At 67.9% G+C, this 53,907-nt stretch carries 58 protein-coding genes (2 of these 58 only partly in view); 26 read left to right on the forward strand and 32 right to left on the reverse strand.

What is annotated here, in order from left to right; translation table 11 throughout:
* A protein-coding gene (locus EGY25_RS07945) for a glycosyltransferase family 2 protein (RefSeq protein ID WP_135194469.1) crosses the window boundary here: on the reverse strand, positions 1 to 416 show its 5' portion. The gene continues 313 nt to the left of window position 1, outside the view; only the first 416 of its 729 coding nucleotides appear in the window; the start codon lies at positions 414 to 416; its stop codon lies off the left edge, out of view.
* Positions 417 to 492: 76 nt separating this feature from the next.
* Here EGY25_RS07945 and EGY25_RS07950 point away from each other — a divergent pair, with 76 nt between their 5' ends.
* From EGY25_RS07950 to EGY25_RS07960, 3 genes are all read left to right on the forward strand, one after another.
* Entirely contained in the window at positions 493 to 2,178 is a 1,686-nt protein-coding gene (locus tag EGY25_RS07950; RefSeq protein WP_135194470.1) for an ArnT family glycosyltransferase, read from the forward strand.
* Positions 2,178 to 3,092 carry a hydroxymethylglutaryl-CoA lyase gene (locus EGY25_RS07955; protein WP_135194471.1) on the forward strand — a complete coding sequence of 305 codons (915 nt, stop codon included), beginning with the start codon at positions 2,178 to 2,180 and terminating at the stop codon, positions 3,090 to 3,092. The genes EGY25_RS07950 and EGY25_RS07955 overlap by 1 nt, the downstream gene beginning before the upstream one ends.
* An 84-nt stretch (positions 3,093 to 3,176) precedes the next feature.
* Positions 3,177 to 3,599: a hypothetical protein gene (locus tag EGY25_RS07960; protein WP_135195569.1), complete on the forward strand. Its 423-nt coding sequence runs from the start codon at positions 3,177 to 3,179 to the stop codon at positions 3,597 to 3,599.
* A gap of 201 nt (positions 3,600 to 3,800) precedes the next feature.
* Here the strand turns inward: EGY25_RS07960 and EGY25_RS07965 are convergent, their stop codons facing one another.
* The 3 genes from EGY25_RS07965 to trhA form a co-directional block, all read right to left on the reverse strand.
* A complete protein-coding gene (locus tag EGY25_RS07965; RefSeq protein ID WP_135194472.1) occupies positions 3,801 to 4,154 on the reverse strand; it encodes a hypothetical protein in 354 nt (117 codons plus the stop codon).
* Positions 4,151 to 4,777, reverse strand: a complete 627-nt coding sequence (phaR, locus tag EGY25_RS07970; protein WP_135194473.1) for a polyhydroxyalkanoate synthesis repressor PhaR — start codon at positions 4,775 to 4,777, stop codon at positions 4,151 to 4,153. The genes EGY25_RS07965 and phaR overlap by 4 nt, the downstream gene beginning before the upstream one ends.
* A 110-nt stretch (positions 4,778 to 4,887) precedes the next feature.
* The gene (gene trhA / locus EGY25_RS07975) at positions 4,888 to 5,604 is read right to left on the reverse strand and encodes a PAQR family membrane homeostasis protein TrhA (protein WP_135194474.1); all 717 of its coding nucleotides are present in this window, start codon (positions 5,602 to 5,604) and stop codon (positions 4,888 to 4,890) included.
* 160 nt (positions 5,605 to 5,764) lie between these two features.
* On the opposite strand from trhA, the gene EGY25_RS07980 reads away from it, so the two are divergent.
* Entirely contained in the window at positions 5,765 to 6,940 is a 1,176-nt protein-coding gene (locus EGY25_RS07980) for an acetyl-CoA C-acetyltransferase (RefSeq protein WP_135194475.1), read from the forward strand.
* 83 nt (positions 6,941 to 7,023) lie between these two features.
* Here EGY25_RS07980 and EGY25_RS07985 read toward each other — a convergent pair whose 3' ends face one another.
* Positions 7,024 to 8,628, reverse strand: coding sequence for a M20/M25/M40 family metallo-hydrolase (locus EGY25_RS07985; RefSeq protein ID WP_135194476.1), 1,605 nt, complete (start codon positions 8,626 to 8,628; stop codon positions 7,024 to 7,026).
* A gap of 84 nt (positions 8,629 to 8,712) precedes the next feature.
* Positions 8,713 to 9,687 carry a zinc metalloprotease HtpX gene (htpX, locus tag EGY25_RS07990; protein ID WP_135195570.1) on the reverse strand — a complete coding sequence of 325 codons (975 nt, stop codon included), beginning with the start codon at positions 9,685 to 9,687 and terminating at the stop codon, positions 8,713 to 8,715.
* 96 nt (positions 9,688 to 9,783) lie between these two features.
* Between htpX and EGY25_RS07995 the strand changes: the two genes are divergently transcribed.
* Positions 9,784 to 10,041, forward strand: coding sequence for a DUF1674 domain-containing protein (locus EGY25_RS07995; RefSeq protein WP_167762514.1), 258 nt, complete (start codon positions 9,784 to 9,786; stop codon positions 10,039 to 10,041).
* 98 nt (positions 10,042 to 10,139) lie between these two features.
* The gene (locus EGY25_RS08000) at positions 10,140 to 11,327 is read left to right on the forward strand and encodes a hypothetical protein (protein WP_135194477.1); all 1,188 of its coding nucleotides are present in this window, start codon (positions 10,140 to 10,142) and stop codon (positions 11,325 to 11,327) included.
* A 48-nt stretch (positions 11,328 to 11,375) separates the two neighbouring features.
* Here EGY25_RS08000 and pyrF read toward each other — a convergent pair whose 3' ends face one another.
* Entirely contained in the window at positions 11,376 to 12,107 is a 732-nt protein-coding gene (gene pyrF / locus EGY25_RS08005; RefSeq protein ID WP_135194478.1) for an orotidine-5'-phosphate decarboxylase, read from the reverse strand.
* A gap of 83 nt (positions 12,108 to 12,190) precedes the next feature.
* On the opposite strand from pyrF, the gene EGY25_RS08010 reads away from it, so the two are divergent.
* A complete protein-coding gene (locus EGY25_RS08010; protein ID WP_135194479.1) occupies positions 12,191 to 12,886 on the forward strand; it encodes a MarC family protein in 696 nt (231 codons plus the stop codon).
* A 3-nt stretch (positions 12,887 to 12,889) separates the two neighbouring features.
* Here EGY25_RS08010 and EGY25_RS08015 read toward each other — a convergent pair whose 3' ends face one another.
* Entirely contained in the window at positions 12,890 to 13,288 is a 399-nt protein-coding gene (locus EGY25_RS08015) for a metallopeptidase family protein (RefSeq protein WP_135194480.1), read from the reverse strand.
* A gap of 130 nt (positions 13,289 to 13,418) precedes the next feature.
* Between EGY25_RS08015 and EGY25_RS08020 the strand changes: the two genes are divergently transcribed.
* Positions 13,419 to 15,740, forward strand: coding sequence for a sensor histidine kinase (locus EGY25_RS08020; protein WP_135194481.1), 2,322 nt, complete (start codon positions 13,419 to 13,421; stop codon positions 15,738 to 15,740).
* Here EGY25_RS08020 and EGY25_RS08025 read toward each other — a convergent pair.
* Together EGY25_RS08025 and EGY25_RS08030 are read right to left on the reverse strand one after the other, a co-directional pair.
* Positions 15,737 to 17,395, reverse strand: coding sequence for a M28 family metallopeptidase (locus tag EGY25_RS08025; protein WP_135194482.1), 1,659 nt, complete (start codon positions 17,393 to 17,395; stop codon positions 15,737 to 15,739). The genes EGY25_RS08020 and EGY25_RS08025 overlap by 4 nt on opposite strands.
* Before the next feature lie 38 nt (positions 17,396 to 17,433).
* Positions 17,434 to 18,663 (reverse strand): NAD(P)/FAD-dependent oxidoreductase, encoded by a 1,230-nt coding sequence (locus EGY25_RS08030; RefSeq protein WP_135194483.1) that lies wholly within the window; start codon positions 18,661 to 18,663, stop codon positions 17,434 to 17,436.
* 64 nt (positions 18,664 to 18,727) lie between these two features.
* Here EGY25_RS08030 and greA point away from each other — a divergent pair, with 64 nt between their 5' ends.
* Positions 18,728 to 19,207: a transcription elongation factor GreA gene (greA, locus tag EGY25_RS08035; protein ID WP_167762515.1), complete on the forward strand. Its 480-nt coding sequence runs from the start codon at positions 18,728 to 18,730 to the stop codon at positions 19,205 to 19,207.
* A gap of 9 nt (positions 19,208 to 19,216) precedes the next feature.
* On the opposite strand, the gene EGY25_RS08040 is transcribed toward greA, so the two are convergent.
* The 12 genes from EGY25_RS08040 to EGY25_RS08095 all read right to left on the reverse strand — a co-directional run bounded on the left by EGY25_RS08040 (position 19,217) and on the right by EGY25_RS08095 (position 29,083).
* Positions 19,217 to 19,621, reverse strand: coding sequence for a helix-turn-helix domain-containing protein (locus EGY25_RS08040; RefSeq protein ID WP_135194485.1), 405 nt, complete (start codon positions 19,619 to 19,621; stop codon positions 19,217 to 19,219).
* Positions 19,622 to 19,636: 15 nt separating this feature from the next.
* On the reverse strand, positions 19,637 to 21,274 hold the full coding sequence (gene lnt, locus EGY25_RS08045) for an apolipoprotein N-acyltransferase (protein ID WP_135194486.1): 1,638 nt from the start codon (positions 21,272 to 21,274) through the stop codon (positions 19,637 to 19,639).
* 4 nt (positions 21,275 to 21,278) lie between these two features.
* Entirely contained in the window at positions 21,279 to 21,728 is a 450-nt protein-coding gene (ybeY, locus tag EGY25_RS08050; RefSeq protein WP_135194487.1) for an rRNA maturation RNase YbeY, read from the reverse strand.
* On the reverse strand, positions 21,725 to 22,711 hold the full coding sequence (locus EGY25_RS08055) for a PhoH family protein (protein ID WP_135194488.1): 987 nt from the start codon (positions 22,709 to 22,711) through the stop codon (positions 21,725 to 21,727). The genes ybeY and EGY25_RS08055 overlap by 4 nt, the downstream gene beginning before the upstream one ends.
* Positions 22,711 to 24,108, reverse strand: a complete 1,398-nt coding sequence (gene miaB, locus EGY25_RS08060; RefSeq protein ID WP_135194489.1) for a tRNA (N6-isopentenyl adenosine(37)-C2)-methylthiotransferase MiaB — start codon at positions 24,106 to 24,108, stop codon at positions 22,711 to 22,713. Before miaB ends, EGY25_RS08055 begins: the two co-directional genes overlap by 1 nt.
* A 59-nt stretch (positions 24,109 to 24,167) precedes the next feature.
* Positions 24,168 to 24,653 carry a Fur family transcriptional regulator gene (locus tag EGY25_RS08065; protein ID WP_135194490.1) on the reverse strand — a complete coding sequence of 162 codons (486 nt, stop codon included), beginning with the start codon at positions 24,651 to 24,653 and terminating at the stop codon, positions 24,168 to 24,170.
* 27 nt (positions 24,654 to 24,680) lie between these two features.
* Positions 24,681 to 25,124 carry a ribosomal protein S18-alanine N-acetyltransferase gene (rimI, locus tag EGY25_RS08070; RefSeq protein WP_135194491.1) on the reverse strand — a complete coding sequence of 148 codons (444 nt, stop codon included), beginning with the start codon at positions 25,122 to 25,124 and terminating at the stop codon, positions 24,681 to 24,683.
* Positions 25,121 to 25,801, reverse strand: a complete 681-nt coding sequence (gene tsaB, locus EGY25_RS08075; protein WP_135194492.1) for a tRNA (adenosine(37)-N6)-threonylcarbamoyltransferase complex dimerization subunit type 1 TsaB — start codon at positions 25,799 to 25,801, stop codon at positions 25,121 to 25,123. The genes rimI and tsaB overlap by 4 nt, the downstream gene beginning before the upstream one ends.
* Before the next feature lie 10 nt (positions 25,802 to 25,811).
* A complete protein-coding gene (locus EGY25_RS08080) occupies positions 25,812 to 26,141 on the reverse strand; it encodes a helix-turn-helix domain-containing protein (RefSeq protein ID WP_245159396.1) in 330 nt (109 codons plus the stop codon).
* Positions 26,142 to 26,267: 126 nt separating this feature from the next.
* Positions 26,268 to 26,849 (reverse strand): helix-turn-helix domain-containing protein, encoded by a 582-nt coding sequence (locus tag EGY25_RS08085; RefSeq protein WP_135194494.1) that lies wholly within the window; start codon positions 26,847 to 26,849, stop codon positions 26,268 to 26,270.
* Between the two features lie 55 nt (positions 26,850 to 26,904).
* A complete protein-coding gene (locus tag EGY25_RS08090; RefSeq protein ID WP_135194495.1) occupies positions 26,905 to 27,465 on the reverse strand; it encodes a NifU family protein in 561 nt (186 codons plus the stop codon).
* Between the two features lie 49 nt (positions 27,466 to 27,514).
* Positions 27,515 to 29,083, reverse strand: a complete 1,569-nt coding sequence (locus tag EGY25_RS08095) for a helicase HerA-like domain-containing protein (protein ID WP_135194496.1) — start codon at positions 29,081 to 29,083, stop codon at positions 27,515 to 27,517.
* Positions 29,084 to 29,182: 99 nt separating this feature from the next.
* On the opposite strand from EGY25_RS08095, the gene EGY25_RS08100 reads away from it, so the two are divergent.
* On the forward strand, positions 29,183 to 30,322 hold the full coding sequence (locus EGY25_RS08100; protein WP_135194497.1) for an AI-2E family transporter: 1,140 nt from the start codon (positions 29,183 to 29,185) through the stop codon (positions 30,320 to 30,322).
* Here the strand turns inward: EGY25_RS08100 and obgE are convergent, their stop codons facing one another.
* Positions 30,323 to 31,369 (reverse strand): GTPase ObgE, encoded by a 1,047-nt coding sequence (gene obgE / locus EGY25_RS08105; protein WP_135194498.1) that lies wholly within the window; start codon positions 31,367 to 31,369, stop codon positions 30,323 to 30,325.
* A gap of 87 nt (positions 31,370 to 31,456) precedes the next feature.
* Here obgE and EGY25_RS08110 point away from each other — a divergent pair, with 87 nt between their 5' ends.
* A complete protein-coding gene (locus EGY25_RS08110; protein ID WP_135194499.1) occupies positions 31,457 to 32,209 on the forward strand; it encodes a hypothetical protein in 753 nt (250 codons plus the stop codon).
* Here the strand turns inward: EGY25_RS08110 and EGY25_RS08115 are convergent, their stop codons facing one another.
* The 5 genes from EGY25_RS08115 to EGY25_RS08135 form a co-directional block, all read right to left on the reverse strand.
* Complete coding sequence (locus tag EGY25_RS08115) at positions 32,210 to 33,664, reverse strand: NAD-dependent succinate-semialdehyde dehydrogenase (protein WP_135194500.1); 1,455 nt, start codon at positions 33,662 to 33,664, stop codon at positions 32,210 to 32,212.
* Between the two features lie 95 nt (positions 33,665 to 33,759).
* Positions 33,760 to 33,897: an entericidin A/B family lipoprotein gene (locus EGY25_RS08120; protein ID WP_017505506.1), complete on the reverse strand. Its 138-nt coding sequence runs from the start codon at positions 33,895 to 33,897 to the stop codon at positions 33,760 to 33,762.
* A gap of 47 nt (positions 33,898 to 33,944) precedes the next feature.
* Positions 33,945 to 35,648, reverse strand: a complete 1,704-nt coding sequence (locus EGY25_RS08125; RefSeq protein ID WP_135195571.1) for a sensor histidine kinase — start codon at positions 35,646 to 35,648, stop codon at positions 33,945 to 33,947.
* Between the two features lie 102 nt (positions 35,649 to 35,750).
* Positions 35,751 to 36,362, reverse strand: a complete 612-nt coding sequence (locus EGY25_RS08130) for a sigma-70 family RNA polymerase sigma factor (protein ID WP_135194501.1) — start codon at positions 36,360 to 36,362, stop codon at positions 35,751 to 35,753.
* The gene (locus EGY25_RS08135) at positions 36,359 to 36,562 is read right to left on the reverse strand and encodes a NepR family anti-sigma factor (protein ID WP_135194502.1); all 204 of its coding nucleotides are present in this window, start codon (positions 36,560 to 36,562) and stop codon (positions 36,359 to 36,361) included. The genes EGY25_RS08130 and EGY25_RS08135 overlap by 4 nt, the downstream gene beginning before the upstream one ends.
* 198 nt (positions 36,563 to 36,760) lie before the next feature.
* On the opposite strand from EGY25_RS08135, the gene EGY25_RS08140 reads away from it, so the two are divergent.
* The 3 genes from EGY25_RS08140 to EGY25_RS08150 all read left to right on the forward strand — a co-directional run bounded on the left by EGY25_RS08140 (position 36,761) and on the right by EGY25_RS08150 (position 39,327).
* The gene (locus tag EGY25_RS08140; RefSeq protein WP_135194503.1) at positions 36,761 to 37,555 is read left to right on the forward strand and encodes a response regulator; all 795 of its coding nucleotides are present in this window, start codon (positions 36,761 to 36,763) and stop codon (positions 37,553 to 37,555) included.
* 309 nt (positions 37,556 to 37,864) lie between these two features.
* Positions 37,865 to 38,896, forward strand: a complete 1,032-nt coding sequence (locus EGY25_RS08145) for an NADP-dependent oxidoreductase (RefSeq protein ID WP_135194504.1) — start codon at positions 37,865 to 37,867, stop codon at positions 38,894 to 38,896.
* A 23-nt stretch (positions 38,897 to 38,919) separates the two neighbouring features.
* Complete coding sequence (locus tag EGY25_RS08150) at positions 38,920 to 39,327, forward strand: acyl dehydratase (protein ID WP_135194505.1); 408 nt, start codon at positions 38,920 to 38,922, stop codon at positions 39,325 to 39,327.
* 60 nt (positions 39,328 to 39,387) lie between these two features.
* Here the strand turns inward: EGY25_RS08150 and EGY25_RS08155 are convergent, their stop codons facing one another.
* A complete protein-coding gene (locus tag EGY25_RS08155) occupies positions 39,388 to 40,170 on the reverse strand; it encodes a SapC family protein (protein ID WP_135194506.1) in 783 nt (260 codons plus the stop codon).
* A 127-nt stretch (positions 40,171 to 40,297) separates the two neighbouring features.
* Between EGY25_RS08155 and EGY25_RS08160 the strand changes: the two genes are divergently transcribed.
* From EGY25_RS08160 to EGY25_RS08190, 7 genes are all read left to right on the forward strand, one after another.
* Complete coding sequence (locus EGY25_RS08160) at positions 40,298 to 40,786, forward strand: Fur family transcriptional regulator (protein WP_135194507.1); 489 nt, start codon at positions 40,298 to 40,300, stop codon at positions 40,784 to 40,786.
* Positions 40,787 to 40,803: 17 nt separating this feature from the next.
* Positions 40,804 to 41,691 (forward strand): alpha/beta fold hydrolase, encoded by an 888-nt coding sequence (locus tag EGY25_RS08165; RefSeq protein WP_245159397.1) that lies wholly within the window; start codon positions 40,804 to 40,806, stop codon positions 41,689 to 41,691.
* Between the two features lie 80 nt (positions 41,692 to 41,771).
* Positions 41,772 to 42,437: a nicotinate-nucleotide adenylyltransferase gene (locus tag EGY25_RS08170; protein WP_167762516.1), complete on the forward strand. Its 666-nt coding sequence runs from the start codon at positions 41,772 to 41,774 to the stop codon at positions 42,435 to 42,437.
* A gap of 144 nt (positions 42,438 to 42,581) precedes the next feature.
* Positions 42,582 to 43,016: a ribosome silencing factor gene (gene rsfS, locus EGY25_RS08175; RefSeq protein WP_135194508.1), complete on the forward strand. Its 435-nt coding sequence runs from the start codon at positions 42,582 to 42,584 to the stop codon at positions 43,014 to 43,016.
* Between the two features lie 4 nt (positions 43,017 to 43,020).
* Positions 43,021 to 43,485 carry a 23S rRNA (pseudouridine(1915)-N(3))-methyltransferase RlmH gene (gene rlmH / locus EGY25_RS08180; protein WP_135194509.1) on the forward strand — a complete coding sequence of 155 codons (465 nt, stop codon included), beginning with the start codon at positions 43,021 to 43,023 and terminating at the stop codon, positions 43,483 to 43,485.
* Position 43,486: 1 nt separating this feature from the next.
* Positions 43,487 to 44,566, forward strand: coding sequence for a murein hydrolase activator EnvC family protein (locus EGY25_RS08185; protein ID WP_135194510.1), 1,080 nt, complete (start codon positions 43,487 to 43,489; stop codon positions 44,564 to 44,566).
* A 139-nt stretch (positions 44,567 to 44,705) separates the two neighbouring features.
* The gene (locus EGY25_RS08190) at positions 44,706 to 46,082 is read left to right on the forward strand and encodes a S41 family peptidase (protein ID WP_135194511.1); all 1,377 of its coding nucleotides are present in this window, start codon (positions 44,706 to 44,708) and stop codon (positions 46,080 to 46,082) included.
* A gap of 48 nt (positions 46,083 to 46,130) precedes the next feature.
* Here EGY25_RS08190 and EGY25_RS08195 read toward each other — a convergent pair whose 3' ends face one another.
* Together EGY25_RS08195 and EGY25_RS08200 are read right to left on the reverse strand one after the other, a co-directional pair.
* The gene (locus tag EGY25_RS08195; RefSeq protein WP_135195574.1) at positions 46,131 to 47,303 is read right to left on the reverse strand and encodes a carboxynorspermidine decarboxylase; all 1,173 of its coding nucleotides are present in this window, start codon (positions 47,301 to 47,303) and stop codon (positions 46,131 to 46,133) included.
* Positions 47,304 to 47,319: 16 nt separating this feature from the next.
* On the reverse strand, positions 47,320 to 48,525 hold the full coding sequence (locus EGY25_RS08200; RefSeq protein WP_135194512.1) for a saccharopine dehydrogenase family protein: 1,206 nt from the start codon (positions 48,523 to 48,525) through the stop codon (positions 47,320 to 47,322).
* A gap of 394 nt (positions 48,526 to 48,919) precedes the next feature.
* Between EGY25_RS08200 and ffh the strand changes: the two genes are divergently transcribed.
* From ffh to EGY25_RS08225, 5 genes are all read left to right on the forward strand, one after another.
* Positions 48,920 to 50,461: a signal recognition particle protein gene (gene ffh / locus EGY25_RS08205; RefSeq protein ID WP_135194513.1), complete on the forward strand. Its 1,542-nt coding sequence runs from the start codon at positions 48,920 to 48,922 to the stop codon at positions 50,459 to 50,461.
* Positions 50,462 to 50,485: 24 nt separating this feature from the next.
* A complete protein-coding gene (gene rpsP / locus EGY25_RS08210) occupies positions 50,486 to 51,040 on the forward strand; it encodes a 30S ribosomal protein S16 (RefSeq protein WP_135194514.1) in 555 nt (184 codons plus the stop codon).
* Between the two features lie 69 nt (positions 51,041 to 51,109).
* Entirely contained in the window at positions 51,110 to 51,640 is a 531-nt protein-coding gene (gene rimM / locus EGY25_RS08215; RefSeq protein ID WP_135194515.1) for a ribosome maturation factor RimM, read from the forward strand.
* A gap of 71 nt (positions 51,641 to 51,711) precedes the next feature.
* Positions 51,712 to 52,428, forward strand: a complete 717-nt coding sequence (locus tag EGY25_RS08220) for a glutathione S-transferase N-terminal domain-containing protein (RefSeq protein ID WP_135194516.1) — start codon at positions 51,712 to 51,714, stop codon at positions 52,426 to 52,428.
* Positions 52,429 to 52,479: 51 nt separating this feature from the next.
* Positions 52,480 to 52,875 (forward strand): DUF3597 domain-containing protein, encoded by a 396-nt coding sequence (locus tag EGY25_RS08225; RefSeq protein ID WP_135194517.1) that lies wholly within the window; start codon positions 52,480 to 52,482, stop codon positions 52,873 to 52,875.
* 48 nt (positions 52,876 to 52,923) lie between these two features.
* Here EGY25_RS08225 and EGY25_RS08230 read toward each other — a convergent pair whose 3' ends face one another.
* Positions 52,924 to 53,907: the 3' portion of a benzoate/H(+) symporter BenE family transporter gene (locus tag EGY25_RS08230; protein ID WP_245159398.1), read on the reverse strand. Its footprint extends 201 nt past the window's final position; only the last 984 of its 1,185 coding nucleotides appear in the window; the start codon falls outside the window, past its right edge — the gene reads right to left on this strand; it ends in the stop codon at positions 52,924 to 52,926.

Here is a 53,907-nt window from a genome sequence, read left to right on the forward strand (position 1 = left end):
GAGGCCTGGCGCTTGGCCTCGGTGTCCTGGCGCTTGGCGCGACGGCCGCCGACCAGGCCGACGTCGGCGGGGGCGGCCAGTAGGGCGTCGACCAGGCGGGGCGCATCGGCGGGCGGGTTCTGGCCGTCGCCGTCCATCGTCACGACGACCGGCGCACGGGCGGCGAGGACGCCGGTGCGGACCGCGCGGCTCTGGCCCGCATTGGTCCCATGGGCCAGGACGCGTAGCGCCGGCAGTTCGGCCATGGCGGCCTTCAGCTCGGCCAGGGTCGCGTCCCTGGAGGCGTCGTCCACGAAGATCATCTCATAGGATCGTCCGTCGAAGGCGGCGGCGATCTCGCGCGCCAGGGGCACGGCGGCGCCCGCCTCGTCATGGACGGGAACGACGACGGAAATCTCGGGTGTCTCGACGGTCATCGCCGCTCCATAGAGGATAACGACGGCTTAGGGGAGACGGCTGACGACGGCGCGGTCGCCGTGTAAGGAGTCTGGAATGAAGACTTTTGATCTGGATGGCCGCATCGCCGGCTGGCGAGGCCCGCTCCTCGCGGCCCTGCTGACGCTGATCGCGGGCTTGCCCGGCCTGTTGCTGCTGCCGCCGCTGGACCGCGACGAGAGCCGCTTCGCCCAGGCCACGTCCCAGATGCTGGAAAGCGGCGACTACGTCGACATCCGCTATCAGGACGAGCCGCGCTGGAAGAAGCCGGTCGGCATCTACTGGATGCAGGCCGTCGCCGTCGGCCTGACCTCGGATGTCGAGGATCGTGAGATCGCCCCCTATCGCATCCCGTCCCTGCTGGGCGCCATGCTGGCGGCCTGGGCCGTGGCCTGGGCCGGGTCGGCCATGCTGGGCAGCAGGGTCGGCTTCTTCGGCGGGGCCATCATGGGGGCGACCTTCCTGCTGTCGACCGAGGCGGGGATCGCCAAGACCGACGCCATGCTGTGCGGGGCGACCACCCTGGCCATGGCGGCGCTGGCGCGCATCTATATGGCGACACGGGCGGGCGAACGGCCGATCCGGCTGCACAAGCTGCTGTTCTGGATCGGCATCGGGTTGTCGATCCTGATCAAGGGGCCGATCGGGTTTCTGGTCATCGCCCTGGCCATCATCGCCCTGTCGATCTGGGACCGGAACGTGAAATGGCTCTATCGCCTCGGCTGGGGCTGGGGGCTGCCGCTGGTCGCCCTGATGGTCGGGCCGTGGGCCATCGCCATCACCATCGCCACCGACGGCGGTTTCTGGCGCGAGGCCATCGGCGGCGACCTGGCGCCCAAGATCGCAGGCGCCCACGAAAGCCACTCGGGCTTCCCCGGCATGTATCTGCTGCTGGCGCCCCTGCTGTTCTTCCCCTCGACCCTGCTGCTGCCCGCCGCGGTCTCGACCGGCTGGAGTCGACGGGCCGAGCCGGCGATCCGCTTCCTGGTCTGCTGGCTGGTGCCCGGTTGGCTGATGTTCGAACTGGCTCCGACCAAGCTGTGGCACTACACCCTGCCGACCTTCGGGGCGCTGGCGCTGCTGGCCGCCGCCGCCCTGGCCCAGCCGATCGGCAAGGTGTCGAGGATCACCGGCGCAGCGCTGGCGGCGTTTGCGGCCCTACTGGTCATCGGCATCACCGTCTATGGGCTGACGGTCTATGGCACCTCGACGGCCCAGACCTGGGCGGCGCTGACGGTGGTCATGGCGCTGGCGGCGGGGGCGATGGGGGGCTTCCTGCTGTTGAACCGGGCGCCCGTCGCGGCTCTGGTCGCCTCGCTGGCCTTCGGCATTGTGGCCCATGCGGCCCTGGCCGGCACGATCCGGCAACTTCGGCCGCTGGCTGTCGCGCCCCAGCTTGAAAAGGTGCTGGAGGCGGCTGACCTGCATCCGCGCCAAGGCCGCACGCCGGGGCCGGTGGCGATCACCGGCTTCCATGAACCCAGCTTCGTCTTCCTGACCGGGCGCGACACCGATCTCACCGACGCGCAGGGCGCGGCGGCGGCCCTGGCCGAGGGGCGTCCCGCTATCGTCGAGGGACGCGACGCGGACGCCTTCCGCGCGGCGGCGGCCCGACTGGGCGTGTCGGGGCGGGCGGTCGGGACGGTCAACGGCTTCAACTATTCGGGCGGGGACGAGGTCAACCTGATCATCTATGCGCCGCCGCCCCGGAACGGGTCGGGCGCTGGCGCCGGAGGCTCGTGATGGGCCGCTTCATCCAGATCGTCGAGGTCGGTCCGCGCGACGGGCTGCAGAACGAGAAGGCCGTGCTGGACCCTGCCGTCCGCGCCGATCTAGTGCGGCGGCTGGAAGGGGCGGGGGCGAAACGGATCGAGGCCGTCTCCTTCGTCCATCCCAAATATGTGCCGCAGATGGCCGGCGCCGAAGAGGTCATGGCCGCCCTGCCGCACGAGGCGGGCCGCAGCCGCATCGGCCTGGTGCTGAACGGCAAGGGTTATGACCGCGCGCTGGCGACCGGGGTGGACGAGGTCAATGTCTCGGTCGCGGCCACGGACGGCTTCGGCCTGAAGAACCAGGGGCTGGCGGTGAAGGATCAACTGGTCATGCTGGGCGACATCGTGGCGCGCAGGCATAATGCCGAAGCCTCCGAAGGCGCGCCGTCGCTGTCGGCCATGATCTCGTGCGTCTGGGGCTGTCCGTTTGACGGCGAGGTCTCGGTCGATCGGGTCGCGGACATGGTCGGAGCCATCGCCGAGATGGGCGTAGGCGAGATCGGTCTGGCCGACACTATCGGCGCGGGCGATCCCTGGGCGGTGACGAAGAAGGTCGAGGCGGCCAGGGCTGTAGCGCCGAACTCGACCCTGCGCCTGCACTTTCACGACACCCGCAACACCGGCCTGGCCAACGCCTATGCGGGGGTCGAGGCGGGGATCGACGTGCTGGACGCCTCCGTCGGCGGCATCGGCGGCTGTCCCTTCGCGCCGGGCGCAACGGGCAACATCGCCACCGAGGACTTGGTCTATATGCTGACGCGGGGTGGGTTCGAGACGGGCTATGACCTGGACGCCCTGATCGCTGCGGCGCGCTGGATCGGGGAGGCCATCGGCCGGCCGGCGCCGTCGGCGCTCAGCCGTGCGGGCGGATTCCCCAGGGACTGAGCCGGCGATGGCGGGCGACGAAGAACGGCGCTATTCATGATGAACAGGCGTGGCCGTCAGGTCGGGCGCGAAGAGGGACCGACCATGCTGATCGCCATTCCGCTGCTGCTGATCCCCGTGGTGCTCTACAATATCGTGGTGCTGTTCGGCGGATCGGGCGGCGGCGCGGTCGTTCAGGCGGACGCCTTGCTGCGCGATCCGCTGTTCTCGATCACCATGACTTCGGGCGCGCAATGGACGATCGGTTCGGGCGACCTGATCCTGTTCCTGGGCCTGATCCTGCTGTTCTTCGAGCTGGTGAAGTCGACGTCCAGCCAGCGGGTCGCCATCATCAATCACGCCCTGTCGATGATCCTGTTCATCGCCGTGCTGGTGGAGTTCCTGCTGCTGCCGGGGTTCGCGACATCGACCTTCTTCCTGATCGTGATCATGATCCTGCTGGACGTGCTGGCCGGCTTCATCGTGACGATCATCTCGTCCCGCAAGGATTTCGATTTCGGAACCTGATCCCCCTCCGTCAACATCGGACTTGGGTAGCTTCTCGGCCTCAAGCAGCGCGAAGCGCGGTAGGCCCTACGAAAAAGCCGTGAAGATCAGGGCCACCACGGCGACGTCGAAGAATTTGGCGGCGAGGGTGAAGACGGCGGGCATGGGCAGGTCCGGCTGAGGGCGATCTGCCTCGCCTCCAGCAAACCTCGTGCCGCCGGATCAGATGTCGGTCTTGGCCGCCTTGCCCGCCATCGGACGACGCTCGGCCGCGCCGGAATATTCGGTTCCGAGATAGGCGGAGCGCGCTGCGTCCAGCACGGGTGGGCCGCCGCGCAGGCCGCGCTTCTGGCCGCTCTGGCCCATCTGCTGGGCGACGAAGGCGGCGGCGCCCGGCTCGATCGCCGGGAGGACGGCAGCTCTTGCCGGGGCAGGCTGGGGCTCGACGACCTCGGGCGCATCGACCGGCACCAGGGCGCGTGAGGCCGAAAGGGCGCGGCGCTCGCGTTCGCGGCGGTCGCCTTCGCGACGATCCACGCGCTCCGGGCCGCCCACAGCCTGGATCCGGTCGGTCATTTGGGCTTGCCGCCCGCCAGCTTGTCGATCTGGCGGCGCATCTCGTCCATCTGGCGGCGCATCTCGTCCAGGGCGTCGGGCGCCTCGGCCGGCGGCGCCGCGTCCGGCTTGGCCTCGGGCGTCGCCGTCGGTTCGGCGCGCGGATAGCCGAAGGCCGGGAACATCTGCATGGCGCGCTCGAACATGGCCATGTTCGCCTTGGCTGTCTCCTCGATCAGGGTCGCGCCCGAGCCGGCGCCGAAGGCGCGGCCGATCTGGCTGGCGAACTGTTCCTGCTGGCGGCCGAAGTTGGCCAAGGACATCTCCAGATAGGAGGGCAGGACCCCCTGCATCGAGCCGCCGTAAAAGCCGATCAGCTGGCGCAGGAACTGGACGGGCAGCAGGGCCTCGCCCCGGCTCTCTTCCTCGAAGATGATCTGGGTCAGGATCTGGCGGGTCAGGTCGTCGTTGGTCTTGGCGTCATAGACGACGAAATCGACGCCCTCGCGCACCATGGCGGCCAGGTCTTCCAGCGTCACATAGGTGCTGGTCCGCGTATTGTAGAGACGGCGGTTCGCATACTTCTTGATGACGACCGCATTCGCCTCGTTCTTGTTTCCACCCTTGGTTTTTTCGTCAGCCACGCTTGTTCTCGCGATGTTGCAACGCGTCACTATCCCCCCTTGTGCGCCCAAGCGCCAGAGGCAGACGCCAAAGGGGATGGCGCCGCGTCAATGCGCCGGGTGTGGACGGATCAGCCGTGGCTCATGGCCGGGGCCAGGACGACGCCGACCAGAACCGCCGTCCAGTGCACCGTCGCGCCGGTGACGACGAATCCATGCCAGATGGCGCGGCGGAACTTCACGCGCGGGCTGACGAAGACGAAGACGCCGGCGGTGTAGATCAGGCCGCCGATGACCAGCAGGGCCAGGGCGACGGGATGCACCGTCTCGACCATCGGCTTCAGGGCGGCGACCGCCAGCCAGCCGAAGACGACATAGACGCCGCTCCAGAACTTGTCCGAGATTCGTGGCGCGAACAGCTTCACTCCGGCGCCCATGAAGGCCAGGGTCCAGATCAGGGTGGTGAAGCCGATGGACCACAGCCCCTCGAACCGCTGGGTCGTGAAGGGGGTGTAGCTGCCCGCGATCATCAGGAAGATGGCCGCCTCGTCCAGCCGCCGCAGCACGGGACGCGCGGCGCAGGGATTGGTCCAGTTGTAGATGGTCGAGGCCGTCAGCATGCCAACCAGGCAAAGCGCATAGATGGCCGTCGCCATGACGCCGCCGATGCCGGTATAGACGCCCGCCAGACCCGCCAGGATGATCCCGCCGACCGCCGCCAGCATCAGGCCGACGACATGGACCCACAGGTCCGCCAGTTTTTCGGCGCGGGTCGGATAGTGGTCGATCATGTCCAGCTCGTCCGGCGTGCAGACGTGGGTGACGAGACGTTTCAGCGTGCGAAGCATGGCCCTTCCAATCCGTGGAGCGCGTCTATCGTTCCCGGATAATGCGCCGACAGGATGACGATTGGCTGAATCCGGCCGGGCGCCTATCGTCGCAGGTGACGAAGACGCTGCGATGCGGCAAAACGGCCACGCAGACCTATTCAGCAGAGAGTGAAATCCCATGACCGACGTCGTCATCGTTTCCGCCGCGCGCACGCCGGTCGGTTCTTTCCTGGGCGCCCTGTCGTCCCTGCCGGCGTCGAAACTGGGCGAGATCGCCATCAAGGCGGCGCTGGAGCGGGCCGGCGTCTCGGGCGACGAGGTGGACGAGGTGATCCTGGGGCATGTGCTTCAGGCCGCCGCCGGCCAGGGGCCTGCGCGCCAGGCCGCCGTCGGCGCCGGGGTGCGCAAGGAAGCCGCCGCCTGGAGCCTGAACCAGATCTGCGGCTCTGGCCTGCGCGCCGTCGCCATCGCCGCCCAGCAGATCGCGCTCGGCGATGCGAAGATCGTCGTCGCCGGCGGCCAGGAGAGCATGAGCCAGGCGCCGCACGCGCAACAGCTGCGCAACGGTCACAAGATGGGCGACGTCGCCCTGGTCGACACCATGGTCAAGGACGGGCTGTGGGACGCCTTCAACGGCTATCACATGGGCCAGACGGCCGAGAACATCGCCGACAAATGGTCGATCAGCCGCGAGGCCCAGGACGAATTCGGCCTGGCCAGCCAGCACAAGGCCGAGGCGGCCCAGAACGCCGGCAAGTTCGACGCCGAGATCGTTCCCGTCGTCATTCCTGGCAAGAAGGGCGACGTGACGGTCGACAAGGACGAATACATTCGCCACGGCGCGACGCTGGAGCTGATGCAGAAACTGAAGCCCGCCTTCGCCAAGGACGGCAGCGTCACCGCCGCCAATGCATCGGGCCTGAACGACGGCGCGGCCGCCCTGGTGTTGATGAGCGCGGACGAGGCCAAGGCGCGCGGGTTGGAGCCGCTGGTCCGCATCGCCTCCTACGCCACGGCGGGCGTCGATCCGTCGATCATGGGCACGGGGCCGATCCCGGCGTCCAAGAAGGCGCTTGAGAAGGCGGGCTGGAGCGTCGCCGACCTGGATTTGGTCGAGTCCAACGAGGCCTTCGCCGCCCAAAGCCTGTGCGTGGTCAAGGAGCTGGGGCTCGACCCGGCCAAGGTCAACGTCAACGGCGGCGCCATCGCCATCGGCCACCCCATCGGCGCCTCGGGCGCCCGCATCCTGACCACCCTGCTGTTCGAGATGAAGCGGTCGGGCGCCAAAAAGGGCCTGGCGACGCTGTGCATCGGCGGCGGCATGGGCGTGGCGATGTGCGTGGAACGCATCTGAGGGCCGCCACGCTTTGATCCCGTCACCCTCGGGCTCGTCCTGAGGGTGACGGGACCTTGCTTTATGGGTTCTCTCGACCTCCGCTAGTCCGCCGGATACTCGAACGGATCGCTCGGCGTCGGCTGGGTCGGCAGCGGCATGCGCGGCAGGGGCTCGTCGCGGTTGGCGGCGTTCAGCAGGAAGCTGGCCAGGATGACGGCCGACTGACGCAGGTCCTCGGCTTTCAGATGGTCGTAGCTGTCGATGCTGGTGTGGTGCAGGCGGCTGGAATAGTCGAGCGGGTCCTGGATGAACTGATAGCCGGGCACGCCGACCGACTGCATATAGACGTGGTCGGTGCCGCCCGAGTTGCGCAGGGACACCGTCGTCGCGCCCATGCTGGCGAACGGCGCCAGCCATTCCTGGAAGATCGGGGCGGCGGCGACATTGCCCTCGGCGTTGATGCCGCGGATCTTGCCCGAGCCGTTGTCCAGATTGAAATAGGCGACCAGATCGCGATAGCCGGCGCGCGGCTCGATCGGCCAGCGGCTGCGCCAGGTGCGATTGTTCGACAGGCCCGCCAGCGCCGGATCGTTCGACGGCGCCCGCGTCGCCAAATGCCGGTCCACATAGGCCAGCGAGCCCAGGATGCCCTGCTCCTCGCCGTTCCACAGGGCGAAACGGATGGTGCGCTTGGGCCGTACGTTCAGGGCCTTCAGGATGCGCGCGGCCTCCATGACCACCGCGCTGCCGGCGGCATTGTCCACGGCGCCGTCCGAGGCGACCCAGCTGTCCAGGTGGGCGCCGGCCATGACGTATTCGGTCCCGCGCGCCGTGCCGGGGATGTCGGCTAAAATGTTGTAGGCGTTGACGTCCTCGTCGTGGAACCGGACCTCGCTGTTCAGCTCCAGCGTCGGGGGCGCATCGGTCAGGGCCAGGCGCGCCAGGCGGCGATAGTCCTCGGCCGCCAGCTCCATCCCCGCCAGTTTCGGCGTGGCGCCGACCTGATAGGTGTAGCCCGTGCCGTGCAGCAGGCCGCCGTCGCGCTGGGAAATCCGCACCCAGGCCAGAGCGCCCTGTTCGACCAGGAAGGCGTCCAGTTCATTGGCGAAGTTGACGGTCTTCAGCGAGCGTTCGATGGCGGCCGGCGAATGCTGCGGCTGGTTATAGACGTTGCGCTCGGCCAGCTCTGCGCTGGTCCAGCGGCGGAAGGCCGGCTCGGTCGGCTCCGACCCCGTGCCGGGTTGAGACAGCATGACGATCTTGCCCGACAGCTTGCCGCGCCATTTGTCGAAGTCCTCGACCTTGGAAATCGGAGCCACGATGACGCCGCCGCTGATCGTTCCATTGGTCGAAGGCGTCCAGGCCACCGGAATGGCGCGCAGGTCCAGCGGCCGCGGCGCGGTCATGCGGGCGCTGGAGCGGACGATGGACCAGCCCCGGCCGAACTCGAACCCTTCGGCCCGGACGTTGGACAGGCCGTAGTCGGTGAACTGCGCTTGAGCCCACCGTTCGGCCTCGCGCATCTGCGGCGAGTTGGTCATGCGCCCGCCGATCCGGTCGGTCAGATAGGCGGCGGTCTGCATCACCTGGCTGTGGTTCAGCCCCTGGTCGATGATGCCGTTGACGGCGACCCGGTCCACCGACTGGGCGGCGACCGGCGTGGCGAGAAGGGCGGCGGCGGATACGAAGGCGAGCAGACGCGACATGAGTTCCCCTGATCTGAACAGGGGCGCATCTGATGTGATCCGGTCGCGGAGTGCAAACTGCAAACGTCGCCCCGATCGCGACGATCAGCCCCAGGGGCCGCGCGGTTCCGTCGGCGTCGCGGGAACACCGGTGGTCGAGGTCGTGAAGCCGGCGGCGGGCCGAGGCTGGGCCAGGTCCGGCGTTCGCGGGCGCGGCTGCATCCCCATCTTGGCGCCCAACTCCAGCAGCGCCTTGACGCGATTGAGCGTCGCCGGGTGGGTCGAGAACAGGTTGTCGGCCCCGCGACCCGCCAGCGGATTGATGATGAACATCTGGCCCGAGGCCGGATTGCGCTCGGCCGTCTGATTGGTGATCCGCTTGGCGTAGGCGTCGATCTTCTGCAGGGCGCTGGCCAGGGCCTGGGGATCGCCCGCGATCTCGGCGCCGACGCGGTCGGCCTCGTATTCGCGGCCCCGGCTGATCGCCATCTGCACCAGGCCGGCGGCCATGGGCGCCAGGATCATCAGGGCCAGGGTTCCGATGATCCCGCCCGGCCGTTCGCGGTCGTCTCCGCCGCCAAAGAACAGGGCGAAGTTGGCCAGGGCCGCGATGGCGCCGGCGATGGTCGCCGTCACCGTCATGATCAGGGTGTCGCGGTTCTTCACATGGGCCAGCTCGTGCGCCATCACCCCGCGCACCTCTTCCCGCGTCAGCATGTCCAGCAGGCCGGTGGTGGCGCAGACGGCCGCGTTCTCGGGATTGCGGCCTGTTGCGAAGGCGTTGGGCTGGTCGTTGGGAATGATGGCGACCTGGGGTTGGGGCAGGCCGGCGTCGCGGGCCATCTGGCGCACATCGGCGACATAGTTCCTGACCACGGCGTTGGGATGCTGCTCGTCGACCGGCTGGGCCCGGTACATCCTCAGCACGATCTTGTCGGCGTTCCAGTAGCTGAACATGTTCATCCCGCCTGCAAACAACAGGGCGATCGCCATGCCGGTCGCGCCGCCGATCAGGTAGCCGACGCCTGTGAACAGGGCCGTCATCGCCGCCAGCAGGATGAAGGTCTTCAGGTGATTCATCGCGGTTCCGTCACCCGATCCGGCCGCTGTGTCTGGCGTCACGGGTTTGATCCTCTATTTGAGAGAAGGCGCATCAAGCCTCAAGGGAGCCGCCCTGTGACCGAACATCCCACCCCCGGCCCGGACAACGACGCCGAAACGGCCTCTGCCGCCCCCGCCTTCAACGCCGATGTACCCCACGCCACGCCCGAACGCCCCGTCAGCGAGGCCGCCCGTCGCGCCCTTCAGGAGGCGGCCGATCGTCGCGCGCACCAGGAGGCGGTGCAGGCGGACACGGAATACGGCGGCCCGTCCGGTCCCGAACCGACCCGTTTCGGCGACTGGGAAAAGAAGGGGTTGGCGGTCGATTTCTGACCTTCTGGTCCAGCCGGCGCGGGTAAAAGGGTTAACGGCGCCTTAAGAAACAGGCACCGGATTTGCCAGTGCAGGGACAACTCAGAGGAGTCTGTCCCGTGACGATACAGTCGATAATCACTGCCGCATCGGCGGCTCTGCTGCTCTCGGCAGCGCCCGCTCTCGCCGGAGGGCCCGGAGGCCACGGCGGCGGCTATGGCGGCGGCCATGGCGGTCAACCCGGCGGCTGCGGCGGCGGATGCGGTGGAGGCGGCTACCAGGGCGGTGGCGGCCATTACGGCGGTGGCGCCTACAACGCCAACCACAACGTCAATGTGAACGTGAACGGCGGGGCCTACGCCAACGCCAATGCGAACGCCTATGCGGGCGCCTCCAGCTATTCGGCGATCAACGCCCGGTCCTATTCCAGCTCGTCCAGCTTCCAGCGCGGCTATGTCGGCGGCGGCACGACCTATGTCGGCAGCGGCGGCTATTCGGACGGCTATTACGGCGGTGGATACGGAGGCGGCGTGAGCACGACGTCGGTCCTGGTCGGCCGTCCGCCTGTCAGCGCGCCGGTCGGCTATCCCGTCTATGGCTTCGGCCGCGACTATATCGGCTGGCGTCCGTATCAGCAGGGCCGCCCGGCGGACTGCAACTGCCGCCCGCCCGTTCGCCCGCCGGTGCGTTACGAACAGCGCTATGAGCAGCATTACGAGCAGGGCTACGTCGATCAGCCGCCGGTCTATGTCCAGGGCCCGCCGGTCCAGGTCGCGCCGCAGCGCATCTATGTCGCGCCTTCGCAGGTGAACTTCGCGCCGCCCCAGATCGAAATGGGACCGCCCACCTATATCGAGCAACCGCCCATCTATGTGCAGGCGCCGCCGGTCAACATCGGGCCTCAGCGCGTCCAGGTCGCCGCGTCTCAGGTGAACATGGCCCCGCCGCAGATCGAGACGGGCGGTCCCGTCTATGTCGATCAGGCCCCGGTCTATGTGCAGTCGGCCCCGGTCAACATCGGCCCGCAACGCATCCAGGTCGCCCCCGGCCAGGTCAACATGGCCCCGCCCCAAATCGAGACCGGCGGCCCGGTCTATGTCGATCAGTCGCCCGTCTATGTGCAGTCCGCGCCGGTCAACGTCGCCCCGGCCCAGATCTACGTCGCCCCGCCGGAGGTGAACACCATGCCTCCGCCTCCCCCTCCGCCGCCGTCAGGCTACTACGGCGATCTGCCGCCGCCCGAAGCGCCCGCGCCACACGCGCCGCCGCGCCACGGCTATGCCCAGGAGCCGGGCGAGCGGGGCTGATCGCCCCGCGATAGGACAACCTAAGACGAAAGGTCGCCCTGGTCTGTCTCAGATCAGGGCGATCTGCTGTGCGATCTCTTGCGCCGCCGCGCGGGGATCGGCCGAGGCCGTGATCGGCCGGCCGATGACCAGATGGGTGGCGCCGGCTTCAAGAGCCGCCTGCGGGGTCGCCGCTCGCGCCTGGTCGTCCAGCGCCGCGCCGACCGGCCGAACGCCCGGCGTCACGATCAGGAAGTCCGGCCGCCCCGCCGCGACGGCCAAGGCCCGCACGCGCGCCGCCTCGTGCGGGCTGGAGACGACGCCGTCGATGCCGGCGTCCAGCGCCTGACGCACGCGTCGCTCCACCAGTTCGCCCGGCGACAGGCTGTGGTCGTCGGCCGACAGATCCTCGGCCGTCAGACTGGTCAGGACCGTGACGCCCAGCACCTTCATGTTCGACCCGGCGGCCCCGCGCGCCGCCGCCGCCATCACCTGCGGTCGCGCATGGACGGTCAGCAGATCGCAGTCGGCGTCCGCCAGGTTGGCCGTCGCCTTCTCCACCGTCGCGCCGATGTCATGCAGTTTCCAGTCCAGGAAGATCTTGCGCCCTTGCGCCTTCAGCTCGCGCGCCAGGTCCATGCCCCCGACCGCGAACAGCTGGAGTCCGATCTTGTAGAAGCCCACGGCGTCCCCGATCCGCGTGACCAGGGCGGCGGCCTCAGACGTCGTCGGCACGTCCAGGGCGCAGATGATCCGTTCGTCAGGTGCGCGATTGGGCGTCGCTGTGTTGGTCTGGGTCATCGACGGACTCGCGCTTAGCGGCTATGCCGGACATGAGGGCGCGTCGGCAGGGCGGCGTGATGGATTGAGGGCGAGGGCAGGCGATGAACGCAGTCGATTTGGGTGTCAACCTGTTCGTGACCCTGTTCGCCCTGCTGGACCCGATCGGCAATCTGCCGATCTTCGCCGCCGCGACGGCGGGCGCGACCTTGCGTCAGCGAATTTCCGTCTCGGCCCTGATCTGCGCCTTCGCCGCCGTCTTCCTGGCCTTCTTCCTGTTCACGGGCCTTGGCCTGCTGCAGTTCTTCGGCATTTCGCTGGCGGCGTTCCGCATCGCCGGGGGCATTCTGCTGCTGTTCCTGGGTCTGGACATGGCGCGCGGCGACTTCCTGGCCATGTTCGCCGACAAGGACGCCCTGGCCGACACCAAGGACGTGCGCGGCTATGCCCGCCGCCGGTTCCAGCGCCTGGTCGTGCCCTTCGCCATTCCGCTGATGATCGGCCCCGGCGCCATATCCGCCGTCATCATCCAGGCGGGCGAGGCGGCCAAGCTGGGTTATGCGGGGACCATGGGGTCGCTGGCCGCCATCACCGCCGCCTGCGCCGTCTCCTTCGTCTGTTTCGCCCTGACCGGGTCGCTCAGCCGCCTGCTGGGCGAGGTCGGCATGGCCATCATCGTGCGCGTGCTGGGTCTGATCCTGTGCGCCCTGGCGATCCAGTTCATCCTGCTGGGTCTGGGCGAGGCCATTCCCGGCATGATCTCCGGCGCGGTGACGACGCCCTATCCGGCGGCGAAGTAGGCTTCAGTCCTCTTCGTCCTCGATGGCGTGGATGTCGTCGTCGGTCAGGCCCAGGTGGTGGCCGATCTCGTGGATCAGGACGTGGGCGATCAGTTCGGCGATCCCCACGTCGCCGCGCTCGCACCATTCGTCCAGGATCGGGCGGCGGTAGAGGAAGACCCGCGACGGCTCGGCCGCCGGCCCCAGACTGTCGCGCCGACCGATGTCCACGCCGTGATACAGGCCCGTCAGCTCGAACGGATCCTCGATCTCCATCTCCGCCAGCGTCGCCTCGTCGGCGAAGTCGTCGATGCGGATGACCACCTCGCCCGCCGCCTGTCTGAAAGGCCCCGGCAGGGCGTCGAACGCCTCTTGCGCCAGCCTGGCGAAGTCGTCGAGGGAGGGGGCGATCGCGTCGGTCATGACTGCGATATCGCGGTCCCTAGGGGGCGGCGCAACGGGGCGCGATGACGCGATCACGAGACTGCCGCTTTTTCGCGCGCTTGGGGTATGGTTACCGAATCGGGGCGCAGACCTTTCTCCAGGGACACGAATGGCCGAGGCCGACATCGCCTATGTCGCCACAGCGGGCGCAGCCGGACTGGCCATGGCCGTCAGCGCCTGGGCCTTGCTGCTGCGCGGACGGCTGAACGAGACGGCGATCCAGGCCGAGCGCGAGCGGGTCGAGGCCCTGGCGGACCTCAGCCGTCACGACGCCATGCTGCGCGCTTTCGACGACGTCAGCCTGGCCCTGACGCCGGCCGGCGAGGCGGCCGGCGCGCCCATCGGCTCGGCCGAACTGATCGCGCGGCTGGCGGGCGACAGCGACGAGGTCGGGGCCGCCGTTCTGGCCAAGCTCAAGATCACCCATGACGCCCTGATCGAGGCCCTGGTGCAGTCGGGCCAGGCGTTCGAAGGTTTGGTCGCGCTGGACGACGTCGAGCCGTGGCGGATCGAGGGGCGGGTCGCGGGCGGTTCGGCCTGGCTGCGGCTGTCGCCCGCGTCGCGCTTCACCCTAACCGGCGCCGATGCGACCGAAAGCGGCCTGGCCATGCTGGGCGACGCCTCGCCCATGCCGACCTGGGTCGTGGACGGGACCGGAAAGCTGGCCTGGGCCAACCGCGCCTGGTTGGCCGAGATCAACGCCGAAACCATCGAAGCCGCCATCGAGGAAGGCCTGTCGTTCGACCGCGGGGCGGACGCCCTGGTCGCCGAGGCCGCGCGGCTGGGCGTGCGCCAGGAAGGCTTCCGCTGGACGACCGGCGGGGGGGCGCGCCGCGCCTGGCGCATCATCGCGGAACCGGCGGGCGGCGGGGCCGTCACCGCCTTCGCCATCGAGGTGACCGAGGCGGAAGAGACGCGCGACACCCTGCGCCGCCACGTCGAAGCCCATGACGAGACGCTGAACCATTTGGCCGACGCCGTCGCCATCTTCGGCCCGCAAAAGCGCCTGGCCTTCCACAACACCGCCTTCCAGACCCTGTTCGACATCGACGCGGCATGGCTGGACGAACGCCCGACCCATGCCGAGCTTCTGGACCGCCTGCGCCAGCGTCGCAGCCTGCCCGAGGTGGTCGATTACGCGGGCTGGAAGGCGCGCGAGCTTGAGTTCTATGGCGCGTCCGAGGCCTCGCCGGACGACAGCTGGTCGCTGCCGGACGGGCGCACCCTGCGCGTCGTGCGCCAGCCGCACCCGCTGGGCGGCATATTGCTGATCTTCTCGGACATCACCGACGAACTGAAACTGCGCAGCCGGTTCAACGCCCAGATCCAGGTTCAGCGCGCGACCCTGGACAAGCTGAACGATGCGGTCGCCGTGTTCGGCTCGGACGGTCGGCTGAGGCTGCACAACGAGGCGTTCGAGACCTTCTGGAACCTGTCGGTCGACCGGATCGCGGCGGCGTCGGACTTCGACGCCCTGGCCGAACTGTGCAAGGCGGTGCTGCCCGATCCGGCCCTGTGGCTGGGGCTGAAGGCGCGCGTCGCCGATCCCGATCCCGAGAGCCGCGTGGCGATCTCAGGCGAAGGCCGCACCGTCGATGGACGCGTCGCCGCCTGGCAGACCCGCCCCCTGCCGGACGGCGCGACCCTGGTCGCCTTCTCGGATGTGACCGCCCGGCGCGGCCTGGAACAGGCCCTGGTCCAGCGTGAACAGGCTCTGGCCGAAAGCCAGGCGCTGAAACGCGAGTTCGTCGGCAGCGTCTCCTATGAGCTGCGCACCCCCCTGACGACCATCGTCGGCTATTCCGAACTGCTGGAGACCATGGGCGACCTGCCCGAGCGCAGTCGCCAGCACGCCGGCGCCATCCGCATCGCCGCCAGCCAGCTGGCCCGCTCCATCGACGATGTGCTGGACATGGCCCAGATCGACGCCGGCGAGATGGAGCTGTCTCTGGGCGACATGCGCGTCAGCGATCTGCTGAACCAGGCAGCCGAGAAGGTTCGTGCGCGGGTCGAGGGACGCGGCGCGACGCTGACCGTCTCGTGTCCCGCCGACCTCAAGCCGATCCGCGCCGACGAGCACCGCATCGGTCAGGCCCTGGATCATCTGCTGGAAAACGCCGCCCGCGCCGTGTCCGAGGGCGGGGCGGTCGAGCTGAAGGCCGAGACCGGCCCGTCCGAAATCCGCCTGACCGTGTCCGACACCGGGCGCGGCATCCCCTATCACCTGCAGGCCCATGTCTTCGACCGCTTCGTGCGGCGCGAACGGGGCGGCCCCGGCGTCGGCCTGGCCCTGGTCAAGGCCCTGGTCGAACTGCACGGCGGCTGGGCCGAGGTGGAAAGCGAGCCCGGCAAGGGCGCCGCCTTCATCCTGCACCTGCCGCTGGGCGCCGCGACCACCGCCGCCGCGCCCGAGCTTCAGCTGGAACTCTAGCGCCGCGACGCTTTCGACGCATCGCGCGCCGGGCCGAACTCGGCGCCTGCGTTCCATTCCGGCCATTGATCGCTGTCCGCCAGCTCGCGTCCGACGGCGTAGATCAGGGCCACGTCTGCGGCTGCGGCGTCCATTTTCCAGGTCGCATCCCATTCGTCCGTGGGCTGATGATAGCGGTTCTGGACATAGTCTCGGCTGGCGGCGCTGGCGCCTGTGAAGCCCGCCGCCGGGAACAGGGCCGGCACGCCGCGCAGGGCCAGGGGGAAATGGTCGGAGCGATAGAAGGCCCCGGCCTGGGGCGCAGGGTCGGCGATCAGGGTGCGGCCGGCTTCCGTCGCGTGGCGCGCCAGAACATCGTCCAGCTGGTTCTTGCCCTTGCCGATGACCACGACATTGGAGTCGATCTCGGTTCCCGGCAGCAGGCTGTCGACGTTGATGTTGGCGACCGTCGTTTCCAGCGGCCAGACCGGATTGGCGGCGTAATAGGTCGAGCCCAGCAGGCCCGCCTCTTCGCCCGACCAGGCGGCGAAGACGACCGACCGTTTGGGGCGCGGACCGTCGGCGAAGGCGTGGGCCAGCTCCAGCAGGGCCGCGACGCCGGTCGCATTGTCCACTGCCGCGTTATAGATCTTGTCGCCCTGGGCGTTCGGGGTGCCGACGCCGTAGCCGTCCCAGTGGGCGCCGTACATCACGGTCTCGTCCGGGCGTTCGGCGCCGGGGATGCGGGCGATGACGTTCTTGGTCTCCACCTTGTCGGCGATCTGGCCGAAGTCCACGCTCATGGTCAGGCCGGGCAGGACGACGGGCTTGAAGTGGGCGCTGCGGGCGCTGTCCTTCAGGGCGGCGAAATCCAGGCCGGCGGCGGTGAACAGTTCTTCGGCCTTGGCGCGCTGGATCCAGCCCTGGAAGGGCGCGCGCTCGGCGTCGGGATCGGCGCGGACGATGTCGAACTTGGGCGCGGCGGACGAATTCTGCAGCGTGGACCAGCCGTAGCCGGCGCCTTCAGTCTCATGCACCACCAGCACGCCCGCGGCGCCGCGACGGCCCGCCTCCTGGAACTTGTAGGTCCAGCGGCCATAGAAGGTCATGGCGTTACCGTCGAACTTTCCGGCGACGGGATCGCCTTCGGGGGCCTGGAAGTCGGGATCGTTGACCAGGACGACGATGACCTTGCCGCGCACGTCCACGTCCTTGAAATCGTCCCACTGGCGCTCCGGTGCGGTCGCGCCATAGCCGACGAAGACCACGGGCGCGTCGGTCACGGTGATGTGGTCGGTCGGGCGGTCGCTGGAAACCAGCACGTCAGGCCCGCGTTCCAGGTTGATCCTCCTGCCGCTGACGGTCGCGGCGACAGTCGCCGGTCCGTCCTGGCGCGTGCGCGACAGGTGGGCGACCTGGACGAAGGCGCCGTCCGGCCCGCCGCCCTGGGCGCCCGCAGCGCGGAACTGTTCGACCAGCCAGGCGACGGTCTTCTCCTCGCCGGGAGAGGCGGGGGCGCGGCCCTCGAACTCGTCCGAGGCCAGGACCCGCACCGATTCGTTCATCCGCGCGGCGTCGATGTTCGGCGCGGCCTCCTGCGCCAGGGCGGGGGAATAGGCCATCATCAGGGCGAGGGTAGAAACGGCGGCCTTGAGACAGAGGGGGGCGTGGCGCATCGGGAACTCCTAAATCGAACCGCCCGACCCTGCCGTTCTCAGTCCCGGCTGTCGAGCCAGTCGATGACGCCGGCTGCGGCGACCACGCCTGAGGCGAAGCTGGCCTGAAGCAGATAACCGCCGGTCGGCGCCTCCCAGTCCAGCATCTCGCCGGCGACGAAGACGCCCGGTCGCGCCTTCAGCATCAGCCGTTCGTCCACGCCGTCCAGCGCGACGCCGCCCGCCGAGGAAATGGCCCGTTCCAGCCCCTGCACGCCCGTCAAGGTCAAAGGCGTGGCCTTGATCCGTTCGGCGATGGCGCGGGGCGAGGCGGGCAGGGGGCCGGCTTCGTACAGCAGGGCGACGGCGGCGGGATCGAGCCCGACCGCCTTGCGCAGATGGTTCGACAGGCTGGCCTTGCCGCGCGGCTTCGACAGCCGGTCGGTCAGCTTGCCGACCGCCACGTCCGGCTTCAGGTCGATCTGGATATCGGCGCGGCAGTCCGTCTCGACCGTCGTCCTCAGCGCGGCGGACAGCGCATAGATAGCGCCGCCTTCGATGCCGTAGCGGGCGATCATCGCCTCGCCGCGCGCCGTCCGGTCGCCATGGGTGACGGCGACGCCCTTCAGAGGCTGGCCGGCGAAGCGGTCACGGAACAGGGGGGACCATGCGACGTCGAAACCGACATTGGCGGGTCGGAACGGCGTAACGGATGCGCCGGCCGCTTCGAGCCACGGCGCCCAGACCCCATCCGAACCCAGACGCGGCCAGCTGGCGCCGCCCAGGGCCAGAACCACGGCGTCAGGCCGTTCCAACCGTTCGCCGTCCGGTGTCTCGAACGCCAGCGCCCGGTCGCGCCAGCCGACCCAGCGCGACCGGGTGCGGATCTCGACGTTCAGTTCGCTCAACCGCGCCAGCCAGGCCCGTACGAGGGGCGAGGCTTTCATCGCCCTGGGAAACACCCGGCCGCTGGATCCGACGAAGGTCTCCTGTCCCAGGGCCTCGACCCAGGCGGTCAGGTCGGTAGGCGTGAACCGGTCGATCCAGGCGGCGGCCGTCGGCTGGGCCGAGCCATAGCGGGTGGTGAAACGGTCCAGCGGTTCCGAATGGGTTAGGTTCAGCCCGCCCCGACCGGCCATCAGCATCTTGCGGGCGACCGACGGCATCCGCTCGTGCACCACCACGGTCGCTCCCGCTTGCGCCAGCCGCTCAGCGGCCATCAGTCCGGCGGGACCGGCGCCGATCACATGGACAGTTCGGGAGGGCGTCGGGCGAGGGGACTGTTGCATGGCGTCGCTTTGCGCGCTTGCGGCGGCGCTGGCTATAGGCAGCAGCGTCGCTATGTTCCGTACCATGAGCGTTGCATTCACCCGCGAAGAAGATCTCGAAGCCACCGCCGCCGACCTGGCGGACCGCCCCATCTCGCCCCATCCCAATCTGGTCACGCCTGAAGGGCTGGCGATGATCGAGGCCGAACTGGCCTCCGCGCGCGCGGCCTATACCGCCGCCCAAATGAAGGGCTCCATCGAGAGCGACCGCACCGCCATGGCGCGCGCGACGCGGGATCTGCGCTACTGGTCCGCGCGCCGGGCCTCGGCCCAGCTGGTGGAGCCGACGGAGAACGACGGCGCCGTGCGGTTCGGCGGCTCGGTCTCGATCGAACGCGAGGACGGTCGCGCCCAGACCTGGCGCATCGTCGGCGAGGACGAGGCCGATCCGGCCGCCGGCTCGGTCAGCCATGTCTCGCCCTTGGCCCGCGCCGTCGTGGGCAAGCGGGTCGGCGACGAAGTTATGGTGGCGGGCCAGTCGGCGGAGATCGTCGCCGTCAGCTAGGCTTTAGGGCTAGGCTTCCTCGTCGCCCAGCATGTCGCGCATCATGTCCAGGATTAGCTTTTGCTTGCGCGGCGGCAGGCGTGGCGCGAGGCGGCTGATCTCGACGCTGTTCTTCGTCGGCTTGTGTTCGTGGTCGAAGGCGGGCGCCGCCTCTTCGGCCAGACCCGGCTGGGCGCCGGCGTAGCCTTCGAAGAAGAAGGGGATGCCGACCTTCATGAAGTCGGCCATTTCGAACAGTTTCGAGGCCGAGACGCGGTTGGTGCCCTTCTCGTACTTTTGCACCTGCTGGAAGCTGACGCCGACGGCCTTGGCCAGGGCGGTCTGGGTCAGGCCCAGGTCCAGACGCTTTTCCTGAACGCGACGGCCGACATGGCGATCGACGGGATGCGGATCCTCGTCCTTCTCACGCGCCATCGCCGTTTCCCTGCTTCAGATCGCCAACCGATTCGAGCGAACCCTAGATCGTAAAATTAACGGCCACAAGGATAGGAGGAACGCGGTTAGCGCAGCCAAGAAGAACGGCCAGTCGCCGAACCGACCATAGGGGGTGATGCCGGTCGGGCGCGGCAGCGGCGCGTCGATCACACCCATGACGCCCGGGTCCAGCCGTTGGCCGTCCACGATCCTGCCCCAGGGGTCGATCATGGCCGAAATCCCCGTCGGCGTGGCCCGCGCGATGGGCAGGCCGGTCTCGATGGCGCGATAACTGGCCAGGTTCAGGTGCTGGCGCGGGCCGGATGTGGCGCCGAACCAGGCGTCGTTGGACGCATTGACGATCCACTCGGGCCGCCCCGCCGCGCCGGGCGTGAAGCCGGGGTAGAGGCTCTCGTAGCAGATCAGCACCTGGGCCGGAGGTGCGCCGGGGAAGGAGATCGGCGCCGGCGTGGGCCCGGCGGAAAAGTCGCTGGGCATATGCACCAGGCTGCGCAGGCCGATGGCGGTCATGATCGACCCCAGCGGCAGGTATTCGCCGAACGGCACCAGCCGGTGCTTGTCATAGACGGCGGCGACCCTCAGGCCCGCCCCGCCTTCGTCGGCCAGGGCGAACAGGCTGTTGTAATAACGGCCGCCCTCCGGCGCCCTTGGGTCCGCCTCGCCGCGCGCCAGACCCATCAGCAGGGTCTGTCCGGGCCGCAAGGCGCCGGCTATGGCCTGGGCGTCGGCCGAGGCGAAGACATCGTTGGCGGAGGCCGGCAGTGCGCCCTCGGGCCAGACCACGACATCGGGCGTGCGCGCCGCCGCCTGACCCGTCAGGGCGACGTAACGATCGACGATGGAGCGATAGGCCTCGGGCGACCATTTGGTCTCCTGCTTCACATCGGCCTGAACCAGCCGCACGACCGTGTCGGTGAACTGCAGATCCGATTGCGCCAGCCTGACCGCGCCGAACGTGCCGACGCCGATCAGAGCCAGCGCGCCCAGGCCGGCGGAAATCAGGCGGCTACGCTTCGCGCCGGGCCCGATCAGGGGCGCGAAGGCCGCCGTCGCGGCGACGGTGACGAGGCTCAGTCCATAGACGCCGACGACCGAGGCGAACTGGGACATGCCGCCGCCCGCACGCCAGGTCGCGCCAGCCGGATTCCAGGGGAAGCCCGTCAGCACATGGCCGCGCAGCCATTCGGCGGCGCAGAACAGTGTGGCGAACAACAGCACCCGCACCGCGCCCAGCGGCGCCCAGCGGCGATACAGGGCCGTCGCCGTCCCCCAGAACAGACCCAGGCCAGCGGGCAACAGGCTGGCGGCGAAGGGCGCCATCCACGCCTGTTCGGGATTGACGAAGAAGGCCTCGGCCACCCACCAGCAGCCCACGAAGAAATAGGCGAAGCCCGCCAGCCACCCCATCCAGAAGGCGCCGCGCACCGTGTCCGACCGCTCCGACAGGATCATCAGCAGCGGATAGCCCAGCAAGCCGATCAGCACGCCGAACGGGGGATGGGCGAAGGCGGTCCCGGCCCCGGCCAGCAGCGCCAGGACGATACGGATCAGACGCCACGTCAGGGCGCGTTTCTTGTCGGGCAGGGCCCGGATCGGGGCGGCGAAACGGTCCAGCAGGGCGTCGGGAAACATGGGGTCAGTCCTGCTGCTCGGATGCGTAAGGGTCGGCGACGCCGATCTGGGCCAGGATCTCGCGCTCCTCGGCTTCCATCTCCTCGGCCTCGGCGTCGTCCTCGTGGTCGCGGCCCAAGAGGTGCAGCACGCCGTGAACGACCAGATGGCTCAGATGGTCGGCCAGGGTCTTGCCCTGGGCCTCGGCTTCAGTCGCGCAGACGCCGTAGGCCAGGACGATGTCGCCCAGATGCGGGGCGGCGTTTTCCGGCGCGGGGAAGGACAGGACATTGGTCGGCTTGTCCTTGTCGCGAAACCGGGCGTTCAGCTCGCGAACGGCGTCGTCGTCGGTCAGCAGGACGACGATGTTGCCCTCCACCGTGCCCTGCGCGACCCGCGCCGCGCGTTCGACGATCGCCTCGGCATCCGGCAGGGCGCCGGTCCAGGCCTCAGCCTCGACTTCAATCTCGATCATGCGGGGTCTTCGAGGTCCGGGGCCGGACGTCCTTTCGCGGCGTCGGCGTCATAGGCGCGCACGATCCGCTCGACCATGGCGTGACGCACCACGTCCGAGGCCTCGAACTTCAGGACGCCGACGCCCTTGACCCCGTCCAGGATGCGCAGGGCGTGGGCCAGGCCGGAATCGCGCGGGTTCAGCAAGTCGATCTGCGACGGATCACCCGTCACCACCATCCGTGCGCCTTCGCCCAGGCGCGTCAGCACCATCTTCATTTGCAGCCGGCTGGTGTTCTGGGCCTCGTCGACGATGACGAAGGCGTGGCTGAGGGTACGGCCGCGCATGAAGGCGATGGGGGCGGCTTCGATCTCGCCCTTGTCGCGGCGGCGCTGCACGTCCTCGGCGCCTAGGATGTCGTTCAGCGCCTCCCAGATCGGGGCCAGATAGGGATCGACCTTCTCGTTCAGATCGCCGGGCAAGAAACCCAGCTTCTCGCCCGCCTCGACCGCAGGGCGGGTGATGACCAGACGGTCCACCTGTCCCCGCCGAAGCAGCGAGGCGCCGTAAGCCGCCGCCAGGAAGGTCTTGCCGGTGCCGGCCGGGCCGACGCCGAAGCTGAGTTCGCACCGCCCCAGCATGTCCAGATAGGCGGCCTGGGCCTTGGTCTTGGGCACGATGGAGCCGCGCTTGCCGCCCGGAAGCGACACGCCCGCCGCCGCCATGCCGGGCGTGCCCTTGCCGCCGCGCGCCTGACCCAGGGCCGCGCGCACGTCGGCCTCGGTAACCTCGGCGCCCAGGGCCGCGCGCTTGGCCAGGTCCTCGATCACCTGGCGCGCATCGGTGCGGTCGCGCGTGCCGCCGTTGACCGAGACCCCGCCGCCCGGCGCCTCGACCAGCACCTTGAAGGCGTCCTCGATCAGGGCGACGTGACGGCTGTTCGGCCCGACGACCGCACGCAGCTCGGCGTCATTCAAAGGGACGAATTCGGACTCACGCGCCATCAAGCAGCCTTTTGCTGGGAACTGAGACGACCCATCAGACTGTTCTGCTGGCCCGCAACGATCTCGACCGGAACGATCTGGCCGATCAGATGATCCGCGTCGTCGACGTGGACCGATTGCAGATATGGGGATCGACCGATGGCTTGGCGACGGTGGCCGTGTCGGCCGGGCTTGTCGAACAGCACATTCAGGGTCCGGCCCGCCTGGGCGAGGTTGAATGCGGTCTGCTGTTCGGTCAGCAGGGCGATCAGCCGGTGCAGTCGTTCCTTGGCGACCTCCGGCTCGACCTGTTTGCTCATGCCCGCCGCCGGCGTGCCGGGACGCGGCGAATAGGCGAAGGCGAAGGCCCCGGCGTAGTTCACGCGCCGCACCAGATCGAGCGTGTCCTCGAACTCCCGATCCGTCTCACCGGGGAAGCCGACGATGAAGTCGCCCGCGATGGCGATATCCGGCCGTGCAGTGCGGATGCGGTCGATCAGGTCGAAATATTTCTGACGCCCGTGCTTACGGTTCATCGCCCGCAGGATCCGGTCCGACCCCGCCTGAACCGGCAGGTGCAGATAGGGCATCAAGGCGTCCAGATCGCCATGGGCGGCGATCAACTCATCAGCCATGTCGTTGGGATGGCTGGTCGTATAGCGGATGCGGTCCAGGCCGGGGATCGCGGCCAGGGCATAGGCGAGTTCCGCCAGGGTCGCCTTCTTCCCGTCCGGCCGTTCGCCGTCATAGGCGTTGACGTTCTGACCCAGCAGAGTGACTTCGCGCACCCCGCGCCCGGCCAGGCGCCGCGCCTCTTCCAGCACCGAGGCCAGCGGCCGCGACCATTCGGCGCCGCGCGTATAGGGCACGACGCAGAAGGTGCAGAACTTGTCGCAGCCTTCCTGCACCGTCAGGAAGGCGGTCGGCCCCTCGGTGAAGCGCGTGGCGGGCAGGGCGTCGAACTTGTCGTCGGGGGCGAAGTCGGCGCCGATCCGCTCGCCCCGCGCCCGCGCTGTGCGGGTCAACAGTTCGGGCAGCTGGTGATAGGCCTGGGGACCGACGACGATGTCCACGGCGGGCTGGCGACGCATGATCTCCTCGCCCTCGGCCTGGGCGACGCAGCCGGCGACGGCGATGGTCAGGTCCCTGCCCGTCTCGCGTCGGATGTCGCGCATCTCGCGCAGCTTGCCGAGCTCGGAATAGATCTTCTCGGCCGCCTTCTCGCGGATATGGCAGGTGTTCAGGATGACGAAGTCGGCGGCCTTCACATCGTCGGTGACGGCATAGCCGAGCGGGCGCAGCACGTCGGCCATGCGCTCGCTGTCATAGACGTTCATCTGACAGCCGTAGGTCTTGATGAACAGACGCTTCTCGGGCGCCGCCATCGCTTCGGCCGTTGGGACCAGGGTTTCAGTCATTGCGGGCTTATGATCGCCCATGCCCCTGACGACAAGGCGCGCCCCGACAAGACGGGCGTTCAGCCTGCATCCACATCGGCGGGATCGACCCGCGCGGCGTGGCGCGTGAAGATCAGGCCTTCGCGCTTGGACGGCTCGGCGCCCTCGATCGCCACGCCGTAAAGCTCCAGCTTGTGGCCGATCAGCTGGAAGCCCAGCCGTTCCGCGATCTCGGTCTTCAGGCGCTCGATCTCGGCGTCGAAGAACTCGATCACCTCGCCCGACTTGGTGTCGATCAGGTGGTCGTGGTGGTCGTCACCCGCTTCTTCGTAGCGGCTGCGGCCATCGCCGAAGTCATGCTTCTCGACCACGCCCGCCTCTTCGAACAGGCGCACGGTGCGATAGACGGTGGCGATCGAGATGTGGGGGTCGATGGCCGAGGCGCGGCGGTACAACTCCTCGACATCGGGATGGTCTTCGGCGTTCGACAACACGCGGGCGATCACCCGACGCTGTTCGGTCATACGCATGCCGCGGTCGGCGCAAAGTTTTTCGATCCGGTCCATGACCCTAGAATAGGGGCTAGGATCGCATCAGGGAAGCGGCACGTTTGCCTGATCCACACAGAGATCGCGGCTCATCACCACAGCGTCCGTCCGCGACCCGTTGGCGGCCGCATAATAGGCCTTTCGACGGCCGATCTGAATGAATCCGGCGTGGTCATAAAGGGCGCGGGCGGAGGCGTTGTCCTCGGCGACTTCTAGGAACAGTCTTGTCGCCCCGGCTTGAGTAGCCGCCACGGCGCCCGTTTTCACAAGCCTCTTGCCGACCCCATGACGGCGTGCCGCAGGCACGACAGCCAAGGTCAGGATTTCCGCCTCGTCCAGTACGACGCGGATCAGGATGAAGCCGTCCGGTTCGACCGCCGTCAGGACGCCCGGCTGGGCCAGCAAGTCCGCGAATTCACTGTCCTTCCAAGGCGTCGAAAAAGCCTGCGCGTGCAGCTTGGCCAGCGCGTGCGGGTCAGGCGTGGTCATGACGCCGGTTGGCGCGGCTGGCCCGGCAGGCGGCTGGGCGGGGTGGCGTCGGGCGCGCGCAGATACAGCGGGCGGGGCGGATGCATCGCCGGATCGGCGGCGGCGGCGAGACGAGCCAGGGCTTCCGGCGACGGGGCGACGCGGTCGTCGATACGGGCGAACTTCAGGTCGGGGAAGGCTTCCGCCAGCACCGCTGCGCCATTGCCGATCAGGGCGACGTTGGAACCGATTTCGGCGACCCGTCGCGCTGCTTCATCCAGCGAAAGGGCTTCGTCCGGTCCAAGCGCTGAACCGTTCGTGAACAGCCGGGCGTAAACCTGACCCCGTCGGGCGTCGATCAGGGCCGCGACCGGCCCTGCAGCGTTATCAAGAGACGCGGCGAGGGCGTCCAGCGCGGAAATGCCGACCACGGGCCGATCCAGCGCCGCGCCCAGACCCTGAGCGAAGGCCAGGCCGACACGCAGGCCTGTGAACGACCCCGGTCCGACCGTGACGCCGACCCGGTCCAGGCTGTCGAAGCCGCCGCCGGCCTCCGCCATCACGTCGCGAACCAGTCCGCCGATCCGTTCCTGATGGCCCTTGGTCATCGGTTCAAACCGCACGGCCAGGGCAAGGCCGTCCTCGAACACCGCCGCCGTGCAGGCGCCAAGCGCCGTATCGATCACCAGAAGTCTCATGAGCGGCCTTCTAGGCCGCTCTGGCGAGAACCTCCACCAGTCGTGTCAGGGCTTGGCGTACGGCGCGGTCGTCGATGCGGGAAAAGCCGTCGGCCATGGCGCGTCCCTCGGCCGTCGCGGCCAGGGACCGGATCACCACAAGCTCAGGCGTGGCGCTCTCGTTCGGGCGATCCGGAAAGAAGGCTTCGACGGGAAGTCCCAACGCGATAGCCAGGCGATGCAGACGCGCCGCCGAAATGCGATTCTTTCCGCCTTCGTATTTCTGAAGTTGCTGGCAACTGACGCCGACCATCTCGCCAAGAACCGTTTGGGACAGTCCGAGCGCCGTGCGCCGCGCCATGATCCGTGCCCCGACCAGAACGTCCAGAGGCTCGACCGCGCGTGCCGTCTTGCGTGTTGTAGCGTCCGTTGTGTCCATAAGAGGAAAGTTTCACAACCTTACCGAGAGTGCAACGTTTTCGTTTCATCACTCCAGTCTGGCGATGACGGCGGACGTTCTCAGGATCAGGCGCCGCTCGATCGTCTCGACCTGGTCCAGCCCGCCCGCGCCCCGCACATGCATATGTTGGGCGTCCGCCTGCTCGAACAGCCGCACCCGCGTTGTCCCGTCCGTCATCTCGATCACGCAGCCCTGACCCTGGCGGGGCCACAGACCCGGTTCGCACTCCAGCACGACGCCCGGCTCGGCCCAGGGCGAAAGATCGGCGTTCAAAACCTCGATCCGGGTCCTGCGGGGGGAGCGGCCTTCGAAGGCGCGTCCCCGGCCTTCCACGCCCATGGGATCGGAGGCGGCCGTCGACCGTTCGGTCTGGCCGGACAGAAGCAAGGCCAGGGCGTCGGGACTGGAGTCGAGCGCGCCGGTCAGGCGGCGTTGCACGTCGGGCCGGAACAGGCCGGGGCGACGGCCGGATTCGTACAGGCCCCAACCCTGGCTGGTCATGTTGACTCGCGCGCCCGCCTCGGCCTGCGAGAGGCCGCGCTCGCGACGCAGGGCGGCGAGCGCCTCGCCGAGGCGGAGAACTTCAGGATCAGGAACGAAGCGTGGCACCAACTTAAGATGGCGCCCGACGACGAGTCTGGCGAGGACGAAACCGTTCTGTCGATCAGATCGTCTGCTCGACCCGCGTCACTTCCGGCACATAGTGGCGCATCATCTGCTCGACGCCCGCCTTCAGCGTCGCCGACGACGAGGGACAACCGGCGCAGGCGCCGCGCATCCGCAGGTTCAGTACCCCGGTCGATTCGTCGAAGGAGTCGAACAGGATGTCGCCGCCGTCCTGGGCCACGGCCGGGCGAATGCGGCTGTCCAGCAGGGCCTTGATCTCGGCGACGATCTCGCTGTCGTCCTCAGCATGGCCGTCGGTCTCGCCGCTCGCGCCGCGCGTCAGCGGCTGGCCCGAGACGAAATGATCCATGACGACGCCCAGGATCGGCGCCTTCATCTCCGACCACTCCGGCCCCTGGGGCTGGCGGGTGACCGACACATAGTCGGCGCCGAAGAAGACGCCGTCCACGCCTTCCAACTCGAACAGGGCCTCGGCGAGTGGGGAGGCCGTCGCCTCGTCGATGGTGCGGTATTCCAGCGCGGCGGCCGGCGAGACGTCGCGGCCGGGCAGGAACTTCAGCACGTTCGGATTGGGCGTGGGTTCGGTCTGGATGAACATGGGCGGGAGATGCGCTCGCCCCCGCCCCGTTGCAAGACCCCGCCCCAACCTAGCGCCGTTTCAGCCCGCCCAGGATGCCGCGCATCAGTTCACGGGTCAGGGTGGATCCGGCGGTGCGCAACACCGACTTGGTCAGGGCTTCCATCGGCGTCTGGCGGTTGGAGGCGCGGGCACGGGGAGCCGGGGCCGGACGGGGCGCGGCGCGGGCCTGCTCCCTGGCCCGTTCCTTTTGCGCCTTCTCGTCAGCCTTCGCCTGGATTTCGGCAGCCTTGGCGGCGTCGGCTTGGGCCTTCGCTTGAGCTTGGGCTTGCGCCTCGGCCTGGTCGGCGGCGCTGTGGCGGTTAGCCAGGATTTCGGCGGCGGATTCGCGATTCAGAACTTGATCGTACAGACCGCGCACCGGGCTAGCGGCCATAATCGCCGCGCGTTCGGCGTCGGTGGCGGGGCCCAGGCGCGAGGCGGGCGGGCGGATCTTGGTGCGGGCCACGATGGTCGGCGCGCCCTTTTCGTCCAGCACCGAGACCAGGGCTTCGCCCACGCCCAGACCCTGAATAGCCTCGGCCGTGTCGAAGGCGGCGTTGACGCGGAAGCTCTGCGATGCGGCCTTCAGCCCCTTCTGTTCGGACGGCGTATAGGCGCGAAGGGCGTGCTGGATGCGGTTGCCCAGCTGGGCCAGGACGCTGTCGGGAATGTCGGCCGGGTTCTGGGTCACGAAATAGACGCCGACGCCCTTGGACCGGATCAGGCGGACGACCTGTTCGACCTTTTCCAGCAGGGCGCGCGGGGCGTCGTTGAACAGCAGGTGAGCCTCGTCGAAGAAGAAGACCAGGCGCGGCTTTTCCGGGTCGCCCACCTCGGGAAGTTGCTCGAACAGTTCCGACAGCAGCCACAGCAGGAAGGCCGCATACAGGCGCGGGCTGTTCATCAGTCGGGTCGAATCCAGCACATTGACCTGGCCCCGTCCGTCCAGACCGACGCGGATCATGTCTTCCAGTTTCAGGGCCGGTTCGCCGAAGAAGGCGTCGCCGCCCTGTTGCTCGACCTGCAACAGGGCGCGCTGGATCGAGGCGATGGAGGCGGGGGCGACATTGCCGACCTCGCGCCCGATCCGCTCGGCGTTCTCGCCGACATAGACCAGCAGGCTGCGCAGATCGTCTAGATCGAGCAGCAGCAGGCCTTCCTTGTCCGCCACGTGGAAGACGACGGTCAGCACCCCCTCCTGCACGTCGTTCAGGTTCAGCATCCGCGCCATCAGCACCGGGCCGATCTCCGACACCGTCGTGCGGATCGGGTGTCCCTTCTGGCCGTACAGGTCCCAGAACACGGTCGGCGCGGCGCGCGGCGTCAGGGTCAGGCCCATTTCGGTCGCGCGGGCGATCAGTTTCTCGTTCGGGGTTCCGACCTGGGAAATGCCCGACAGGTCGCCCTTCACGTCGGCGCAGAAGACCGGCACCCCGGCGTCGGAAAACCCCTGGGCCATGATCTGCAATGTGACCGTCTTGCCCGTTCCGGTCGCGCCGGCGACGACGCCGTGGCGGTTGGCGCGGTTGAACAGCAGGCTTTCCGGCTGGTCGGCGTCGGACTGGCCGAGGAACAGGCCGGGCAGGGCGTCGGGCATTAAGTGTCTCCGATGGCGTCTCGACGAAAGGTCTAGCGCGTTCCAAACGCGCTCGGAACAGCGATTGACGCCGAAGCCGGGCGGTTCGACAACACAGACATGAAAAGCCCCGTCGCCATGCCGTCCTCGGCCGTGTCCCGCAACGCCCTGGGCATCATCGCCACGGTGGCGGCAGGAGCGGCCGTCTACTGGTTGCGGGACATCCTGACCCCGCTGGCCATGGCCATCTTCCTGCTGATCATGATCGACGGGGTGAAGCGTTCGGTCGAGGCGCGGACGCCGCTGAACAGCCGCATGGCCGGGATCGCGGCCCTGACCCTGGTGGTGCTGGCCTTCTTCGCCTCGATCGCCATTATCGTGAACGGCGCGGCCGGCTTCTTCGGCGAGGCGTCGGGCGTGTCCCAGAACATCGGCCCGCGCATCGATCAGATCATTCGCGACGTCTATGGCGTCGTGCGGCTGGCCAATCCGCCGACGGCCCAGGATCTGATCAACGGCGTCGACGTGCGCGGTTATCTGACGTCGCTGGCCTTCCAGGTGCAGGGCATCGCTTCGGGCGCCTTTTTCGTCCTGATCTATCTGGGCTTTCTCCTGGCCTCCCAGATCGGGTTCCGGCGCAAGATCATCGCCATGTTCCCGTCCGAGGCCCAGCGCGACGAGGCCGTGGCGGTGTTCCAGCGTGTGCGCGGCGGGGTCGAGGGCTATATCTGGGTGCAGTCGGTGACAGGGGCGATGATCTGCGTCGTGGCCTGGATCCTGATGCGGGCCGTCGGGCTTCAGAACGCCGAGTTCTGGACCTTCGTCATCTTCATCGTCGGCTTCATTCCCGTGCTGGGCGGTGCGGTCGCAGGTCTGGCGCCGCCGCTGTTCGCCCTGGTCCAGTTCGAAAGCTACTGGCCGGCGGCGGTGCTGCTGGTGGGCCTGCAGGTCATCCTGTTCGTCGTCGGCAACTTCATCCAGCCGCGCATGCAGGGCGACAACCAGAACATCGACCCGGTCGTGGTGCTGCTGGCCCTGGCCTTCTGGGGCAAGATGTGGGGCGTGGTCGGCATGTTCCTGTCCACGCCGCTGGCGGTCATGGCCATGGCGATCCTGGCCGAGTTCCAGGGCTCGCGCTGGATGGCGATCCTGCTGTCCGGCGACGGCGAGCCCTATGCGGATGAGACCCAGAAGACCGCAGCGGCGAAACCGAGCCGACGCAAGCCCCGGCCCAAGCCGGAAACTGCGCCGGAAGTCTGATCAGGGCTGCCAGCCGCTGGTCTGGTCTGCGTCGCTGTCGCCGGCCAGTGCGCCGCGCGTCTTCTTCACCTCGGCCCAGGCGGCGCGGAGCAGGGCGGGGACGCCCTCGCCCGACACGCCGGACACCAGCATGGGCCGACGACCGGCGACGGCCTCCAGTTCGGCGGCCTTCTCCTCGCGCGCCTCGGGCGTCAGCGCGTCGATCTTGTTCAGGGCCAGGATTTCGGCCTTGTCGGCTAGGCCCTCGCCATAGGCCTCCAGTTCGCCGCGAATGATCCGGTAGGCCTCGGCCACATCGTCCTGCGTGCCGTCGATCAGGTGGATCAGGCTGGCCGAGCGTTCGACGTGGCCCAGGAAGCGCGTGCCCAGGCCTGCGCCCTCGCTGGCGCCCTCGATCAGGCCGGGAATGTCGGCGATGACGAACCGCTCGGACGGTGACAGGTCCACCATGCCCAGGTTCGGCGCCAGGGTGGTGAAGGGATAGTCGGCGATCTTGGGCTTGGCGGCGCTGGCGGCCGACAGGAAGGTCGACTTGCCCGCGTTCGGCAGGCCCGCCAGACCTATGTCGGCGATCAGCTTCAGGCGCAGCCAGATCCAGCGTTCCTGGCCCTCCTGGCCGGGATTGGCGTAGGTCGGCGCCTGGTTGGTCGGCCCCTTGAAGCGCACATTGCCCCAGCCGCCGTTGCCGCCCTTCAGCAGCAGTTCCATCTTGCCGGGCGTGTCCATGTCCAGCAGGACGGTTTCCTTGTCCTCGTCCAGCACCTGGGTGCCGACCGGCACCTTCAGATGCACGTCCTCGCCCTTGCCGCCGTGCATCTGGCGGCCCTGGCCGTGGTGGCCGGTCTGGGCCTTGAAGTGCTGCTGGTAGCGATAGTCGATCAGGGTGTTCAGCCCATCGACGGACTCGATCCAGACGTCGCCGCCGCGCCCGCCGTCGCCGCCGTCGGGGCCGCCGTTGGGAATGAATTTCTCGCGTCGAAAAGACACGGAGCCCGCGCCGCCGTTACCGGAGCGGATATAGATCTTGGCCTGGTCGAGGAACTTCATCGCGGGCTTATGCCAAAAGACGGCGGCGAGGGCGAGGCGCCGCGTAGTTCATAGGTCATTAAGCGGCGCGATCCAGTCTCTTCGCCCATGAACGTCTCGTCCGCCAGCGCCATGGTCAATGTCCTGAACGAGGGCCGCGTCCAGCGCGAGAAGGCGGCGGACGAGCGATCGGCCGCCCGGCTGCGCGACGCCAAGTCAGCGGTGGCGACGCTGAAACAGATGAATACCGACGCCTCGGATCAGAAGAAGGCCGCCGCCAAACAGCGGGTGGATCAGCTCAAGGCTCGGCTGCAGATGCTGAAGATGAGCAGTCCCGTCGATCCCAAGGTGCTGGCCCAGCTGGCGCGCGAACTGAAATCGGCGGTCAGCAGCTATGCAGGCGCGGGCGGGTCCGCCGGCGATCTAGGCGTGACGGCGACAGCCACCGCCTCGACCCCGTCGGCCGATACGGGTGCGGCTCAGGCCGAGTCAGGTGCCGATGCGGGTGCGGCCCAATCGGTTGCGACGGGTGTCGAGACGGAACAGGCGGGCGACCCTCAACAGGATGCGGCCGGATCGCCTGACAATCCTTACCAGCGCATGGCGCAAGACGCCGAGATCAAGCTGGCCGATGCGTCACGGCGCGGCGCGGCCAGCCAGGCTGACAGGGACTTCCTGACCGACGTTCGCGGCCTGACCAATCAGATCAAAGCCCTGGCCAAACAGGCGACCGCTTCAAAGGCCGATCCGGTCGAACGGCGGGACGCAGAGGCGGCGGAAAAGGCCGCCGCCGATGCGCTCAAGACCATCGAGGATGCAGGCAAGGACTTGCGCGTCGGCGGGATTTTCCTGACGGTCTGATCACCGCAGCGCCAGGGTCACCGTCTTGATGTCCACATATTCGTCGATGCCGTGGATCGAACCCTCGCGGCCATAGCCGGACTGTTTGACCCCGCCGAAGGGCGCGACGGCGGTCGAGATCAGGCCCGTATTGACCCCGCACATGCCGGCCTCGATCCGACGGGAAAAGCGCATGGCGCGGTCCAGATCGCGGGTGAACAGATAGGAGGCGAGTCCATAGTCGCTGGCGTTGGCCTTCTCCAGAACCTCGTCCTCTGTATCGAAGGCGAAGACTGGGATCATCGGGCCGAACGTCTCTTCCTCGCGGAACAGTTCGTCGTTCCCGCCCAGGGTCACGGTTGGCTGGAAGAAACGGCCACCCAGTTCATGGCGCGATCCGCCGGTCAGGACCCGGCCGCCGTCGGCCTTGATCGCCGCGACGTGTTTCTCGACCTTGTCGATGGCCTTGTCCTCGATCAGCGGCCCGACCTTCACACCCTCGTCGAAGGCGGCGCCGACCACGATCTTCGCCACCTCGGCGGCCAGTTTTTCGGCATAGGCGTCGGCGACCGAGCGCTCCACGTAAACGCGGTTAGGACAGACGCAGGTCTGGCCCGAGTTCCTGAACTTGCCCTTGATGGTTTCGGCGACGGCCAGATCCAGGTCCGCGTCGGCGAAGACGATCAGGGGGGCGGCGCCGCCTAGCTCCATCGACACGCGCTTCAACGTCGGGGCGCACTGTTCCGCCAGCTTGCGGCCCACGCCGGTCGAGCCGGTGAAGGACAGTTTGCGGATTTCGGGACTGTCGGTCAGGACCTTGCCGATGCTCGCGGCGTCGCCGGTCACGATGGACAGCACGCCCTTGGGCAGGCCTGCCTCATAGGACAGTTCGGCCAGGGCGATGGCGGTGAAGGGGGTCTGGCTGGCCGGCTTGACCACGGCGGTGCAACCTGCGGCGAAGGCGGGCCCCAGCTTGCGGGTCAGCATGGCGGCGGGGAAGTTCCATGGCGTGATCAGGGCGCACGGCCCGACCGCCTCGCGATAGGTCAGGATCAGATGGCCCAGCGGACTGTCCTGGGTTTCGCCGATCAGTCGCTCGGCCTGGCCCGCGAACCATTTCAGGAAGCCGTTGGCATAGGTGACCTCGCCCTTGGCCTCCTCGAAAGGCTTGCCGTTCTCCAGCGCCATCAGGGCGCCCAGCCCCTCGACGTTGTCGTCGATCAGCGCGGCCCATTTGCGCAGGAAAGCGGCGCGCTCATGAGGATCGGAACGGGACCAGGTCTTGAAGGTCTCGGCCGCCGCTGCGATCGCCTGCTCCGTTTCAGCGGCGCCCAGGTCGGGCACATGGCCGATGATCTCGCCCGTCGCGGGATCGTCGACGGCGATGCCGCCGCCGTTCGCCGGGATTGGCTTTCCGGCGATCAGGGCGTGCTGGCGCAGCAGCGCAAGGCCGGCGTCGCGGGCGGTCTGGTTCACGGGAAACTCCTGTCGCGGTCCTGAAACGAACAAGGCCCCGACGATGCGGGGCCTTGCAAGTCCGACGATGCAGCCGGGGCTGCGGTCGCCGTCGATTAGTTTTTGGCGTCTTGGGCGGCGCCGGTGACGGCTTGGCCAGCGGCTTGGGTGTCGCGGCCCACGCCTTCGACGGTGTTGCAGGCGGCGGTGGTCAGGGCGGCGGCGGCGGCGACCAGAACGAAAATCTTGCGCATGAGGAAACTCCGAAGGTTAGCCGGGGTGAAACTCCGCCGGTCTTGCTTCATAAACGCGACGCCACGGCTCCAGTTCCGTTGCTGGACGCCTTGTCCGCCGGATCGACCGGCGCCAAGGCCTCGGGCGTGGCGAAGGTCATGCGGGCGATGGTGCCGCCGCCGGGGGGGGTGTCGAATTCGGTCTCGCCTCGCAGCTGTTTGGCGAAGGCGCTCATCAGGGTGCGACCCACGCCGACCTCAGCCCCGGCCTGGGCGCCGGGTCCGTCGTCCTCGACTTCAAGCACGGACGTTTCGCCCTGGACGCGGAAGCGGACCTTCAACTTGCCGCCGCTGCCGGCGAATGCGTGCTTCTGGGCGTTCGTCACCGCCTCGACCAGCCACAGCGCCAAGGGCGCCAGCTTGTCGGGATCGACGTGAAGCGAATCCGCATCGACCGAACTGATGACGACCGGGCCGCGGGTGGCCTCGCTGGCGACTAACTGCCCCACCAGTTCGTTGAGGAACTCACGCGCATCGGCATGGCGGATGTCGTTGCTCTGGTAGAGGGTGCGATAGATCAGGGCCAGGGCCGAGATGCGCTGACGCGTATCGCCCAGCGCCGCCTTGGCCGGGGCGTCGGTCAGGGCGCGCTGCTGCATCGACAGCAGCGACGAGATGATCTGCAGATTGTTCTTCACCCGGTGGTGGATCTCGCGCATCAGCGCGTCCTTCTCCGCCAGGGCGTCGGTCAGCTCCCGATCTCGAACCGTGATGGCCTCGGCCATTTCGTCCAGGGTGCGGGCCATGGTGCGGATCTCGGCCGGGGCGTTCATCGCCTGTAGGGGGCGCACCGAAAACCGTCCGCGCGCATAGATGGCTGCGACCCGTTCCAGATAGTCCAGCCAGCGAATGAAGATGCGTTCGGACAGCAGCATCACCGCCGCGAACGCCGTCAGCCAGGCGCCCAAGGGCAGCAGCAGCGTCCCGATCGGATTGAGCCGCGCCCATGACAGCAGGCCGGGCGCCGGAGCCGACAGCAGGGCGTAGAGGTCGCCGCCCGCCAGCGCCGCGCCGGCATAGTCGCGGCGATGGTTCTGAGCGTCCTTGGCCTCGAATACCGCCGAGCCCTGCTCGCGCGCACGGCCGACCCATCCGGCGATGTCGTCGCCGTCGGCCAGCTTGAAGACATCGGGATCGCTTGCGGTCAGGATACGCCCGGCGCCGTCGGTCAACGCCGCCTCGGCGCCCGAGGGCAGGGCGGGGTCCGCGATATCGGGTTGCAGTGCGGACAGGGGGATGACGGCGACCATGGCCCCGTCGAACCGGCCCATCGGCCGCTCGGCGCGCGTGGCGACGATCAGCGCGCCTTGATAGCCTGCGCCGTCAGGCGCGCGCACGACGACCAGTTCCTCGCCGTTGCGCAGACGCTGGAACCATGTGGCCTGTGCGGCGGGCGCCACGCCGGAACGCAACCCGTCCGTACGCCCCGAGGCGCACACGGCCTCGCCGGTCGGGCTGATGCGATAGAGGCCTTCGTAGCCTTCCAGCCGTCCGACGAGGGCGGTCAGGCGCGGCGCGCAATAGGGGCCGAGCGCATCGGGGCTGAGCGCGCGCAGCAGGACCTGGGCGCTGTCCAGCTGTGCCTTGGCGCTGGAGGCGCTGCGTTCGGCCGCCAACTGCAGATCGACCTGGCGGTCTTCGGCCTGACGGCGAAAATCCGCCTGGGTCTGGATCAGGCTGAGGACGAAGATCGGCAGCAGGGCCATGGCCATGGCCGCGCCCAGCCGAAAGCGGATGCCCTGAAACCGGTCCGTATTCCACGTGCGACCGAGGCGCGGCCTTGAGGCGTCTCTGGTCGTCTTATTCACCGCAGGTCAGCTCCGGGCGCCGGCCAGCCTGTCGGCCTCGCCCAAGATGGAGCGCATGGCGTCGCCTGCCGCCTTGCCGTCGCGGCCATAGCCGCCTTTTTCCAGCGTGGCTGCAAGCGCGCGGCGCGCCCGGCTGACCCGGCTCTTGACCGTGCCGACCGCGCAGCCGCAGATCTCGGCCGCTTCTTCGTAGGCGAAGCCGCCGGCGCCGACCAGGATCAGCGCCTCGCGCTGTTCTTCGGGCAGGGTCTTCAGGGCCTGACGCAGTTCGTCCAAGGCGACCGGCGCCTCGGGATCGTCCACGGCGACCAGGGTCCGCTCGGCGGCTTCCTGATCCAACTGCGACTGACGCCACGAACGGCGCTTCTCGGAATAGAACTGGTTGCGCAGGATCATGAAGGTCCATGCCTTCATGTTCGTGCCCATCTGATAGGAGGCGCGAGCGTCCCACGCCTTCATCATGGCGTCCTGCGCCAGGTCGTCGGCAGCGGTCGGATCACCGGTCAGGGTGCGGGCGAAGGCGCGCAGATGCGGAATCAACACCACCAGTTCGCGCTTGAAGCCTTCGTCGTCAGCCGACGCGGGCTTGGGGGCGGCCCCCAGGCGAGACGTACTCATGCGGCGCCATCCGCAGCCTTCGCATCGGCGCGTTTCAGGATGTCGAGAAACTCGTCGGGAACGGGCTCGTTGACGACCTCGTCGAACATATGCCGCAGCTTCACGCCGATGGCCTGCTGGCGAAGCCGAGCTTCTTCAAGCCCCGCCTCCCCCTTCGTATCGGCGCCTTTCGGGCGCGAGGAGTCGGTAGAATCAATCATAGACAGAGTACGCCCACCCAACGTTCATCGCGGAGATGCCCGCCGATAACGTCATCCCCACGCGAGGGTTCCTAGGCCGCATCAATTTTAAGCTCAAGCTTCATCGAAACTTCGGAACCGTGGTGCGTATGATACGTTCAGACCCGCTGTATCGCTTTCCCTTGCCGGGACGGCGAAGATTTGTCGGGGACTATCTGAATGAGCCTTCTGGCCAGACTTGCGCCGCACCTGCCTTATGTGCGCCGTTACGCCCGTGCGTTGACCGGCGACCAATCCACCGGGGACAACTACGTCCGCGTCGCGCTAGAAGCCCTGGCGGCCGGCGAACAGCAGCTGTCGGCCGACATGACGCCGCGCGTGGCCCTGTATCACGTGTTCCACGCCATCTGGTCCTCGACCGGCGCCCAGCTTGAGACCGGCACGCTGGAGACGACGGGAACCGACGCATCGCAGCGTCTCCTGCGTATCGCGCCGCGCTCGCGCCAGGCCTTCCTGCTGACCGCGCTCGAAGGGTTCACGCCTTCGGAAGCCGCCCAGATCCTGTCCGCCGACCCGCGCGACGTCGAACGCCTGATTGCCGACGCCCAGTCCGACATCGACGCCGAACTGGCGACCGACGTGCTGGTGATCGAGGACGAGGCCATCATCTCGGCCGACATCCAGAGCCTGGTCAAGGAACTGGGTCACCGCGTCACCGGCACAGCCACGACGCATGACGAAGCCATCGACGCTGTCGCCCGTCACAAGCCGGGTCTGGTGCTGGCCGACATCCAGTTGGCCGATGGTTCGTCGGGCATCGATGCGGTCAAGGACATCCTGAAGACCATGGACGTGCCGGTGATCTTCATCACCGCCTTCCCGGAACGCCTCCTGACCGGCGAGCGGCCCGAGCCCACCTTCCTGATCACCAAGCCGTTCCAGCCGGAAACGGTGAAGGCGGCGATCAGCCAGGCGCTGTTCTTCCATCCTTCGCGTCAGAAGGAAGCGGCGTAAGGCCGCAGCCCGCCTTTCAGACGACAAAGAGGCCCCGTTCGCATCCGCAACGGGGCCTTTTCTTTTGCGCCGACAGGAAAAGTCGCAACCCCCGGGAACCGGTGTTCCGCCTTGTCGTTATCGGCATGCGGAGGCGGCGACGCCCCCCGACTTGATCAGCGATAGCCGATCATGCCGCCTCCGCGCCTCATTCTCGATGATGCCACTTCAAAGCGGTCCGCAAGGGCCGCTTTTTTCTTTGCCATGGCTCGACCGCCGGGCCCGCCGGGGCCAAGGTGGTGGTCAAAGAAAACGCACGGAGAGACGCGTATGGCTTCGGCAAGTGGCAAGACGAACCGTCAATGGGTGCTGCGCCAGCGCCCTAAGGGCCTGATCCAGGCCGGCGACCTCGAACTGGTCGAAACCGCCATCCCCGATCTGAAGGAAAACGAGGTGCTGGTCCGCACCGTCTATCTGTCGCTGGACCCGACCAACCGGACCTGGATGAACGATTCCGAAGGCTATCTGCCGCCGGTGGGCCTGGGCGAGGTCATGCGCGGCCTGACACTGGGCGTGGTCGAGGCGTCGCGGTCCAGCCGCTTCAAGTCCGGCGACGTGGTCATGCCGACCTCGGGCGGCTGGGCCGACTACGCCGTTGTGCCTGAAGGCGGCCTGCGCCCCGTCCACCGCGCGCCGGGCCTGCCGCTGACGGCCAATATGTCGGTCCTCGGCATGACCGGCCTGACCGCCTATTTCGGCGTCACCGACGTGCTGAAAGCCAAGGAAGGCGAGACCATCGTCATCTCGGCGGCGGCGGGCGCCGTCGGCTCCATCGCCGGCCAGGTGGCCAAGCAGCGCGGATGCCGCGTCATCGGCATCGCCGGCGGGCCTGAGAAATGCGCCTGGCTGACGGACGAACTCGGGTTCGACGCCGCCATCGACTACAAGAACGAGGATGTCGGCGAGGCGCTGGACCGTCTGGCCCCGGACGGCGTCGACCTGAACTTCGAGAACGTCGGCGGCGACATCATGATCGCCGTGTTCAACCGGCTGAAGGTTCACGGTCGCATGGCGGTCTGCGGCCTGGTGTCCTCCTACAATGCGACCAAGGCGCCGCCGTCGCCGAACTTCGCGCGCATCATCACCCACCGTCTTCAGGTCCAGGGCTTCCTGGTTCTGGACTATGCCCCGCGCGCCCGCGAGATGGTCGCCGAGATGGGGCCGTGGCTGGCGGACGGTCGGGTGAAGTGGAAAGTTCACGTCGATGACGGCCTGGACGGCGCGGTGGATTCGCTGAATCGCTTGTTCACCGGCGATCACGACGGCAAGCTGCTGGTTCGCGTTTCCGAAGAACCCGCCTGAAGCCGATACGGAAAGTCCCGCCCATGAGCGATCCGCTGCACGTCCATTTCGAAGACCTGGAAGTGGGTCAGGTCGTGCCGTTGGGGGCCTGCGCCGTCGATCAGGCGGCGCTGGACGTCTTCATCGAGCGGTTCTCGCCGGGGTGGGACGTCGCCTACGGCGCGCCGGACGCCATGGTCTATGTGCTGTGGAGCCGGCTGGCGGCCGACAAGTCCGGCGGCTGGGCCCAGACCAAGGTCCTGGCCGTCGATGGCCTGCGCTACATGCGCAATCCGCCCGCCGGCGAACTGCTGCGCGGGCGGATGACGGTGATGGGCAAGGACCCGGTCGGCGACGAAAAAGGCATCGTCATCGCCTCGCACGACCTACTGGACGAGTCCGGCAGGCTGGTCTTCTCGTGCCTGACGCGCGCCCTGTTCTCGCGTCGCTGAAACGAAAAACGCCCCGTCGGCTAACCGGCGGGGCGTCTGTCAGTCTGTAAAGGCCGGGGCTTAGTTGACCGAAGTCGGAGCCTGCGCCTGGCGCATGACGGCCAGGGCGATGAGGCGATCCCAACCGACCAGCGACACCAGGTGGGCGTAGATCTGGCCCAGGGCGCCGTTGTCGCGCAGTTCGACCAGCTTCTCGGCCGGCAGGGCGCGCAGCTTGTCTTCCGACACCGCATAGTATTCGGCCAGCTTTTGGGGCTGACCCGGCGTGCCGTCGGGGTTGCGCGGCGTGAAGTGGGCCTCGCGGATGTCCAGCAGGTCAAGCTCGTTGATCAGCGTCATGAAGCCTTCGGTGCGCAGGCGCTCCTGCTCGAAGTTGTTGCAGAACTCCATCGCCATATTGGTGTAGTCGCTGGGCTGGCCATCGACGAACAGCGGGTTCTGGCCGCCCTCGGCGACGATCGAAGCGCCGCGGTCGATGCACAGGATCAGGCGCTGGTTCTGCTTGTCGTCGGCGAAGACGAACGGATAGCGGCGCACATAGGCTGGCACATAGGCGTCGGCGCGGAACTCGCCGTCGTCGGCGACGAACAGGTTTTCGTTCGCGCGCAGACCCATCACGGCGACCGGCTGGCGGTTCTCGCCGGTGAAGATGATCGGATAGGACAAGGCGGCGGCCGAGAATTCGGTCACCGTCAGCGGCACGACATTGGTCTGGGCCACGAAGGCGTAGGGCTTGTCGGTCGGGTTGACGCCCAGACCGCCGTGGATGCTCTGATCGAGCGGCTCGGGGTTGGTGTAGAAGAGGACGTTGCCTTCGAGCGGCGAGTTGTTCGTGTCGGTCATGAAGCGAGGACGCCCTGGTTGGAGATAGTTGGAGATAGGAGGCGCGCCTTCTAGCCCAACCCCGTCTCAGCGGCAAACCCGCGATGCTTCAGTTGCGATAGAGGCTGCCAGCCATTAGCTGTGGCGCATGGGTTCCGCCTGCGATCACGATCACGACCATTCCGGCCTGAACGGCGGCGCGCTGGATCGCGCCCTGGCGGCGGCCGAGGCGCGCGCGGTCCAGCGGGGCGAGCGGATGACCGCCCAGCGCCGCCGGGTTCTGGCCCTGCTGCTGGAAACGGGCGAGCCGGTGAAGGCCTATGACCTGATCGCGCGCTTCGGCGAGGACGGGCAGGCGGCAAAGCCGCCGACGGTCTATCGCGCGCTGGAGTTCCTGGAGCGGCTGGGTATGGCCCACCGCATCGCCTCGATCAGCGCCTATGTCGCCTGCACCGACGACGGCGACGCCGCCCATGCCGCCGCCTTCCTGATCTGCGACTGCTGCGGCGCGACACGCGAGGTCAGCGGCCCGGACCAGAGCGCCATGAACGCCGCCGCCGCCGCCGCCGGATACGCTATCGCCCGCACGACGATCGAGGCGCACGGCCGTTGCGCCGCGTGCCGCGAGGCGGCTTGAGCATGGATGCGGCGCTGATGTCTCCTCCTCGCCGCCTGTCCGTCCCCATCGACAACCGCTGGGGCGCCGGCGAGATGGCGGTGCTGGATTTCGGCGATCCAAAGCGTCCGGTCGATCTGATCTTCAGCCACGCCAACGGCTTCAACGCCGCCACCTATCGCAGCCTGCTGTCGCCGTTGTCGGCCTCCTTACGCATCTGGGCGCCCGATCTGCGCGGGCACGGCCGCTCGACCCTGCCGGTCTTCACCCGACCCAAGACCAGTTGGCTGGATCATCGCGACGATCTTCTGGCCCTGCTGAAAGCCATCGACGGCCCGCCGGTTGTGATGGCCGGCCATTCGATGGGCGGCACGTCGTCGCTGATGGCGGCCGCCGTGCAGCCGGATCGCGTGTCCAGCCTGGTGTTGTTCGATCCGGTGATCTGGAAACGGTCGGCCGTTTTCGCCTTCAACCTGCCCTTCGCCCATCGGCTGATGGGCGCGATCCCGATCGCCAAGGCGACGCTGCGTCGCCGTAGCCAGTTCGATAGCCGCGAGCAGGCCATGGCCGCCTATCGCGGGCGCGGCGCTTTCAAGGGTTGGCCCGACATGGTTCTGGCCGACTATTTGTCGGAAGGCCTGAGTGAGCAAAAGGGCGAGGGGGAGGGCGGCTTGAACCTGACCGCCACGCCGGCCTGGGAGGCCGCCAACTATTCGGCCCAGGCGCATGATCCTTGGCGGGCCCTGCGTCGCTATCCTGGGCCGGTGCGCATCCTGAAGGCCGAACACGGCGCCCTCACCCATGTGCCGGTCGCGCCTCGCGGTCTGCCCAACGTCACGGTCGAGGTCGTGCCCGGCGGCGGACACCTGTTCCCCATGACCCACGCCGACATCGCCCGCGACGCCCTGTTCGACGCCGCCGTCTGAAACGATTTCTGTAGGCTGAACAAACACCCGCGCTATAAGGGCGCCGCTGAGCAAAACTCCCTCGCCGCCCGAGACGCCGCTTGTCCTTCTTCCACGCCGGTCCCGCGCCCAAAGGCGCCGGCCCCCGATCCGGGGCGCTGCGCGATGGCCTGACCCTGGCGCCGGGCATGAAGGTCGGCCTGTTCGGCGGCTCCTTCAATCCGGCCCACGACGGCCACGCCCATGTCGCCGAGACCGCCATGCGTCGGCTGGACCTGGACCGCGTCGTCTGGCTGGTCTCGCCCCAGAACCCCTTGAAAGACGCTCGCCACAGCGCGCCGCTGGACGAGCGTATGGCCTCGGCGCGCCAGCACGCGCGCGGTCCCTCGATGATCGTCTCGGACTTCGAGACCCGTGCCGGCGTCGCCTGGACCGTGGACACCCTGCGCCTGTTGGTCGCGCGGCATCCTGGCGTGCATTTCGTCTGGTTGATGGGATCTGACAATCTGGCCAACTTCCATCGCTGGAGAGGCTGGACTGACATCATGCGCCTGATGCCCGTGGCGGTGATCGCCCGGCCCGGTTCGCTGCTGGACAGCCGCACGGCGCCGGCCGCCGCCCGTTTCGCCGGTTTCCGCATTCCGGCCCAACAGGCCGGCCTCTTGCCCACGCTTGAAGCGCCCGCCTGGACTTATCTGACGGCGCCGCTCAATCCCCTCTCCTCGACCGCGATCAGGACCTCGGCGGGGCGACGCGCGGTCTCGTGATCGCCCGATGATTCGGGCGCCGGTTCACGTTGCGGCCCATCCGTGCTAGAGGGCTTCTTTAGTCATCGCTCCCGGAGCTTTCCGCTGACCCCCTCGCCCGCGTATGATACGCAAGACGCCGCCGTCTCGAATACGGCGCACGAGATGGACCCTATCGAACCTCTCCATACCGAAGATGAATCTGATTTCGACGCCGCGCCGCGCGGTTTCGACGATTCCGCTCCCCGTCCCGTCGGCTCCACGCCGCTCGAAGAAGCCATTCTGAGCCGCCTCGACGAGGACAAGGCCCAGGACATGGTCCTGATCGACCTCAAGGGCAAAAGCGCCATGGCCGACACCATGATCGTGGCGTCCGGGCGTTCGCACCGTCATGTCGGCGCCATCGCCGACCACCTGTTGCGCACGCTGAAGGAAAACGGTCTGGGCAAGGCCAAGGTCGAGGGCCTGCCGCACTGCGACTGGGTCCTGATCGACGCCGGCGACGTGATCGTGCACCTGTTCCGCCCGGAAGTGCGCACCTTCTACAATATCGAGAAGATCTGGGCCGTCGATTCCGCCCACCGCATGGTCCGCGACTAAGACCGTGAAGCTGAGCATCGTCGCCATCGGCCGACCGGGCCGGGGGCCTGAGGCGACGCTCGCCGACGACTACGCCAAGCGCGCCACCCTGTCGGGACGCGCGCTTGGCCTCGGTCCCCTCGAACTGATCGACCTTGAAGCCCGCAAGCCGGGCAAGGCGCCGGAGGCCGAGCTGATCCTCGCCGCCGCGGAAGGATCGCACCTGATCGCCTGCGACGAACGCGGCAGGACCTATTCCTCGCGCGCCTTCGCGGACCATATCGCCAAGCTGCGCGATCAGGGCGAACGCCGCCTGGTCTTCGCCATCGGCGGGGCGGACGGACTGGACGAGAGCGTGCGTGCGGCTGCGTCCTCGACCCTGGCCTTCGGTCCCCAGACATGGCCCCACGCCCTAGCGCGCGCCATGCTGGCGGAACAACTGTATCGGGCCGTGACCATACTGGCCGGATCGCCCTATCATCGCGACTGACATGCGTCGCGCCATTCCCCTATCGCTGGCCCTGCTGACGGGTTTCGTCTGCGCCGTCCCGGCGATGAGCCGTCAGGCGCCCGAAAGCGAGCTGTCGCGCATCCAGGCCGAATATCGCGACGAGACGGTGCGGGCGCGCCGCCTGCGCGCCGACGCCGACGCCGCCAAGTCCGAACTGGCCCAGCTGGAGCGCCGTCTGGCCTCGCTGCGCGCCGACGAGCAGACGGACGACCGCCAGATCGACGATCAGCGCGCCCGCCTGCAGCAACTGACCGAACGCGAGGCCGAACTGGTCACTGACCTGGCCCGCGAACGCGGCGCCCAGGGGCGTCTGCTCAGCGCCCTTCAGATGATGAGCCGCCGTCCGCCGCCGCCGCTGCTGGTGCCGGCCGACAAGGCCATCGACACGGTGCGCGCCTCCATCCTGCTCAAGGCCATGACGCCGGACCTGGAAAACCGCGCCAAGGCCCTGGGCACCCGCCAGGCCGAGATCATGCGCATCCGCCGCCTCGCCGTCCTGTCCTCCGAGCGGCTGCTGACGACAGAGAGCGAACAGGGCGACCGACGAGGCGAGATCGAGGGTCTGACGTCGCGCAAGACCGCCCTGACCGCCGTCCTGAACGCCGAGGCCCGCGCCGCCGAACGCGCCTCCGTCGTGCTGGAACGCCGTATCCGCGAACTGGGCGGGGCCGTGCCGGCTACCCAGGCGGCGGAAACCCCTACGGCCCGCCTGCCCGCCGGCCGCGCCCGCCTCAGTTCGCCCATCCGCGGCGCGCCCAGCCAGACCTGGGGCGCGGGAACCTCCGGCTGGCGCTGGCGCGCCGACCGGGCGGCCGTGACGGCTCCTGCCGACGCCAAGGTCGCCTATGCCGGGCCTCTGACGGGGTGGGGCAATGTGGTGGTGCTGGACCTCGGCCCCGGCTGGCGCGCGGTCATCGCCGGCCTGGACAGCGTGGATGTGGGATCGGACGCCCGCGTGTCGGACGGTCAGACCCTGGGCCACAGCGGCCCGGACGGCGACATCTATTTCGAGCTGCGACGCGACGAACGGCCCATCGATCCGGAGCCGTGGTTGCAGTGAACCTGCAATAGTCCTTTGCATTCTCGTCTGACGCTGATTTTATCGGCGCAACGCTGCGTCGCCACGATTTGGTCGTGTCTGCACCGCCTTACCCTTCCCACGGGCGCCTTGAATGATCGGCCCGACCGAAAGAGACCGAATGCGTAAACTGCTCCTCGTCGGCTGCGCCGCACTGGTGCTCGGCGGATCCGCCGCTGCTGTCAGCAGCCAGACCCCCCGCAACGAAACCTTCCGCATGCTGGAGCTGTTCGGCGATGTGGTCGGCATCGTCGAGCAGGCCTATGTCGTGCCGGTCGACAACAAGAAGCTGATCGAGGCCGCGCTGGCCGGAATGATGACGGCGCTGGACCCGCACTCCAACTATCTGCCGCCCTCCAACTACGACGAGCTGCGCGAGCGCACCGAGGGCCAGTATTCGGGCGTCGGCCTGACCATCAGCGCCGACGGCGGCATGGTGAAGGTCATCTCGCCGATGGACGACAGCCCCGCCGCCAAGGCCGGCGTCCAGGCAGGCGACGTCATCTCGTCGATCGAGGGCCAGAACGCGGCCGGCCTGACCGTCAGCCAGGTGTCCGAAAAGCTGCGCGGCGAGGTCGGCACCAGCGTCAAGGTGACCTTCCTGCGCGACGGCGAGGACCCGCTGGAGGTCGTCCTGACCCGCGAGGTCATCAAGGTCCAGTCGGTCACCGGCCGGGTCGAGGGCGACTTCGGCTATCTGCGCGTCTCGACCTTCAACGAGAACACAGGCCGCGAACTGAACGAGGCCATCGCCAAGATCAAGGCCGAGAAGCCGGGCGTGAAGGGCTATGTGCTTGATCTGCGCAACAATGGCGGTGGTTTGCTGAACGCCGCCATCGACGTGTCCGACGCCTTCCTGGAACGCGGCGAGATCGTCAGTCAGCGCGGTCGCAAGCCCGAGCAGATTCAGCGCTATTCCGCCAAGCCCGGCGACATCACCGGCGGCCTGCCCCTGGTCGTGCTGGTCAACTACGGTTCGGCCTCGGCGTCCGAGATCGTCGCCGGCGCCCTGAAGGATCATCAGCGCGCGACCGTCGTCGGCCTGACCAGCTTCGGCAAGGGCTCGGTCCAGACGGTGATCCCGCTGCGCCAGGGCCAGGACGGCGCCGTGTCCATCACGACCGCGCGCTACTACACGCCGTCGGGCGCCTCGATCCAGAAAATCGGCATCGAACCGGACCTGGAGGTCGCCCGTTCGGAAGCCGAGGCCCGCATCGTCTCGCGTTCCAGCTTCATCTATTCCGAAGCCGCCTACGCCACGGCGCTGGACGCCTCCATCGGCGCCGAGCGCAAGGGTCCGCACACGCCGCGTGAAGCCCCCGGCGAGAGCTTCGACAAGGAAAAGGACTATCAGCTGGAACGGGCGCTGGACGTGCTGCGCGCCGGCGGCGACCTGACGAAACTGTCGGCTGCGCCCGAAGGCGTCGTCGTCACAGAGCCGGGCTCCGAGCCTAAGCCCGACGCCGAGCCGGCGGCGGACGAATCTAAGGAAGAATAGGACAGGGAAGGGCGGCGAGAGCCGCCCTTTTTCTTACGATCGGGCCGATCAGGACAGGCGGTCGCGGAACTCGGAATAATCGAACTCGCGCACCAGCTTCAGCGCATCCGTCTCGCTGTTCCACAGGGCGATGGCCGGAAGGGGCACCCCATTGAAGGTGTTGGTCTTCACCATCGAATAGTGGGCCTGGTCCAGAAATGCGATCCGCGTACCCGCCGTCGGCGCCGTCTCGAAGACGTAGTCGCCGATGATGTCGCCCGCCAGGCACGACGGCCCGCCCAGGCGATAGGTCATGCCCGTCTCGCCCTCGTTCAGCATGGCCGGACGATAGGGCGCCTCGATAACATCGGGCATGTGGCAGGTCGCGGAGATGTCGGTGATGGCGATCGCAATGCCGTTGTCGAAGGTGTCCAGCACCTCGCCGATCAGTATGCCGGCGTCCAGCGCCACGGCCTCGCCCGGCTCGATATAGACCTCAAGCCCATGCGTCTCGCCCAGCCGGCGCAGGAAGGTGGCCAGGTCGTCGCGTCTGTAATCGGCCCGCGTGACATGGTGCCCGCCGCCCAGATTGATCCATTTCAGCGGCCTCAGCAGCGGCGCCAGCGTCGGCTCCACCGCCGCCCAGATCCGCTCCAACGGCTCGAACCCCTGTTCGCACAGGGCATGGATATGCAGGCCGTCGACGCCGTGCAGATGTTCGGGCTTCAGCTGCGATACCGGGAACCCCAGACGCGATCCGAACTGGCACGGATCGTATTTGGCGACCTCGGCCTCGGAATGTTCGGGGTTCAGCCTCAGGCCGATGTCGAACGTCTCGCCTTCGGCGCGGGCCGTGGCGATTACATCGGCGAAGCGGGCGATCTGGTCGGGGGCGTTGAAGATGACCGTGTCCGACAGACGCAGGATTTCGGGCAGGTCCGCCGGCTTGTAGGCGGGCGAATAGGTGGTCAGGTGCCCCTTGTAGAATTCCCGCGCCAGCCGCGCCTCCCACAGGCCCGAGGCGCAGACGCCGTCGAGGTATTCCCCGACGACGTCGGCCAGCGACCACATGGAAAAGGCCTTCAGGGCCAGCAGAACCCGCGCGTTCCCGCGCGTCCCTACGTCCTTCAGTATGGACAGGTTGCGACGCACCGCCGCCTCGTCCACCACGAAGGCGGGCGAGGAGACGCGGTTCAGATCGAACCGGGCGAAGGCGCCCGGTCCGCCGGCTTGGGTCTGCATGGCCATGGTCTGAGCCTTAGAAGTCGAGAGGGGCGTCCAGGTCCTGAACCTTCCACGGCAGGCCGTGCTTGTTCAGCATGTCCATGAAGGGATCGGGGTCCAGCTGTTCCATGTTGAACACGCCCGCGCCCTTCCACTGGCCGGTCAGCATCAGGGCCGCGCCGATCATGGCGGGCACGCCGGTGGTGTAGCTGACGGCCTGGTTGCCGGTCTCGGCATAGGCTTCCTGGTGATCGCAGATGTTTTTGACGTAGACCGTCTTCTTGACCCCGTCCTTCACGCCGGTGGCGATGGTGCCGATATTGGTCTTGCCCTTGGTGATCGGACCCAGCGACGACGGTTCCGGCAGCAGGGCTTTCAGGAACTCGATCGGAATGATCTCGCGGCCCTGGAACATCATCGGCTCGATCGAGGTCATGCCGATGTTTTCCAGCACTTCGAGGTGCTTCAGATAGCTGTCGCCGAAGGTCATCCAGAAGCGGATGCGCTTGATCTCGGGGTAGAATTTCGCCAGCGATTCCAGCTCCTCATGGTACATGAGGTACATGTTCTTCTGACCCACGCCCTCGAAGTCGAAGACCTGTTTGTGGCTCAGAGCCGGGCCCTCGACCCACTGGCCGTTTTCCCAGTGACGCGACGGGGCGGTGACTTCGCGCAGGTTGATCTCGGGGTTGAAGTTGGTCGCGAACGGCAGGCCCGTGTCGCCGCCGTTGCAGTCCAGGATGTCCAGCGTCTCGATGGAATCCAGCAGGTGCTTCTTGGTGTAGGTCGCGAAGACCGAGGTCACGCCGGGGTCGAAGCCCGAACCCAGCAGCGCCATCAGACCGGCTTTCTCGAACCGCTCCTGATAGGCCCACTGCCACTTGTATTCGAACTTGGCCTCGTCGCGCGGCTCGTAGTTGGCGGTGTCGAGATAGTTCACGCCGGCCGCCAGACAGGCGTCCATGATGGCCAGGTCCTGGTAGGGCAGGGCCAGGTTCACGACCAGGGCCGGCTGCACCTGTTTGATCAGGGCCGTGGTCGCCGCCACGTCGTCGGCGTCGATCTTGGCCGTGTCGATGGTGACGCCAAAACGCGACTTCACGGATTCGGCGATGGCGTCGCACTTGGACTTGGTGCGGCTCGCCAGGGTGATATGGGAGAAGATGTCCGCATTCATCGCCATCTTGTGGACGGCCACCGAACTGACGCCGCCCGCGCCGATAACCAGCACCTTGCTCATGCGTGCTTCTCCTGAAGTCAAAAACGTTGGCGACATCGCCGCCCCTATAAAGGGCGGGGCTCTTAGCACGATGATGACAATCCGCTAAATCCCACGGCGAACATTGGCTTTATAGCCGTGATCGACTCGCTCCGGTTGCCTTTGTCGGGGTTTTCCGCCATAAGCCGCCGCTTCCGACGCAAGTGAACCTCGCGTCTCCACCCACACGACAGCTCTTTTTGTCGTGCTACCGCGCTCCGCGCTGCTTGAGCACAGCCCTTTCGGGCTCAAGTAGGCCGCAAGGCCGATAGCCCACGAAAAGAGAACGAGGTGGGCGAGAACCCTCTGCCGACGTGATCGTCGCCAGAGGCCGTTGTCGTATGGAGCCGTTTCACCCGTCGCCACGAGGTAGTGAATGTTCGAGGCTCTGAACGAGCGGCTGACAGGCGTCTTCGACCGGATCACCGGTCGCGGCGCCCTGTCCGAAAAGGACGTCGCCGAGGCGATGCGCGAAGTGCGCGTGGCCCTGCTTGAGGCCGACGTAGCCCTGCCCGTCGTCAAGGAATTCATCGCCTTCGCCACCGAGCGCGCCACAGGCGAAGAGGTCATCCGTTCGGTCCGCCCCGCCGACCAGGTGGTCAAGATCGTCTATGACGGCCTGATCGAGATGCTGGGCGGCGAAGAGCCGGTCCCCCTCAACACCAACGCCAGCCCGCCCGCCGTGGTGCTGATGGCCGGCCTGCAGGGCTCAGGCAAGACCACGACCTCGGCCAAGCTGGCGCTGCGCCTGACCAAGTTCGATCGCAAGAAGGTCATGATGGCCTCGCTGGACACGCGTCGTCCGGCCGCGATGGAACAACTGGCCCAGCTGGGCAAACAGATCGACGTCGCCGTCTTGCCGATCGTGGCGGGCGAGAGCGCGGTCCAGATCACGCGCCGGGCGCTGCAGTCGGCCAAGCTTCAGGGCTTCGACGTTCTGATCCTCGACACCGCCGGCCGCATCACCCTGGACGAGGGGCTGATGAACGAGGTGGCCGAGGTCGCCGACATCGCCAAACCCATCGAGACCCTGCTGGTCGCCGACAGCCTGACCGGCCAGGACGCGGTGCGCACCGCCGCCGCCTTCCACGCCCGCCTGCCCCTGACCGGCCTGGTCCTGACCCGCGCCGACGGCGATGGTCGCGGCGGCGCCATGCTGTCGATGCGCGCCGTCACCGGCCTGCCGATCAAATATCTGGGCGCCGGCGAAAAGGTCGATGCGCTGGACGTGTTCGACGCTCGTCGCGTCGCCGGCCGCATCCTGGGCCAGGGCGATATCGTCGCCCTGGTCGAGAAGGCGTCGCAGGACCTGGACCAGGCCAAGGCCGAGAAGATGGCCCGCAAACTGGCCAAGGGTCAGTTCGACCTGGACGACCTGGCCGGCCAGCTTCAGCAGATGAAGCGGATGGGCGGGCTTCAGGGCATCATGGGCATGCTGCCCGGCGTGGCCAAGATGAAGGGCCAGATGGCCGAAAGCGGCATCGACGACCGCATGATCCTGCGCCAGGAAGCCATCATCTCATCGATGACCAAGGCCGAGCGCAAGAAGCCGGATCTGCTGAACGCCAGCCGCAAGAAGCGCATCGCGGCCGGCGCCGGCGTCGATGTGCAGGACGTGAACCGGGTTCTGAAACAGCACCGCCAGATGGCCGATGTGGTCAAGTCGATGGCGCGCGGCGGACCCAAGAAGATGCAGCAGATGGCCGCCATGCTGGGCGGCCTCGGCGGTGGCGGCGGCATCCCCGGAATGGGGGGCGGCGGCCCCGATCTGAACCGATTGAAGGCCCTGGGCGGCGGCAAGACGCCGGAAGCCAGCGCCGACGAACTGAAAGCCATCCAGGACCGGCTCGCCGGATTGGGTGGCGGACAACTTCCGGGAGGCCTGCCTGGCCTTCCGGGCTTCCCTCCCAAGAAATAACGATTACCTGGAAAGAGACCTGAAATGCTGAAGATTCGTCTGGCCCGCGGCGGCGCCAAGAAGCGCCCCTACTATCACATCGTCGTCGCCGACTCGCACTCGCCGCGCGACGGCAAGTTCATCGAGAAGGTCGGCAGCTACAACCCGATGCTGCCCAAGGACGGCGCCACCCCCCGCGTCGCCCTGAAGGTCGAGCGTATCGCCGAATGGCTCGGCAAGGGCGCCCAGCCGACCGACCGCGTCGCGCGCTTCCTGTCGCAGGACGAGACCCTGGGCCAGAAGGTCAAGTGGACCCAGTCGAACAACCCGAACAAGGCCCAGCCCGGCAAGAAGGCGCAAGAGCGCGCCGCCGAACGCGCCCAGCGCGAAGCCGACCGCCTGGAAGCCGAAGCCGCCGCCAAGGTCGAGGCCGCTGAAGCCGCTGCGCGCGCCAAGGAAGAAGCCGCCGCTGCTGCCGCCGCTCCGGCTGTCGAAGAAGCCCCGGCCGAAGAAGCGCCTGCTGCTGAAGCCGCCGCTGAAGAGGCCCCCGCTGCAGAAGTGGCTGCTGAAGAAACGACTGAAGAAAAGGCCGAAGGCTAAGCCTTTCGGTTTGACGATGATCGAGGCGGCGTCTTTCGACGCCGCCTTTTTCATGCGCTAAGGACCAACATGACCACGGACAGCAGATTGATCCTCGTCGGCCAGATAGGCGGCGCTTTCGGCGTGCGGGGCGAGGTGCGGGTGACCGCCTTCACCGCCGATCCCCTGGCCCTGACCGCCTACGGCCCGCTGCTGCATGCCGACGGCACGGTGGCCCTGACCCTGACCTCGACGCGGCCCGACAAGAACGGCGTCGTCGGCCGGGCCAAGGAGATCACGACCAAGGAACAGGCCGACGCCCTGCGCGGCCTGAAACTGCACGTCCCCCGCGACCGTTTCCCTGAGCCGGACGAGGACGAATTCTATCTCGCCGACCTGCTGGGGGTCGAGGTCCGCGACACGGCCGGCGCCGTCCTGGGCACAGTCAAGTCGGTCCAGAACTTCGGCGCCGACGACATGCTGGAGATCGCCCCCGCAACCGGCGGCCCGACCTGGTATCTGCCCTTCACCAAGGAAGCGACGCCCGAACTGCACCTGGCCGACGGCTGGCTTCTGGCCGCGCCCCCGACCGAGGTGGGCGAGCGCGAACCGGAATCCTGACACGCGCCTGTAGGTGTTGCGGATTGGGTGGGCGGCGCCGACATAGGCCTATCGCAAGCCGAGGCTCTCGCATGACCGACCTGTCCGCCTTCCCGATCACCCAGCGCTGGCCGGCCCAGCATCCCGACCGCATTCAGCTCTATTCCCTGCCGACGCCGAACGGCGTGAAGGTCTCGATCATGCTGGAGGAGGTCGGCCTGGCCTATGAGCCGCACCTGGTCGACATCACCAAGAACGAGACTTGGGGGCCTGAGTTTCTGTCGCTGAACCCCAACGGCAAGATCCCCGCCATCCTCGATCCGAACGGGCCAGGCGGCCAGCCGCTGGCCCTGTTCGAATCCGGCGCCATCCTGATCTATCTGGCGGAAAAGACCGGCAAGCTGCTCTCGACCGATCCCGCGACCCGCTACGAGACGATCCAGTGGGTCATGTTCCAGATGGGCGCCATCGGGCCGATGTTCGGCCAGTTGGGCTTCTTCCACCGTTTCGCCGGCAAGGACTACGAGGACAAGCGCCCGCGCGACCGCTACGTCGCCGAAAGCCGCCGCCTGCTGGGCGTGCTGGAGACGAGGCTTGCCAATGAGGGAGGAGAGCCCCGGGACTGGATCGTCGGGGACTATTCCATCGCCGACGTCGCCACCCTAGGCTGGGTTCGCAACCTGATCGGCTTTTACGAGGCGGGCGAGCTCGTCGGTTTTGCGGACTTTCCGCGCGTCGCCGCCTGGCTGGAGCGGGGTCTGGCGCGCCCCGCCGTGCAGCGCGGACTGGAGATTCCGGCGCGTCACTGAACCGTCGTGCCCGGCGGGCATTATCTGACGACACAAACAGGAGCGCGACGGATGGGTATCTTCTCTTCGATCTGGAACAAGATCACGGGTCACAAGCCCAAGGCGGCCCCCGCTCCGGCGCCCACGCCGACCGCCAGTGTGACGCCGACGCCGGGTGCGGCGGCCTCCACCCCCGCTCCGGCCCTGCCGCCCGTCGATGTCGAGGCGGTGCTCAGCGATCTGGCGGCGTCCAAGGGCGGCGGCGGCAACTGGCGCACGTCGATCGTCGATCTGCTGAAGCTGCTGGACCTGGATTCCAGCCTGGCGGCCCGCAAGGAACTGGCCGAGGAACTGAATGTCCACGCCGGCGAGCACGGCTCGGCCGAACAGAACATCGCCCTGTCCAAGGCGGTCTGGACCAAGCTGGCCGAAAACGGCGGTCACGTTCCCGCATCGCTGCGCGACTAACGCGCCTCAACCAGCGCGAAGCGCGATAGGCTAAAACGATGCGCTGGATCAGGCCCGCGGTCTGATCCAGCGTCCGGCACCCAGGGCCGCAAAGCCGACGACCAGGCCCCAGAAGGCCGATCCCACTCCGAACAAAGCTAGTCCCGAGGCCGTAGCGGCGAACGTCAGCACGGCCGCCTCACGTTGCGCCGTTTCGGCCATCATCCCTTGCAGCGCGCCGGTCAGCGGCGCGACCAAGGCCAGACCTGTCACCGCCGCCAGCACGGCCGGCGGCATGGCGATGAACAGCCCGGCCAGCGGTGCGGCGAAAAGGGCCACGATCAGATAGAAGCCGCCATAGATCACGCCCACGACCCAGCGCCGCGCAGGGTCGGGATGGGCGTCCGGCCCGGTGCAGATCGCCGCCGTGATCGCCGCAAGATTGACCCCGTGCCCGCCGAACGGGGCGATCAGCAGGCTGGCGACGCCGGTGGACAGGATCAGCCGGTTGGCGGGCGGCGGATAGCCGGCGCTCTGCAACACGACCAGTCCCGGCAGGTTCTGCGCCGCCAGGGTCACGAGGAACAACGGAAAGCCCAGGCTGACCGCCGCCTTCCAGTCGAACACGGACGCAACGGGCTCCAGATGGCCGAATGGGCTGGTCCCTGCCGGCAGGGTCAACTGCCCCCGTATCGCCAGGACGGCAAAGGCGGCCGCCAGCACGGCCGGCAGCGCCCAGGTCGGCCACAGGCGTCGCGATACCAGAAACAGCGCGACCAGTCCGACGACCAGAACCGTCTCGTCCGGCACGACTTTGAACAGTCTCAACACGAAGGGCAGCAGCACGCCCGCCAGCATGGCCGAAGCGATGGCTGCTGGGATCCGCGCCGCCAACCGCCCCAGGGCCGGGATCAGGCCGGTCAGGATCATCAGCAGGGCGGCGAAGACGAAGGCGCCGATGGCCGTCGGCCATGACAGGCCCAGGGTCGAGGCCGCCAGCAGGGCCGCCCCCGGCGTCGACCAGGCCAGGACGACGGGGATCCTCAACCGCCA

This window comes from Brevundimonas intermedia, from assembly GCF_004614235.1.
Taxonomy (GTDB): Bacteria; Pseudomonadota; Alphaproteobacteria; order Caulobacterales; family Caulobacteraceae; genus Brevundimonas; species Brevundimonas intermedia_A.

What these genes read in the sequence shown, in the direction of transcription:
- EGY25_RS08225 (WP_135194517.1), top strand. Translation starts at nt 52,480, where the DNA reads ATGGGTATCTTCTCTTCGATCTGGAACAAGATCACGGGTCACAAGCCC.
- rpsP (WP_135194514.1), top strand. Translation starts at nt 50,486, where the DNA reads ATGCTGAAGATTCGTCTGGCCCGCGGCGGCGCCAAGAAGCGCCCCTAC.
- tsaB (WP_135194492.1), bottom strand. Translation starts at nt 25,801, where the DNA reads ATGAGACTTCTGGTGATCGATACGGCGCTTGGCGCCTGCACGGCGGCG.
- pyrF (WP_135194478.1), bottom strand. Translation starts at nt 12,107, where the DNA reads ATGACCCAGACCAACACAGCGACGCCCAATCGCGCACCTGACGAACGG.
- EGY25_RS08055 (WP_135194488.1), bottom strand. Translation starts at nt 22,711, where the DNA reads ATGGCGCGTGAGTCCGAATTCGTCCCTTTGAATGACGCCGAGCTGCGT.
- EGY25_RS07960 (WP_135195569.1), top strand. Translation starts at nt 3,177, where the DNA reads ATGCTGATCGCCATTCCGCTGCTGCTGATCCCCGTGGTGCTCTACAAT.
- EGY25_RS07985 (WP_135194476.1), bottom strand. Translation starts at nt 8,628, where the DNA reads ATGTCGCGTCTGCTCGCCTTCGTATCCGCCGCCGCCCTTCTCGCCACG.
- EGY25_RS08120 (WP_017505506.1), bottom strand. Translation starts at nt 33,897, where the DNA reads ATGCGCAAGATTTTCGTTCTGGTCGCCGCCGCCGCCGCCCTGACCACC.
- greA (WP_167762515.1), top strand. Translation starts at nt 18,728, where the DNA reads ATGAGCGTTGCATTCACCCGCGAAGAAGATCTCGAAGCCACCGCCGCC.
- ffh (WP_135194513.1), top strand. Translation starts at nt 48,920, where the DNA reads ATGTTCGAGGCTCTGAACGAGCGGCTGACAGGCGTCTTCGACCGGATC.
- EGY25_RS08200 (WP_135194512.1), bottom strand. Translation starts at nt 48,525, where the DNA reads ATGAGCAAGGTGCTGGTTATCGGCGCGGGCGGCGTCAGTTCGGTGGCC.
- EGY25_RS08195 (WP_135195574.1), bottom strand. Translation starts at nt 47,303, where the DNA reads ATGCAGACCCAAGCCGGCGGACCGGGCGCCTTCGCCCGGTTCGATCTG.
- rsfS (WP_135194508.1), top strand. Translation starts at nt 42,582, where the DNA reads ATGGACCCTATCGAACCTCTCCATACCGAAGATGAATCTGATTTCGAC.
- lnt (WP_135194486.1), bottom strand. Translation starts at nt 21,274, where the DNA reads ATGTTTCCCGACGCCCTGCTGGACCGTTTCGCCGCCCCGATCCGGGCC.
- EGY25_RS08185 (WP_135194510.1), top strand. Translation starts at nt 43,487, where the DNA reads ATGCGTCGCGCCATTCCCCTATCGCTGGCCCTGCTGACGGGTTTCGTC.
- EGY25_RS08095 (WP_135194496.1), bottom strand. Translation starts at nt 29,083, where the DNA reads ATGCCCGACGCCCTGCCCGGCCTGTTCCTCGGCCAGTCCGACGCCGAC.
- EGY25_RS08125 (WP_135195571.1), bottom strand. Translation starts at nt 35,648, where the DNA reads ATGGCCATGGCCCTGCTGCCGATCTTCGTCCTCAGCCTGATCCAGACC.
- EGY25_RS08015 (WP_135194480.1), bottom strand. Translation starts at nt 13,288, where the DNA reads ATGACCGACGCGATCGCCCCCTCCCTCGACGACTTCGCCAGGCTGGCG.
- EGY25_RS08030 (WP_135194483.1), bottom strand. Translation starts at nt 18,663, where the DNA reads ATGCAACAGTCCCCTCGCCCGACGCCCTCCCGAACTGTCCATGTGATC.
- EGY25_RS07980 (WP_135194475.1), top strand. Translation starts at nt 5,765, where the DNA reads ATGACCGACGTCGTCATCGTTTCCGCCGCGCGCACGCCGGTCGGTTCT.
- htpX (WP_135195570.1), bottom strand. Translation starts at nt 9,687, where the DNA reads ATGAATCACCTGAAGACCTTCATCCTGCTGGCGGCGATGACGGCCCTG.
- miaB (WP_135194489.1), bottom strand. Translation starts at nt 24,108, where the DNA reads ATGACTGAAACCCTGGTCCCAACGGCCGAAGCGATGGCGGCGCCCGAG.
- EGY25_RS08190 (WP_135194511.1), top strand. Translation starts at nt 44,706, where the DNA reads ATGCGTAAACTGCTCCTCGTCGGCTGCGCCGCACTGGTGCTCGGCGGA.
- EGY25_RS08135 (WP_135194502.1), bottom strand. Translation starts at nt 36,562, where the DNA reads ATGATTGATTCTACCGACTCCTCGCGCCCGAAAGGCGCCGATACGAAG.
- EGY25_RS08080 (WP_245159396.1), bottom strand. Translation starts at nt 26,141, where the DNA reads ATGGCGCGGCGCACGGCGCTCGGACTGTCCCAAACGGTTCTTGGCGAG.
- trhA (WP_135194474.1), bottom strand. Translation starts at nt 5,604, where the DNA reads ATGCTTCGCACGCTGAAACGTCTCGTCACCCACGTCTGCACGCCGGAC.
- EGY25_RS08025 (WP_135194482.1), bottom strand. Translation starts at nt 17,395, where the DNA reads ATGCGCCACGCCCCCCTCTGTCTCAAGGCCGCCGTTTCTACCCTCGCC.
- EGY25_RS07950 (WP_135194470.1), top strand. Translation starts at nt 493, where the DNA reads ATGAAGACTTTTGATCTGGATGGCCGCATCGCCGGCTGGCGAGGCCCG.
- obgE (WP_135194498.1), bottom strand. Translation starts at nt 31,369, where the DNA reads ATGAAGTTCCTCGACCAGGCCAAGATCTATATCCGCTCCGGTAACGGC.
- EGY25_RS08100 (WP_135194497.1), top strand. Translation starts at nt 29,183, where the DNA reads ATGAAAAGCCCCGTCGCCATGCCGTCCTCGGCCGTGTCCCGCAACGCC.
- EGY25_RS08020 (WP_135194481.1), top strand. Translation starts at nt 13,419, where the DNA reads ATGGCCGAGGCCGACATCGCCTATGTCGCCACAGCGGGCGCAGCCGGA.
- EGY25_RS08165 (WP_245159397.1), top strand. Translation starts at nt 40,804, where the DNA reads ATGTCTCCTCCTCGCCGCCTGTCCGTCCCCATCGACAACCGCTGGGGC.
- EGY25_RS08150 (WP_135194505.1), top strand. Translation starts at nt 38,920, where the DNA reads ATGAGCGATCCGCTGCACGTCCATTTCGAAGACCTGGAAGTGGGTCAG.
- EGY25_RS08040 (WP_135194485.1), bottom strand. Translation starts at nt 19,621, where the DNA reads ATGGCGCGTGAGAAGGACGAGGATCCGCATCCCGTCGATCGCCATGTC.
- EGY25_RS08110 (WP_135194499.1), top strand. Translation starts at nt 31,457, where the DNA reads ATGAACGTCTCGTCCGCCAGCGCCATGGTCAATGTCCTGAACGAGGGC.
- EGY25_RS08155 (WP_135194506.1), bottom strand. Translation starts at nt 40,170, where the DNA reads ATGACCGACACGAACAACTCGCCGCTCGAAGGCAACGTCCTCTTCTAC.
- EGY25_RS08160 (WP_135194507.1), top strand. Translation starts at nt 40,298, where the DNA reads ATGGGTTCCGCCTGCGATCACGATCACGACCATTCCGGCCTGAACGGC.
- EGY25_RS08065 (WP_135194490.1), bottom strand. Translation starts at nt 24,653, where the DNA reads ATGGACCGGATCGAAAAACTTTGCGCCGACCGCGGCATGCGTATGACC.
- rimI (WP_135194491.1), bottom strand. Translation starts at nt 25,124, where the DNA reads ATGACCACGCCTGACCCGCACGCGCTGGCCAAGCTGCACGCGCAGGCT.
- EGY25_RS08220 (WP_135194516.1), top strand. Translation starts at nt 51,712, where the DNA reads ATGACCGACCTGTCCGCCTTCCCGATCACCCAGCGCTGGCCGGCCCAG.
- EGY25_RS08090 (WP_135194495.1), bottom strand. Translation starts at nt 27,465, where the DNA reads ATGTTCATCCAGACCGAACCCACGCCCAATCCGAACGTGCTGAAGTTC.
- EGY25_RS08010 (WP_135194479.1), top strand. Translation starts at nt 12,191, where the DNA reads ATGAACGCAGTCGATTTGGGTGTCAACCTGTTCGTGACCCTGTTCGCC.
- rimM (WP_135194515.1), top strand. Translation starts at nt 51,110, where the DNA reads ATGACCACGGACAGCAGATTGATCCTCGTCGGCCAGATAGGCGGCGCT.
- EGY25_RS07965 (WP_135194472.1), bottom strand. Translation starts at nt 4,154, where the DNA reads ATGACCGACCGGATCCAGGCTGTGGGCGGCCCGGAGCGCGTGGATCGT.
- ybeY (WP_135194487.1), bottom strand. Translation starts at nt 21,728, where the DNA reads ATGATCGAGATTGAAGTCGAGGCTGAGGCCTGGACCGGCGCCCTGCCG.
- EGY25_RS08145 (WP_135194504.1), top strand. Translation starts at nt 37,865, where the DNA reads ATGGCTTCGGCAAGTGGCAAGACGAACCGTCAATGGGTGCTGCGCCAG.
- EGY25_RS07955 (WP_135194471.1), top strand. Translation starts at nt 2,178, where the DNA reads ATGGGCCGCTTCATCCAGATCGTCGAGGTCGGTCCGCGCGACGGGCTG.
- EGY25_RS08140 (WP_135194503.1), top strand. Translation starts at nt 36,761, where the DNA reads ATGAGCCTTCTGGCCAGACTTGCGCCGCACCTGCCTTATGTGCGCCGT.
- EGY25_RS08130 (WP_135194501.1), bottom strand. Translation starts at nt 36,362, where the DNA reads ATGAGTACGTCTCGCCTGGGGGCCGCCCCCAAGCCCGCGTCGGCTGAC.